The organism is Pseudarthrobacter sp. MDT3-1, from assembly GCF_054510755.1.
This window is the reverse complement of sequence record NZ_JBTNDX010000016.1, coordinates 55,892-97,935: the sequence shown is the minus strand read 5'-3', so window position 1 is coordinate 97,935 and position 42,044 is coordinate 55,892. Positions and strand designations below refer to the sequence as shown.

The 42,044-nt window shown below is 65.4% G+C and carries 39 protein-coding genes, 1 pseudogene and 1 riboswitch (1 of these 41 cut by a window edge); of the genes and pseudogenes, 19 read left to right on the top strand and 21 right to left on the bottom strand.

Features of this window, described 5'->3' with window-relative positions; genetic code table 11:
• The first annotated feature begins 295 nt into the window (after positions 1-295).
• Complete coding sequence (locus ACX80X_RS13830; protein ID WP_248758955.1) at positions 296-703, top strand: VOC family protein; 408 nt, start codon at positions 296-298, stop codon at positions 701-703.
• A gap of 39 nt (positions 704-742) precedes the next feature.
• Here the strand turns inward: ACX80X_RS13830 and ACX80X_RS13825 are convergent, their stop codons facing one another.
• The 3 genes from ACX80X_RS13825 to ACX80X_RS13815 form a co-directional block, all read right to left on the bottom strand.
• Positions 743-1,348, bottom strand: a complete 606-nt coding sequence (locus tag ACX80X_RS13825) for a TetR/AcrR family transcriptional regulator (protein WP_248758956.1) — start codon at positions 1,346-1,348, stop codon at positions 743-745.
• A 72-nt stretch (positions 1,349-1,420) separates the two neighbouring features.
• Complete coding sequence (gene paaK, locus ACX80X_RS13820) at positions 1,421-2,785, bottom strand: phenylacetate--CoA ligase PaaK (RefSeq protein WP_252614603.1); 1,365 nt, start codon at positions 2,783-2,785, stop codon at positions 1,421-1,423.
• A gap of 6 nt (positions 2,786-2,791) precedes the next feature.
• On the bottom strand, positions 2,792-3,277 hold the full coding sequence (locus ACX80X_RS13815; RefSeq protein WP_252610576.1) for a hotdog fold thioesterase: 486 nt from the start codon (positions 3,275-3,277) through the stop codon (positions 2,792-2,794).
• A 165-nt stretch (positions 3,278-3,442) separates the two neighbouring features.
• Between ACX80X_RS13815 and pta the strand changes: the two genes are divergently transcribed.
• Positions 3,443-5,521 carry a phosphate acetyltransferase gene (pta, locus tag ACX80X_RS13810; RefSeq protein WP_252614604.1) on the top strand — a complete coding sequence of 693 codons (2,079 nt, stop codon included), beginning with the start codon at positions 3,443-3,445 and terminating at the stop codon, positions 5,519-5,521.
• A 103-nt stretch (positions 5,522-5,624) separates the two neighbouring features.
• Here the strand turns inward: pta and ACX80X_RS13805 are convergent, their stop codons facing one another.
• The 3 genes from ACX80X_RS13805 to ACX80X_RS13795 all read right to left on the bottom strand — a co-directional run bounded on the left by ACX80X_RS13805 (position 5,625) and on the right by ACX80X_RS13795 (position 7,288).
• Positions 5,625-5,882 carry a hypothetical protein gene (locus tag ACX80X_RS13805; RefSeq protein ID WP_252614605.1) on the bottom strand — a complete coding sequence of 86 codons (258 nt, stop codon included), beginning with the start codon at positions 5,880-5,882 and terminating at the stop codon, positions 5,625-5,627.
• A 96-nt stretch (positions 5,883-5,978) separates the two neighbouring features.
• Entirely contained in the window at positions 5,979-6,101 is a 123-nt protein-coding gene (gene ykgO, locus ACX80X_RS13800; RefSeq protein ID WP_058931424.1) for a type B 50S ribosomal protein L36, read from the bottom strand.
• A gap of 71 nt (positions 6,102-6,172) precedes the next feature.
• Complete coding sequence (locus ACX80X_RS13795) at positions 6,173-7,288, bottom strand: GTP-binding protein (RefSeq protein ID WP_459312352.1); 1,116 nt, start codon at positions 7,286-7,288, stop codon at positions 6,173-6,175.
• Positions 7,289-7,350: 62 nt separating this feature from the next.
• Between ACX80X_RS13795 and ACX80X_RS13790 the strand changes: the two genes are divergently transcribed.
• The 3 genes from ACX80X_RS13790 (at position 7,351) to ACX80X_RS13780 (ending at position 9,118) form a co-directional block, all read left to right on the top strand.
• The gene (locus tag ACX80X_RS13790) at positions 7,351-7,548 is read left to right on the top strand and encodes a hypothetical protein (protein ID WP_252610571.1); all 198 of its coding nucleotides are present in this window, start codon (positions 7,351-7,353) and stop codon (positions 7,546-7,548) included.
• On the top strand, positions 7,545-7,850 hold the full coding sequence (locus tag ACX80X_RS13785; RefSeq protein WP_252614607.1) for a winged helix-turn-helix domain-containing protein: 306 nt from the start codon (positions 7,545-7,547) through the stop codon (positions 7,848-7,850). Before ACX80X_RS13790 ends, ACX80X_RS13785 begins: the two co-directional genes overlap by 4 nt.
• 101 nt (positions 7,851-7,951) lie before the next feature.
• Complete coding sequence (locus ACX80X_RS13780; protein ID WP_252610567.1) at positions 7,952-9,118, top strand: acetate kinase; 1,167 nt, start codon at positions 7,952-7,954, stop codon at positions 9,116-9,118.
• Positions 9,119-9,199: 81 nt separating this feature from the next.
• On the opposite strand, the gene ACX80X_RS13775 is transcribed toward ACX80X_RS13780, so the two are convergent.
• Both ACX80X_RS13775 and ACX80X_RS13770 read right to left on the bottom strand, forming a co-directional pair.
• Positions 9,200-10,231, bottom strand: coding sequence for an aldo/keto reductase (locus ACX80X_RS13775; RefSeq protein WP_252614608.1), 1,032 nt, complete (start codon positions 10,229-10,231; stop codon positions 9,200-9,202).
• Positions 10,232-10,246: 15 nt separating this feature from the next.
• Complete coding sequence (locus ACX80X_RS13770; RefSeq protein WP_459312349.1) at positions 10,247-11,119, bottom strand: NAD-dependent epimerase/dehydratase family protein; 873 nt, start codon at positions 11,117-11,119, stop codon at positions 10,247-10,249.
• A 565-nt stretch (positions 11,120-11,684) separates the two neighbouring features.
• Here ACX80X_RS13770 and ACX80X_RS13765 point away from each other — a divergent pair.
• Both ACX80X_RS13765 and ACX80X_RS13760 read left to right on the top strand, forming a co-directional pair.
• Positions 11,685-12,242 (top strand): GNAT family N-acetyltransferase, encoded by a 558-nt coding sequence (locus tag ACX80X_RS13765; protein ID WP_252614609.1) that lies wholly within the window; start codon positions 11,685-11,687, stop codon positions 12,240-12,242.
• Positions 12,243-12,443: 201 nt separating this feature from the next.
• Positions 12,444-12,911, top strand: coding sequence for an SRPBCC family protein (locus ACX80X_RS13760; RefSeq protein WP_252599923.1), 468 nt, complete (start codon positions 12,444-12,446; stop codon positions 12,909-12,911).
• Positions 12,912-12,993: 82 nt separating this feature from the next.
• On the opposite strand, the gene ACX80X_RS13755 is transcribed toward ACX80X_RS13760, so the two are convergent.
• Positions 12,994-15,234, bottom strand: a complete 2,241-nt coding sequence (locus tag ACX80X_RS13755; RefSeq protein ID WP_252599924.1) for a S9 family peptidase — start codon at positions 15,232-15,234, stop codon at positions 12,994-12,996.
• 400 nt (positions 15,235-15,634) lie between these two features.
• On the opposite strand from ACX80X_RS13755, the gene ACX80X_RS13750 reads away from it, so the two are divergent.
• Entirely contained in the window at positions 15,635-16,054 is a 420-nt protein-coding gene (locus ACX80X_RS13750; protein WP_252599925.1) for a hypothetical protein, read from the top strand.
• A 420-nt stretch (positions 16,055-16,474) separates the two neighbouring features.
• Here the strand turns inward: ACX80X_RS13750 and ACX80X_RS13745 are convergent, their stop codons facing one another.
• Positions 16,475-17,584 carry an LCP family protein gene (locus tag ACX80X_RS13745; protein WP_252599926.1) on the bottom strand — a complete coding sequence of 370 codons (1,110 nt, stop codon included), beginning with the start codon at positions 17,582-17,584 and terminating at the stop codon, positions 16,475-16,477.
• Positions 17,585-17,973: 389 nt separating this feature from the next.
• A complete protein-coding gene (locus ACX80X_RS13740; RefSeq protein WP_252614610.1) occupies positions 17,974-18,615 on the bottom strand; it encodes an arsenate reductase/protein-tyrosine-phosphatase family protein in 642 nt (213 codons plus the stop codon).
• 202 nt (positions 18,616-18,817) lie between these two features.
• Between ACX80X_RS13740 and ACX80X_RS13735 the strand changes: the two genes are divergently transcribed.
• Entirely contained in the window at positions 18,818-19,516 is a 699-nt protein-coding gene (locus ACX80X_RS13735; protein ID WP_252614611.1) for a hypothetical protein, read from the top strand.
• A 141-nt stretch (positions 19,517-19,657) separates the two neighbouring features.
• On the opposite strand, the gene ACX80X_RS13730 is transcribed toward ACX80X_RS13735, so the two are convergent.
• The 7 genes from ACX80X_RS13730 to ACX80X_RS13700 form a co-directional block, all read right to left on the bottom strand.
• Positions 19,658-20,542 (bottom strand): F510_1955 family glycosylhydrolase, encoded by an 885-nt coding sequence (locus ACX80X_RS13730; protein ID WP_252599929.1) that lies wholly within the window; start codon positions 20,540-20,542, stop codon positions 19,658-19,660.
• 80 nt (positions 20,543-20,622) lie between these two features.
• Positions 20,623-21,243, bottom strand: a complete 621-nt coding sequence (locus ACX80X_RS13725) for a DUF305 domain-containing protein (RefSeq protein WP_252610557.1) — start codon at positions 21,241-21,243, stop codon at positions 20,623-20,625.
• Positions 21,244-21,399: 156 nt separating this feature from the next.
• The gene (locus ACX80X_RS13720; RefSeq protein WP_252599931.1) at positions 21,400-21,885 is read right to left on the bottom strand and encodes a hypothetical protein; all 486 of its coding nucleotides are present in this window, start codon (positions 21,883-21,885) and stop codon (positions 21,400-21,402) included.
• A gap of 77 nt (positions 21,886-21,962) precedes the next feature.
• Positions 21,963-24,116: a heavy metal translocating P-type ATPase gene (locus ACX80X_RS13715; RefSeq protein WP_459312346.1), complete on the bottom strand. Its 2,154-nt coding sequence runs from the start codon at positions 24,114-24,116 to the stop codon at positions 21,963-21,965.
• Between the two features lie 70 nt (positions 24,117-24,186).
• Positions 24,187-24,501 (bottom strand): heavy-metal-associated domain-containing protein, encoded by a 315-nt coding sequence (locus tag ACX80X_RS13710; RefSeq protein WP_459312344.1) that lies wholly within the window; start codon positions 24,499-24,501, stop codon positions 24,187-24,189.
• Between the two features lie 201 nt (positions 24,502-24,702).
• Positions 24,703-25,062, bottom strand: coding sequence for an ArsR/SmtB family transcription factor (locus ACX80X_RS13705; RefSeq protein WP_252599934.1), 360 nt, complete (start codon positions 25,060-25,062; stop codon positions 24,703-24,705).
• A gap of 4 nt (positions 25,063-25,066) precedes the next feature.
• A complete protein-coding gene (locus ACX80X_RS13700) occupies positions 25,067-26,296 on the bottom strand; it encodes an MFS transporter (RefSeq protein ID WP_459312342.1) in 1,230 nt (409 codons plus the stop codon).
• A 227-nt stretch (positions 26,297-26,523) separates the two neighbouring features.
• Here ACX80X_RS13700 and ACX80X_RS13695 point away from each other — a divergent pair, with 227 nt between their 5' ends.
• The 7 genes from ACX80X_RS13695 to ACX80X_RS13665 all read left to right on the top strand — a co-directional run bounded on the left by ACX80X_RS13695 (position 26,524) and on the right by ACX80X_RS13665 (position 32,780).
• Complete coding sequence (locus ACX80X_RS13695) at positions 26,524-27,930, top strand: DUF6421 family protein (RefSeq protein ID WP_252599936.1); 1,407 nt, start codon at positions 26,524-26,526, stop codon at positions 27,928-27,930.
• Positions 27,927-28,658, top strand: a complete 732-nt coding sequence (locus tag ACX80X_RS13690; protein WP_459312340.1) for an SDR family NAD(P)-dependent oxidoreductase — start codon at positions 27,927-27,929, stop codon at positions 28,656-28,658. Before ACX80X_RS13695 ends, ACX80X_RS13690 begins: the two co-directional genes overlap by 4 nt.
• 276 nt (positions 28,659-28,934) lie before the next feature.
• Positions 28,935-29,726 (top strand): ABC transporter substrate-binding protein, encoded by a 792-nt coding sequence (locus tag ACX80X_RS13685; RefSeq protein WP_252599937.1) that lies wholly within the window; start codon positions 28,935-28,937, stop codon positions 29,724-29,726.
• Complete coding sequence (locus ACX80X_RS13680; RefSeq protein WP_374209942.1) at positions 29,723-30,688, top strand: amino acid ABC transporter permease; 966 nt, start codon at positions 29,723-29,725, stop codon at positions 30,686-30,688. Before ACX80X_RS13685 ends, ACX80X_RS13680 begins: the two co-directional genes overlap by 4 nt.
• Before the next feature lie 17 nt (positions 30,689-30,705).
• Entirely contained in the window at positions 30,706-31,473 is a 768-nt protein-coding gene (locus ACX80X_RS13675; RefSeq protein ID WP_252599950.1) for an amino acid ABC transporter ATP-binding protein, read from the top strand.
• Between the two features lie 124 nt (positions 31,474-31,597).
• Positions 31,598-32,029 carry a hypothetical protein gene (locus ACX80X_RS13670; RefSeq protein WP_252599938.1) on the top strand — a complete coding sequence of 144 codons (432 nt, stop codon included), beginning with the start codon at positions 31,598-31,600 and terminating at the stop codon, positions 32,027-32,029.
• A gap of 82 nt (positions 32,030-32,111) precedes the next feature.
• Entirely contained in the window at positions 32,112-32,780 is a 669-nt protein-coding gene (locus ACX80X_RS13665; RefSeq protein ID WP_252599939.1) for a DsbA family protein, read from the top strand.
• A gap of 43 nt (positions 32,781-32,823) precedes the next feature.
• Here the strand turns inward: ACX80X_RS13665 and ACX80X_RS13660 are convergent, their stop codons facing one another.
• The gene (locus ACX80X_RS13660) at positions 32,824-34,131 is read right to left on the bottom strand and encodes a helix-turn-helix domain-containing protein (protein WP_252599940.1); all 1,308 of its coding nucleotides are present in this window, start codon (positions 34,129-34,131) and stop codon (positions 32,824-32,826) included.
• Positions 34,132-34,308: 177 nt separating this feature from the next.
• On the opposite strand from ACX80X_RS13660, the gene ACX80X_RS13655 reads away from it, so the two are divergent.
• Positions 34,309-36,099, top strand: coding sequence for an NAD(P)/FAD-dependent oxidoreductase (locus tag ACX80X_RS13655; RefSeq protein WP_252599941.1), 1,791 nt, complete (start codon positions 34,309-34,311; stop codon positions 36,097-36,099).
• A 99-nt stretch (positions 36,100-36,198) separates the two neighbouring features.
• Here the strand turns inward: ACX80X_RS13655 and ACX80X_RS13650 are convergent, their stop codons facing one another.
• Both ACX80X_RS13650 and ACX80X_RS13645 read right to left on the bottom strand, forming a co-directional pair.
• Complete coding sequence (locus ACX80X_RS13650; RefSeq protein WP_252599942.1) at positions 36,199-37,284, bottom strand: AAA family ATPase; 1,086 nt, start codon at positions 37,282-37,284, stop codon at positions 36,199-36,201.
• 101 nt (positions 37,285-37,385) lie between these two features.
• Positions 37,386-38,331: pseudogene (locus tag ACX80X_RS13645) on the bottom strand (helicase domain-containing protein); the annotation flags it as partial.
• A gap of 160 nt (positions 38,332-38,491) precedes the next feature.
• Positions 38,492-38,589: riboswitch (glycine riboswitch) on the top strand.
• A 159-nt stretch (positions 38,590-38,748) separates the two neighbouring features.
• Between ACX80X_RS13645 and gcvP the strand changes: the two are divergent.
• Together gcvP and gcvT are read left to right on the top strand one after the other, a co-directional pair.
• Complete coding sequence (gene gcvP / locus ACX80X_RS13640) at positions 38,749-41,601, top strand: aminomethyl-transferring glycine dehydrogenase (RefSeq protein WP_459312336.1); 2,853 nt, start codon at positions 38,749-38,751, stop codon at positions 41,599-41,601.
• Positions 41,602-41,623: 22 nt separating this feature from the next.
• Positions 41,624-42,044 carry the beginning of a glycine cleavage system aminomethyltransferase GcvT gene (gene gcvT, locus ACX80X_RS13635; RefSeq protein ID WP_459312334.1) on the top strand. Its footprint extends 692 nt past the window's final position, so only the first 421 of its 1,113 coding nucleotides appear in the window; the start codon lies at positions 41,624-41,626; the stop codon falls past the right edge of the window.

Here is a 42,044-nt window from a genome sequence, read left to right as displayed (position 1 = left end):
TCCTCGTTCTCGGTAAAAGGAAACAGTGAAGGGCCCACGGCGTGATCCCCGGCGCCCGGCTTAATGACGGACTGAAAGAACCATAGTGACTACGGCGTCGACAACAGGCGACCACAGGCACATTTTCAGCCCGGAACGGGCGCCCCGCAAGGGGCATACAGGCTTAATGTACGGTTTCCGGCGACGCTCTCGCACTGGTGAGAGAGCGTCGGGGGTTTTCCCGCATTATGTGAGAGAGCGTTTGGATCTTTCCGGGTTGCCGTGGCGTAAAATTTGCACCGTAGGAGGTGGCCAAATGAACCTAGCCCTGAACACAGCCACAACCATCCTGCCCGTCGATGACGCAGCGCGCGCCCGCAGTTTCTACACCGAAAAACTGGGCCTCCCGCACCGCGGAATGACAGACAATGGAAGCGAATTACTCGGTAGCGACGGCGGCCCGATGCTGCAGTTGTTGCCGGTCTCGGACGGGAAGCACTCCGAGCACACCGCCCTTAGTTTTGAGGTGCGAAACATTGAGCGGATCGTGCAGGACATGGAGGCCAGGGGCGTCCGTTTCCAGGATTACGACCTGCCCAACCTGAAGACCGAGAACCACATCTGCACCACGGACTCCGAGAAATGCGCCTGGTTCATGGACACGGAGCACAACATCCTCTGCGTTCACGAGACGTTGGGCATGCAGGCCGAATACCAGCTCTGACCGCCTCAGCAGGTCGCACTCAGCAGGCCGCAGCATTCCCTAGTGCTGCGCGTGGAGCCCGTCGAACGCGATGGTGATGACGTCGTCGGCCAGTTTTTCCGGCGTGAGGGAGCCGCCCGGTTTGTACCATTCCACGATTGAGTTGATGGTGCCGAACAGCAGGCGCGTGACGGTGCGCGGATCGATGTCTTGGCGCAGCGAGCCTTCGTCGCGGGCTGCGGAAATCAGGGCGGCCACCTCGTGATCAAACGCGCGACGGCGTTCCAGGGCGTCGCGCTCAATGTCAGTGTTGCCCCGCAACCGTAGGAGCAGCGTGACAAACGGCAGCCGCTCCACCAGGACGGCCACGGTCTGACGCAGGACAAATTCCAGCCGTGCGTCCGCGGCGCCGCTTTGCGCCCCGGGCTGTTCGAGGATTGATTCCAGGCCACCGAGCGCATGGTCCAGGGCGAGCCTCAGGAGGTCTCCCTTGGACGGCACGTGGTGGTAGATGGCCGATTTCGAGATGCCCAGGTTCTCGGCCAGGATGCCCATGGACGTGGCGTCATAGCCGTGCCGGTTGAAGACGTCGACGGCGATGAGCAGCACCGACTGCTGGTCGTAACCGGGACGGCCGCGCTTGCTGGGGACTGCTGTAGTGGGCATACCGGCTATTTTCCCACGAACGTTCGGTAATCCCTGTAGCGGCGCAGCCCGGGCCTCAAGTGTCCGTTCGCGCTATGCCTTGGGGCGCAGGTCGTAGATCCGGCGCAGCTTGCCGTTTGACCGCTCCAGTGAACCCGGCTCCACCACGTCAACGGCGCACGAAGAACCGACGTGGATCTTGATCTGCTCCTGCAGGGTGCGCGCCGCCGTCGTACTCTGCTCAACTGTCACCGCGTCCCGGCGCTCGATCTTGACCGTCAGCTGGTCCATCCGCTGGCCTTCGGGGCGGGTGAGTTCGAGCTGGAAGTGCGGGCTGAGCTCGGGGATGCGCAGCGCAATTTCCTCGATCTGGGACGGGAACAGGTTCACGCCGCGGAGGATGATCATGTCGTCGCTGCGGCCGGTGATGCGGCCCATCCGGCGGTGTGCGGGGCGGGCGGTGCCGGGCAGGAGGCGGGTGAGGTCCTTGGTGCGGTAGCGGATGATCGGCAACGCTTCCTTGGTGAGCGAGGTGAAAACGAGCTCGCCGTGTTCGCCGTCGCGCAGGACGTTTTCCTTGCCCACGACAGGGTTGAAGGCGTCGATGATTTCGGGGCGGAAGTGGTCCTCCCAGATGTGGCTGCCGTCCTGGGTTTCCACGGCCTCGCCGGCGACGCCCGGGCCCATCACTTCGGACAGGCCGTAGATGTCGCAGGCCTTGATGTTCATGGTGACTTCGAGTTCGTGCCGCATCTCCTGCGTCCACGGTTCGGCGCCCAGGACTGCGTACTTGAGCGAGGTCGACGTCGGGTCGATGCCCATGTGGGCCATGGCGTCGGCGATGGTGAGCAGGTACGTGGGCGTGGCCAGGATGGCGTCTGGCTGGAAGTCCTGGATGAGCTGGATCTGGCGTTCGGTCTGCCCGCCGGACATCGGGATGACGGTGCAGCCCAGTGCTTCAGCGCCGGCGTGCGCGCCCAGGCCGCCGGTGAACAGGCCGTAACCGTAGGCGTTGTGGACCTTCATGCCGGGCCGGACGCCTGACGCGCGGAGGCAGCGCGCCACCAGTTTGGCCCAGTCGGCCAGGTCCTGCTTGGTGTACCCGACGACGGTGGGCCGGCCTGTGGTGCCCGAACTTGCGTGCACGCGGGCTACTTCGCTCTGCGGCACCGCGAACATGCCGAATGGGTACTCGGCGCGCAGGTCTTCCTTGGTGGTGAAGGGGAAGTTGCCGAGGTCGCTGAGTTCGCGCAGGTCGGTGGGGTGGATGCCGGCGTCGTCGAATTTGCGTTTGTAGAGCGGCACGCGGTCGTAGGCGTAGGCCACGGTGTGCTGCAGGCGGGTGAGCTGGAGGGCCTCGAGCTCGTCGCGGGAGATGGTTTCCTCGCGGTCCAGAATGGGATCTGTGCCCTGGGACGTGGACTGCGGCATGGGGGTTTCGGGGGCGTGGAGGGTCATGGTTTCCTACTTCTTGGGAATGGTGCGGCTGCGTCCGCGGAACTCGGCGATGAGTTCCCCAGGGTTGCCGGAGCTGGGTAACGAATCGGCCTGCGCACCGGGCTGCGTATCGGCATCGGCCGCGAAAATCTGGATGTCGTACAGCCCGCTGCGCCCTGAGCTGGATCGGCGGTCCGCGACGGCGGTGATCACCTGGCCGCGGTAGGCGGGCTTCAGGAAATTGATGTCGACGCCGGCGGCAACTGTGATGCTGTCGGCCTCTTCGGGGGTGGGATTGACCGGATTGCAGGCAAGGGCGAACGCGGAATCGGCGAAGGCGAAGATCATTCCGCCGTGGGCCATACCGAACCCGTTGAGCATTTCCTGCCGGAGCGTCATGCGGATGGTGGCGTGCCCGTCGCTGACGGCGAGGACTTCGATGCCCATCCATTCGGAGGCGTAGTCGTTTTCCAGGATGGGGTGGGTGGCCCCGGAGAGTGCTGCTTCAGCCATGCGTCATTGCCTCCAGCTTTATTTACCGAATGTTCATTAGGTAATCCCAGATGCGGGTCCGGTGTCAAGGGCAGATCGGTCTGTGGGTACCCCTGATCGGTGGGACCCCCGGCACGGAAGTGCAAGGATGGAGGGACCGGCACCACGCACAGCAAAGGGCGGACCATGGCCAAAGGCATCTACGTCAGCGCGACCACCCCGGGGTCGGGCAAATCGCTCGTGGCCCTGGGCCTCGCGGACACGCTCCACCGGCACGCGGACCGGATCGGCTTCTTTAAACCGGTGGTCCACGGCCCGGACGCCGCCGACGACCCCATGGTGGCGCTGATGAAATCACGCTTCGCGCTCGACGACGACCGTTGCCGTGGGGGCCTGACGTCCACCGAAGTGCGTGCCCTCCTGGCAGACGGAAAACGAGCGGATATCGATGCGCGCTGCGTGGAGATCTTCGCCGAGATTGCCAGGCATTGCGACGTGGTGATCGTGGAGGGGACGGACCTCACCGGCCAGGACGCCGCCGTCGAGTTTGACCTCAACGCCCGGCTGGCCAACAACCTGGCCGCGCCCGTTGTTGCCGTGGTGGGCGCAAAGGGGCTCAGCGTTGCCGAGGCAGCGGCCGCCGTCGAGGTTGCCCGCAAGGAACTGGTGGCGGAAAAGTGCACGCTGCTGGCCATCATGGTGAACCGCGCGGACCCGGACTTAGTGGAGGAGATCGCGGCCGCCGTGAAGCCCGGCGCATCCAACCGGCCGGTGTATGTCCTGCCGGAGCTGGAGGAGATCGCCCGGCCCACCACCGGCGAGGTTGCTGCGGCGCTGGGTGTGCGGCAGATCGCCGGCCTTGCGGACATGGAACGCGACGTCCGTGACATCAAGGTGGCGGCCATGAATGTGGGCAACTTCCTGAACGTGCTGGACGAGGGTGCCCTGGTGATCGTTCCCGGCGACCGCGCGGACGTGATGGTGGCCTGCCTGGCGTCGTCGTTCTCGCCGGAATTCCCCGTGCCGTCGGCGCTGATCCTGACCGGTGGGCTGGCCCCGGACGCCAACATCTACCCGCTCCTGGCGCAGGCGCCGTTCCCCGTGTTTGCCGCCAGCCAGGACACCTACACCACCGCCAAGCGGGTCTCCGAGGTCCGCAGCGAGATCTGGTCCGGGCACCGCCGCAAGGTGGCTTCCGCCCTGGGCCTGTGGTCCAAACGGGTGGACGAGGCCGAACTTGTGGAACGCCTCCACCTGCCGCGCCTGGAACGGATGACCCCGCTGCGGTTCCTGCACGACCTCATCGAACGGGCCAGGGGGCAGCGCCGGCACGTGGTGCTGCCGGAGGGTACGGACGTCCGGATCCTGCTGGCCGCCGAAATCCTGCACCGCCGCGACGTTTGCGATCTCACCCTGCTGGGACCGGATTCGCAGGTCCGGGAGCTGGCAGCGGCCAACGGCGTCGACCTCGCCGGGATCAACATCGTGGACCCGGCCACCTCGGAACTGCGGCAGGGGTTCGCGGAGAAGTACGCCGAACTTCGCGCCCACAAGGGCGTGGACCTGCCCAAGGCCCTGGAAATCATGCAGGACGGCAGCTACTTCGGCACCATGATGGTCCAGCTCGGAGTGGTGGACGGCATGGTGTCCGGCGCCGCGCACACCACCGCGCACACCATCCGCCCGGCGCTCGAGTTCGTCAAAACGCGCGACGGCGTGAAGATCGTGTCCTCGGTGTTCCTGATGCTTATGCCGGACCGGGTGCTGGTCTATGGCGACTGCGCCGTGAACCCCGATCCCAACGTGGAGCAGCTCGCGGACATCGCCCTCGCCTCGGCCGAAACCGCCGCGCAGTTCGGGGTGGAGCCGCGCGTGGCCATGCTGTCCTACTCCACCGGCGGCTCGGGTTCCGGCGAGGCCGTGGACGAAGTCCGGCAGGCCACCGAACTGGTGCGTGAACGCCGCCCGGATCTCGCCGTCGAAGGCCCCATCCAGTACGACGCCGCCGTGGACGCCTCCATCGCGGCCTCCAAAATGCCGGGCTCGTCGGTGGCAGGGCAGGCGACGGTGTTCATCTTCCCCGACCTGAACACCGGCAACAACACGTACAAGGCGGTGCAGCAGAGCTCGGGCGCGGTCGCCGTCGGGCCCGTCCTGCAGGGCCTGCGCAAGCCGGTCAACGACCTCTCGCGCGGCTGCACCGTGGAGGACATCGTGAACACGGTGGCCATCACGGCCATCCAGGCGCAGGTGCCGGCCTCGTAGTAACGGCGAGTGACCCCGCGTTGAGGTTAGGAGCTTTACAGGCTCAAACGTCCGACGGCGGCACCGGGTTGGGTGCCGCCGTCGCCCATACCGGCTCGCTGGCTTAGCTGTTTTCCGGCTTGGCCATGCTGTCCGGGTCTTCCTCCTTGGCCGGCTCATCGGAGAGTCCTAGGGGCGTGAGGTCCAGGTTTTGCAGATCTTCGGGCGGCTCAGCGGCCTCGCCCACCTCTTCGGCTTTGGGGCTTCCGGTATCGTCCAGGGCCGGGTTGGAACCCTCGACGCCGGTAGGGTCCTTGGCGCCGGGGGCGGGTTCTGCGGTCCCGGGCTCGGTGTTGTCGGGCTGAGTGGTGTCGTTCGGCATGAAAGTCCCTCTCTGCGTAGTGCAACGTGTCCGCCGACTCTAGGCGCCTGCCGCGGCTGACGCAACGGCAGGCGCGGGGTGAGCCGGTCTGCAGCCTCAGCCCTGACGGGCCTTCATCCGAGGATTCTTCTTGTTGATCACAAAGGTGCGGCCCCGGCGTCGGACGATCTGGGCGCCGGGAACCTTCTTCAGGGCGCGGAGGGAATTTCGGACTTTCATGGGCTTGCTCCTTGTATGTATTAATAGCGGTTTTGACGGTTGCGGGTAGGTGCAGTGTGCGGCCGGGGCCGTCAGGACGGAGCGGGGTCGAGCTGGAACGGGTCGGTCAGACCGGCGAACCCGGCCTCCATTTCCGCGTCGGTGAGTTCGCAGGCGGAGAGCAGCTGCGCAATTTCCGCCGGGTCCATGTCCTCTCCGGTCGCGGCCAGCACGCTTCCGCGGTCCCCGTGTTCCGGATGCCAGTCCAGGTGGGCGTCCACATGGTTGAGGGGATCGGGCGCCGCACCGGCCTCCTGGTCTGCCAACCACGGTCCGGTATTTTCGAGCCACACACGCGGCCCGATGCCCTGGATGGCGATCCGGCACTGCGGTGCGGCGGCGATCCACAGGCGGCCCCGCAACCAGCAGCAGCCCTCCGCGAGGGACGCCAGGGCGTGCCGGAACCGCTCAGGGTGCAGCGGACGCTGGGCCCGGTGCGTGACAGTGGTGAACGGTGAGATGGAGGACGACGCCGGGATCCGCACCGAACCGGGGACCGTCCGGCTCAGCGCGTCGTGGTAGTTGTGGCGGCCTGGGCGGATGAGGCGGGCGTTTTCCGCCACGTCAGCGTGAGGGGCCAGTTCCCTGACCAGTTGCACGCCGCGAACACGCAAGGCGGGGTCGGCCGGAAACAGGTCCACCTCCGCCAGCAGGACGGTGTCATTGAACGACAGCTCGCCGATGAGGAATTCACCAGCAGTGCGCTGGTCCTCCGGGACCGGCGTGAACCCGGACTCAAACAGGGTGTGATGGTCCCAAATGTGGTCCTCCAGCGTGTCAGGGGCGCAGGCAAGGACAGCGGAAGCAATCGTTACCGGGAGGGAAAGGCCACGCCGCAGGGCTCCGATCGCGGCCTCCGCGGACACGGCCGGAGGGAGCCCGATGATGGCCTGGGTCTCCCCGCGTTCCAGCAGCCGCTCGATGGTGGGCACGAGGTCCAGCCGCACGGTGCAGCTCAGGCAGCCGTGTTCCAGCTGCGTCTCGGCGCGCTCCACAAGCCCGGACTGGCTGGAGATCCTGCGGATGACCACGCCGTTCTCCAACAGGTCGTGCAGAACCACCACGGCGCCGGGATTGGCCGCGGCCGCGTCTTGGCAGGCTTGCTGGCGGCACAGGGCGTCCAGGGAGCTGATCACAGTGATATGCATGCCGATTACTCTAATGAGAATGGTTCGCAAAAACAAGTTCGCCAACAGCGAGCATTTGGCCGATGTTCCAGACGTCCACAAAAGCCGGGTACACCCGGCGGTTCCTGACCTCACTGATCGCCTACTTCACTCTTTACGGCGTCGCGCTGGGGGTCGGAGTCAGCCTCTTCCGCGACGGAAACATCTGGTTCTACGTGAGCGCCGCCGTCGTGCTTGCCGGCGTTGGCCTGGCCGCAGCCTTCCGCGAACTGCGCGCATGAGCACCGCAGCGGAGCATCCCCGCTACCGGCTCGACGACCTTATCCACCAGCCGGTCCGTTTCTCCGTCATGGCGGCGCTGGCAGGCGCGGAGTCGCTGGACTTCAAGGACCTGCGGGACGCCATCCAGGTCAGCGATTCCGTGCTCAGCAAGCAGCTGGCGGTGCTGGAAAAGGCCGGGTACGCAAAGATCCGGAAGGGCTTCGCGGGAAAGATGCCGCGGACTTCGGCGAGCGTGACCGCTGCAGGGCGGAAAGCCTGGGACGGGCACCTGCAGACCCTGCGGGATATCGCCGGCGGCTGACGCGGCAACTTATAGAGTGGGTCTCGCATGGAGCGCTGCGCCAGGCTCCGGCACACCCCTCGTCAGCTGTACCCCGCGGCACCGAGGCTTCAGGAGGCCCTATGCTTGTGCTCGTTATCAATTCCGGTTCGTCCTCGCTCAAGTACCAGGTCCGGGACGTGGCCGCCGGCATTGTGCTGACCGAAGGGCTGATCGAGAAGATCGGCATGGGCAACGGCGGTGATGGCGACGGCGAAATCGAGGGCCCCCGGGACCATGCGGAGGCGCTGGAACAGGTAGATGCCGCGATCCATGCGGAACTTGGCGATCTTGAACTTGCTGCGGTGGGCCACCGCGTGGTGCACGGCGGCGAGCGGTTCGCCGAGCCCGTGCTGATCGACAACGAGATCACCCGTGCCATCGAGCGCCTCAATCCGCTGGCGCCGCTGCACAACCCCGCCAACGTCCTGGGCATCCGCGCCATCAGCAGGAAGTGGCCGGACCTGCCGCAGGTGGCCGTGTTCGACACCGCTTTCCACCGCACCCTGCCCGAGCACGCCTGGCGCTACGCCGTTCCGGACGAGCTCTACACGAACCACGGCATCCGCCGCTACGGCTTCCACGGCACGTCGCACGAGTACGTCACGCACCGGGCCGCCGCGCTGCTGGACGTGCCCGTGGACGAGTTCGACGGCGTGATCGCCCACCTGGGGAACGGCGCCTCCGTCACGGCCATCCGCCGCGGTCATTCGGTGGACACGTCCATGGGCTTCACCCCGCTGGAGGGCCTGGTGATGGGCACCCGCTCAGGCGACCTCGATCCGTCCATCCTGGTCTTTCTCGGCCGGTTCGGGTGGACGCCGGAGGACATCGACGCCATGCTCAACCGCGAATCGGGGCTGAAGGGGCTCGCCGGGAACAACGACATGCGCTCGGTGGTGGAGGCGTCAGAGGCCGGCGACGCCAAGGCTACGATGGCGCTCGCGGTCACGTCCTACCGGCTGGCCAAGTACATCGGCGGATATCATGTGGCCGTCGGCGGCGCCAAGGCGCTCGTGTTCACGGCGGGGATCGGCGAAAACTCCCACCAGTTCCGCGCGCTGGTGACTGACAGGCTGCATGCGCTGGGCATAGAGCTCGACGCCGGCCTGAACAGTGAGCGGTCCAAGGAACCGCGGGTGATTTCCACGGCTGCGTCCGTCATCCCGGTGTTGGTGGTGCCCACCGACGAGGAACTGGCCATCGCGGAGGCAACTGCAGCCGTCGTCCTCTCATCGGTTGCTCCGTAGCGGCCCTTTTGGGCCCTGAAAACGGCGGTTACGGAGCAATCGACGGTGAAACGGCTTCGAGGTCTTGCCGGATGCCCGGCGCTACCGTCCCCCTTCGATCTTGCGGCTGCGCTGCTCCTGGGCCATCGGACCGTACGGATAGACCCCGATTTGAGGCTGACTGGCCTGCGTTAGCTGGTCGGTTTCGTCCGGGGTGAGCTGCAGGTCTGCCGCGGCAAGGTTGTCCACGAGCTGCTCCGTGGTCCGGGCACCCAGGATCACGGACGTGACCGCCGGCCGGTCGGCCAGCCATGCCAGCGCCACCTGGGAGTGGCTCACGTCGTGGGCAGCGGCGATGTCTTCTACGGCCGCGATAACGGCCCAGGTGCGGGGATTGTCATTGCGAGCCTTCCAGGCCTCCATGCCGCGTTCGGGGTTCTCGCCAAGCCGCGTGGCACCTGAAGGAGGCTGGTCCCGTTTGTACTTGCCCGATAGCCAGCCGCCGCCCAACGGGGACCACGGCAGCAGGCCGATCCCGGCGTCCATGGCTGCCGGGACGATCTCCGCTTCGATCTCGCGTACCAACAGGCTGTACTGGGGCTGCAGGGTCACCGGAGGGTTCCAGCCGTTCTCCCGGGCAACGTGGACCGCCTTGGTCAGCTGCCAGCCGAGGAAATTGGAGAAACCGTAGTAGGCGATCTTGCCGCTGCTGACGGCGTCGTCCAGAAACCGGAGCGTCTCCTCCAGCGGAGTGATGGGGTCCCACGCGTGCAGCTGGTAAAGGTCGATCTGTTCCACGCCCAGTCGGCGGAGGGAACTGTCCAACGCTCGGGTCAGGCGGCGGCGGGAGGTGCCGACGTCGTTTGGGGCCGTTCCCATCGGAAAGCGGCCCTTGGTGGCGAGCACCACGCGGTCCTTGGCTTCCGGCCGCTGGGCCAGCCAGCGGCCGATGATCTCTTCCGAGGCTCCGGCGCTGTAAACGTCCGCGGTGTCGATGAAGTTGCCGCCGGCGTCGAAGTAGCTGTCCAGGATGGCATGGGATGCGTCTTCGGTGGCTTCGGCACCGAAGGTCATGGTTCCCAGCGCATAAGCGGAAACCACGGCGCCGCTGTGGCCCAGGGTTCGGTATTGCATGGTGCTCCTCGGGGGTCAGTTTTCGGTGGGGGTGGTCTTGTTGGAGTGGTAGGTCCGCCACGTGTGTTCAGGCTCGTAGCCCAACAGGCGCCGGGCTTTGTCGATCGACAGCATGGTCTCGTGTTCGCCCAGTTCCTTGGTCACGGTGACGTTGGGGAACACCTCCGCGGCGAGGCTGGCGCTGGAACGCGTCATGACAGTGTCCGCGTTCGCGATGATGAAAGCCTGGAACCCGGGCTGGCCGTTTTCCAGCGCACGCGCCACAGCCTGCGCGCCGTCGCGCCCGTCGATGTAGCCCCAGAGGTTCCACTTCCGCGCACAGGCGTCCGAATCGAACGACGGGAACCGTTCGTAGTCCTCAGGATCCATGACGTTGGAGAACCGCAGGCCCGCAATGCTCAGCTCCGGATCCCAGCGCGTCAGCTGGATCGCCATCTGCTCCTCGAGGTGCTTCACGAGTGAGTACGTGCTCTCCGGCCGGGCCGGGTATTCCTCATCCACCGGGATGTAGGGAGGGTCGACGTCGAACGGCAGTCCCAGCACCGTCTCACTGGAGGCGTAAACCACCTTCTTGATGCCGGCCCGGCGCGCCGCCTGGAAGACGTTGTAGGTCGAGAGCATGTTGTTCTCGAAGGTGGCGGCATCCGGACTCATGCCCGGTGCGGGAATGGCTCCCAGATGGACGATTGCGTCGAAGCCGTCATGCCGGTCGTCGAGACCCAGGAACACGTCAAGGACCTGGCCATAGTTGCGCAGGTCCACGATGGCCAGCCCGGGGCTCCTTTCCCCGGCCCGGTCCAGGTTCAGCACCTGGTGGCCGTCGTCGGTCAGCCTGCGGACCACGTGCCGTCCGAGTTTTCCGCTTCCGCCGGTCACTGCAATTCTCATGGGTATGCTCCTTCAGATGGTGTTACTCGGCGGGACCGATCTGGCCCGCCGCCAAAGCGCTAAGTCCCAGCACAACGGGACAACCCCGCTCGACTCCCGGTCAGGGTCGGCGGCTGGGGTTCGATGGCCCATGCGGCCTGGTGTAGATGGCAACTAGCCGAACGATCCCAGCCCGGAAACGGCTTTCGTGAGGGGTATGGGCACGACGCTACGCACTTTGTGGATACCTGTCAGCAGGGTTGCCCCGCCCTGCTTTTCCTAGGACTGCCAGACCTACCTTCGTTATAGAAAGCAGCGGCGCGACGACGGAGAATGGACGACATGGGTCAGAGCGGGGAGTTTGGAAATTTCCTGAAGGCAATGCGGTCAAGGCTGACGCCAGATCAGGCGGGCATAGCTTCCACCAGCGGCGCCCGGCAGGTTCCCGCGCTGCGACGCGAAGAGTGCAGAATCCCCGTCGGAGTGACAGTCGTCGTCGTTTCATCGATTGCTCCCTAGCGGCCCTTGTGGGCGCTGAAAACGGCGGTTACGGAGCAACCGATGGGGCATGGCGTAGCCTCATTCCATGCCTGAGATCACTTTGCCCATCCGCACCGAGCGTTTGATCCTGCGCCGGTTCGAAGGTGCGGACCTGGATGCCTTCCATGCCTACCATTCGCTGCCCGAGACGGCCCGCTTCCTGCCGGGGGAGGCCAAGAGCTACACCAAGTGTATGGAGTCCGTGGGCAAGTACGCCAACTTCGTCTTCGAGAAGGAGGGTGACTGGATATGCCTGGCCCTCGAGGCCGTGGACGGCCCGGGACTCCTCGGCGAGGTTGTGCTGAAGTGGCTGCCGGGCAGCGGGCAGGGCGAAGTCGGATGGAGCCTGGCGCCGGCCGCGCGGGGCAAGGGCTACGGGGCCGAGGCCGCGGATGCGGTGCTGAAGCTGGGGTTCGAGGAACTGGGGATGCACCGGATCGAGGCAAAGCTCGACGCCCTGAACACCGCCTCCGCCGCTCTATGCGAACGGCTGGGCATGCGGTTGGAGGCCCGGCTGGTGGACAAGTGGCATTACAAGGGCCAGTGGGCCACTGAGCTGATGTACGCGATCCTCGAGGACGAATGGCGCGCGCGGCGCCGGTGATCGACGCACGCGGTGATCGAGCCTGTCGAGATCTGACCGGTTGCTCCGTAACGGCCCTTTTGACCCCTGAAAACGGCGGTTACGGAGCAATCGATGGGTTATCTCAGGCCATTGACGGCCTCAGGCGCCGGGGACAGACTTTTCCTGTGCCTAGCTGTCGGCCAAGCCGGGCTGGCAACAGGCGTGTCCAAGGAGAATCCGATGCCCACCGTGGAAGAAACTGTCTACATTGCCCGCCCTCCACAGGAAGTCTTCAATTTCCTGTCAAAGGGCGAAAACATCCCCGTCTGGGACTCCTCGGCCGTCCATGCCGAAACGGTCGGGACCGAGCCCGTTGCAGTCGGAACCCGGGTTAAGGGCGCAAGCAAGGTGGTGGGCAGGAAATTCGACTGGACAACGGAGGTCATCGAATTCCAGCCTCCAACTCGCTTTGTGTCCCGCTCGGTGGAAGGAAAGCTGGAATTCACTGTCACCAATGTCTTGGAACCTGAAGGTGACGGGACCCGCCTGAGCTTCCGGATCGATGCGGCATCTGGCCTGGGCGGGGTGTTCGGCAAACTGGCCGACCGGTTCGTGGAACAAGCCCAGGCCCGGACCGTCCGTGCCAACCTCGAGACACTGGCCGAACTGCTGGCCGAGCACCCCGAATACGGCAGGGATGACGGCTGAGCCGCGAGATCCGGGTTTCGACAAGCTCAACCACCGGATTCGGCCCGGTGATCGAGCCTTGAAATCCAGGGGTCCGAGGGGGTTATTTGAGGCCGGCCCCGGGCAGAAGGTCCTTGGCGCCGAGGGAGTCGGCGATGAACGCGTAGTCCCACGCACGCTCGCGCCATTGGACATAGCGCCCGGACGCGCCGCCGTGGCCGCCGTCCATTTCGATCTTCATCACCACCGGCTCCGCGCCGGTGGTCTTGTTCCGCAGCTCCTGGACCCATTTGGCCGGCTCCACGTAGAGCACCCGCGTGTCGTTGAACGAGGTCACCGCAGCCACCTTGGGGTACGCAACTGAATGCACATTCTCGTACGGCGAATAAGACTTCATGTAGGCGTACACCGCGGGGTCCGTGATGGGGTTTCCCCATTCCTCCCACTCCAGGGCGGACAGCGGAAGCTCCGGGTCCAGGATGGTGGTGAGGGCATCCACGAACGGCACCTGCGCCACCACCGCGGCGTACTTTTCCGGTGCCAGGTTGGCCACCGCGCCCATCAGCAGCCCGCCTGCCGAGCCGCCCAGCGCCGCAACCCGGGACGGATCCACCCACCCGGACTTGGCCAGCCAGTCGGTGGCGTCCACAAAGTCGGTGAAGGTGTTCTTCTTGGCGAGCTTCTTGCCGTCCTCATACCAGTGCCGGCCCAGCTCGCCGCCACCACGGATGTGCGCGATCACAAACACCACGCCGCGGTCCAACAGCGACAGCCGCGCGATGCCGAAACCGGGGTCCATGCTCAGCTCGTAGGAGCCGTACCCGTAGACCAGGCCCGCCGCCGTCGAATCCTGTTTGACGCTCCTGTGCCGCAGAACAGAAAGGGGGACCCGCGTGCCGTCCGCGGCGTCGGCCCATTCGCGGGTGGCCACGTAGTCGCTGCCGTCGTAGCCACCCAGCACCGGGCTTTCCTTGCGGAGCAGCAGTTCGCCGGCGGGCTGCGCCGGGGTGGGCAGCACAAAATCGTAGACGCGCGACGGCGTGAAGTACGACGTGTAGCCCAGCCGGATGACCGGTGCCTCGTAGTCCGAACCGCCGACGCCGGCCGTGTACAGCTCCTCGTCGAACGCCGGTTCCACCGGAGCTTCCTGAGCGGGCGTACCGAGGCCGGCCAGTCCCATCACCTGGACGCGTTCGATGGTGTCTTTGCGGACTGACACAATCAGATGCGTGGAGGTGACGCCGGCACCGTTGACGCGGACGTCGTCGGAATGCTCGACGACGGTACTCCAGTGCTGCTCGGCCAACGGCTTGGCGAGCTCGGCGGGGTCCACCAGGGAGACCATGGAGTTGATGGCACCGCGGTTGTGGGTGAGCAGAATGCGTTCTGATTTTTCGCCGTCAGGACCGGTGAGCAGGAACGGCTCAGCCTCGTAGAGGACGCGCTCGTCCCGCGAAATCACGGTGGTGAGGGCCGCCGTCGGGTCATCGAAACGCAGCAGGCGGGTCTCGCTGTACTCGGAGCAGCCGATGCCCAGCACGAGGTGGCGCCTGTCAGAGGAGAGCTCAAAGCCCAACCACATGGCGACGTCGTCCTCCTGATAAATCACCTCATCGTCGGAGACCGGCGTGCCCAGGACGTGGGACTTGACCTGGTACGGGCGCCACGAATCGTCCACCACGGTGTAGAAAATGCGCGTGCCGTCGGGAGAGAAGCTGACGCCGTAGAAGATGTTCTCGATGACGTCCGGGAGGAGTTCCCCGGTGCGGAGGTCCTTGATGTGGAGGGTGAAACGTTCGTCGCCGGCGTTGTCCACGGCGTAGGCGTAGAGGTTCCCGTCCACCGTGACGGCCGATCCGCCCACCGAGAAGAACGGCTTGCCTTCGGCCTCGATGTTGCCGTCCAGCAGCACTTCCTCGCCGGGGATTTCGACGCCGGCCTCCACTGCGGGGGGAGTCCAGTCGGCAACGGGGTTGCCGGTGTCCTGGGCGCGGACGCGGCACTGGATGCCGTACTCCTTGCCCTCAACCGAGCGGCTGAAGTACCACCAGCCATCCTTGCGGTTTGGGACAGACAGGTCTGTCTCCTGCGTGCGGCCCTTGATTTCCTGGAAGATGGCCTCGCGCAACGGCTCCTGGTGGGCGGTGATGGCCTCCTGGTAGGCGTTCTCGGCCTTCAGGTGCTCAACCACTTCGGCAGATTCCTTCTCGCGCAGCCACTCGTAGTTGTCCACGAAAGTGTCGCCGTGGTGCGTCCGCTCGTGCGGGACCTTCTTGGCCACTGGGGGCGCGGGGGAGGAGGCGGCGGACGAAGTGGCGGAATCCTGCAGCGGAGTCTGGGTCATGCCTTCAATATATAGAGCCGGGCGGACAAAATGGCCGCCGTTCGCTACCGGGGTAGCGCCCTCCTGCAGCCGGGCCGGACGGGCCGCTAAGTTACCGGCCGGAACCCCTTGAATCGCCCTTCGCCGGGTGCTAGAACGGCATTACCGGGAGGATCCGGACGCGTTCTTTTTCATCTGCCTCTTAGGGCGGTTAGCCGTTTCGGCACGCCACAGCGCCAGATAGCGCATCGGCAGTCTGCGGGCGACCCTTCCGATACGGTGGTCCCCGGCCTGGCCGGGGGCCACTTTTATGCGTCCCTGGCCATGCTGGTGCGGGTTGCCGCAGAACGCGGAGCAGGGACCTTGACAGGGCGTAATAATCGCGGGCTAATTGTAAGCACTCTTAGTAATATTGGGGGCGATGATGCGAAACCTAATACCGAAAGGCACCCTCCGGAAGATGCTCCTGCCGCCCACGTACGGCTTGCACCTGGCACGGGGCGCCGAGTTCACGGTGCTCTCCGTCGAAGTCTGGAGCAGTTGCCTTGTGGTCAACATCCACGTGGAGTCCGCTGCCGGGAGAGCCATCCCGGAAATTGCCATCGAAGACCATTGGGGCACGCAATACACATTCCGGGACTCCGCCAGCGTGGGCTCCCGGAACCTGCAGGTCTTCACCCCGTCCGTGCCGCCCGGCACTAGGAGCCTGACCATCAGGTCCACCGACAACGACGCCGACGCGCGCCTGGTGGTGACGTTTGCCGTCCCGCGGATGCAGGAAGCCGACCAAGCAGCCAAGGCGCCGGTTTCCCGCCCGGTCCGACTGCGCCGTCCGGCCTAGAAGCAGGTCGGACTAGAACGCACTCACAGCCGGAGTGAGAGAGGGTTCGGGAAATTTCTGCAGGATGTGAGAGAGCGTTGATGGCGGGGCAGGCGTATCCTGATCACGCAAAGGCGTACCCGCCCAGCGTGAGAGGGGAAGTTCCATGACCATCCCGCCAGTGCACGAACCAGAGCCGTTCCCGCCGGAACCAGGCCCGGACCCCTTCAATCCGGGGCCCACCCATCCCGGCCACCCGGGACCGGACAGGCCCAGCCCGACGCCGGAACCTCCCGGACCGCTGCCCGTCCCGGATCCGGGGCCCGCACCGCTGCGCCCGGATCCCACCCGGAGTTAAGTCACCGATGAAACGGCCCCTGGCACAGCCAAGGGCCGTTTCACTTGGTGCCCGCCAGTACCCGGACCGTGTTGCCCGGCGTACTACCCGCCCGCGTACTCGGGCAGCCGGCCTTCGCGCATGGCAGCCGCCACCTGGGCGATCCCGCCGTAGTCCGGGAATACGACCGACGCCCCTCCTGGTGCTGTGCCCACCCCGGCAGTCGGCAGGGTCAGGCTCACCACGGCGTTGGGGTCGATGCCGCGCATGCCGTAGGCCAGGATCGCGACGCCCACAGGATCAAAGCCCTGGTCCACCGTGAGGTAGCCGGATGCGAAATTCACCAGGGCCCGCACCGCGGTCACGTCGTGCAGGGCGCCGTCGCTGGTGAGCCGGGCGAGGATGGCGCGGAGGAACGTCTGCTGGTTCCTGACCCGCTGGAAGTCGCCGTCGACGAAGGCGTAGCGCTCGCGGACGAATTCCAGTGCCGCCTGGCCGTCGAGGTGGTTCACCCCCGGTGTGAAAACGTGCTGCGTTTCGTGAGTGGACTGGAACGGCACGGTGACGTTCACGTCAATTCCGCCCAGCCCGTCGGTGAGCGTCTTGAAACCGTGGAAGTCCAGCATGAGGGTGTGGTCGATGTGGGTCCCCATCAGGGACTCCACCGTGCGGGTCGCGAGCGGTATGCCGCCCACTTGCAGGCTGTCGTTGATCTTGGAGAAGCCGTAGTCGGGGATGCTTACGTACAGGTCGCGCATGAGGGAGACCACGTGCACACTGCGGCGGTCGGCCGGGACATGAACCAGCATGAGCGTGTCGGCGCGGTGGTCCTGCGATTCGCCCGTGGCTGCGGTGTGGGCTGCCTGCTCCCGGGCGTTCGCGCGGCTGTCGCTGCCGATCACCAGGATGTTCATGGGCGTGGCGGGGAGTTCCGCGATGGGTTCGGGCGGCGGGGGAGGGGCCGGTGCCGGGGGCGGTGGCGGTGTCGTCTCCGAAGGAGTGGGGGTGGCGGTGTCAGTGATGGTGGGCACCGGGGCCGCAACTTCCGCGGCAGGCTTAGTGAACAGCAGGGCGGACACGGCGACGACCGCAACCAGTAGCAGCGACAGCGCCGCCGCGATCATTCGGCGCCGTTTCAGTGCGGCAGGCGCAGCAGGCTCGGGGCCGGAATTGCCGGGGCCGATCGGATCAGGACCGCTTGGGGTGCTCGCCATGACTTAGTGTCCGCCCTCGGACCCGGTTACGGCTACAACGCGGAGCGTGTCGTTTCCATGCTGTAACGTACGACGGCGGCTCGCCGGGTTCAGTGGAAAGCCCCGCAGTGCGGGGCGGACTAGGCTCTTGGTCAGGAACGGGATATCTGTGGGGGATCTGATGGAAAATACGAAGCCGGTTCTGCTTGTCACCAGCCGGGCGGCCTGGGAGAAGCAGTACGAGCGTTACAAGCGAATGGGCAAGCGGCTGAATACGGTCCAGGGGCTGCTCTTTCATCCCATTCCTGGCCAGCCTGCTGTTTCTGGCAGGTGTGCTCTTCCCCTTGGTTGCAGGGGTTACTCCTGAGGCGGCGCCTGCCCCTCGCTAACGCCGGCTTGCCCGGGAGCGTTTAGGCGAGAGTGTTCAGGCGCGCGTGCCGCAGAATGGAAACAATGGCCGGAGCCAGTTCGTCCTCCATCTGGTGGTAGATCTCGGGGCTGCGCCGGTAGGGGTCGATGATGTCGTTTTCGGAAGAATCCGCGGGCAGTGACAGGTGCCGGACGGACGCAGCGCGCGCGGGCAGCCCCCGCCAGAAGGCGGTGTTGGCACTGAGGGGACTACCGCCGTCGTCCGCTACCGGAACGTTTGCGGCACTGTCCGCACGCTCGTCCAGGACGTCGAGCATGCGGGCAAACTCGCGGATGGTGAAGGTGCGCTTGAGCAGGGAGGCGTCCAGCTGGAGCACTTCGCCGCGGTGGCCCGAGGTCATGGTGAGGACCAGGTCCACACCGCGCAGGATCTTGCTGGTCAGCTGCCGCGAGACGAAACCGTCCGGGTTCCCGCCGAAGGTGCGCACGATGTCGCCGGACAGCGGCTGCATCGGATCGCCCACCATGGCCCGGGTTCCGGCGCTGGTGACCTCAAATCCGCCCGGCATCACCTGGTCCAGCCCGGCCTGCAACAGCCGTTCGGCCACGGGAGAACGGCAGATGTTGCCGGTGCAGACCGTCAGGATCCTCACGGGTGCGGGGGCAGATGAGGGGGATTCCACGGAACTTCTCTTTCCAGCCGATGCGCCGGACCGGTGCGGCCCGTCGTACCTTTCAACTTAACACGTGCGGGTGCCGACGCCCCCAGCACCCGGATGCCGCCGTCGTGATATTTCGAGCGAAGACCCATCCTTGTAGGCATGGTGGTACGAATCACACTTGACTACAGGGATTCCCCTGTTGGCGCTGACCAAGGAGTGAATCGTGAAACGGAATACAAAGTTGGTTTTTGGTGGTGCCGGTGTGGCACTGCTGGCGGCTGCGTCGCTGGGTGCCATGCCGGTAATGGCCCAGAGCCCAAAGTCCGCGGAGAAAACAGTCACGCTGAGAGCCACCCTCACGGAGCTTAACGGCTCCGGGGCTGCGGGCACAGCCACTGCTGTTGTCCGCAACCAGAAGATCCAGCACATCGAGGTCCACGCCACCGGGTTGACGCCCGATGCCCCGCACGCCCAGCACATCCATTACGGCAACCAGGCCCTGAACGAGTGCCCCACGCTGGCGCTGGACAGCAACGGTGACGGACGGCTGAATACTGTCGAGGGTGTTCCGGCCTACGGCCCGGTTGTGGTCTCGCTCAACACCACCGGTGACACCACCCCCGCCAGTTTCCTGGACGTTTCCCGGTTCCCCGTCTCCCAGGACGGCAGCTATGACTACAGCCGGGACAACATCGAATTTACTGATGTAGCCGGGACCGGCTACCCCGGTGCCGGCGGGCTCGGTACCGCCAAGCAGATCGCTGACTCCGTCCGCGAAGGCGAGGGCGTCCTGGTGATTCACGGGCAGGACTACGACGCCAACGGAACCTACAACTTCAGCGATCCTGAAGGTGCCAGTGAGCTTGACCCGAACCTCCCGGCAGAGGCCACTGACCCCGCCGCCTGCGGCGTCCTGCGCTAAGCGCGCATTTCCCCGCTCTTCGGGCCCCAGCAAGGCTTACCCCAGTGCCGTGCTGGGCTTGAAGATGGCAATGAACGGCAAGAGGCAGGGCCTGCCCGCACTCCGCGGACAGGCCCTTCCTGCTGCCTTCCCGTGACCGGGTCAGACGGCGTCCGAGGCGCGGAAGGTGGCCCCGCCGTCCGTGGATACGACCAGTCCGGCAGAGGTGGCGGCCCAGACCCAAGGGTTCGCGCCTGAACCCTCCACCGCCGCTATCGCCTGGACCTCCCCTTCGATCCGCCCCGTCCGGGACCAGGTGGCCCCGCCGTCAGCCGAATAATGTACGGAACCGTCCGGTTCCACGCCTATGGCTTCGGTGGGGCTGGCGAAGGTCACGAACTGGATCACCGGGGCGGCCGGGGTGAGGGCCCAGGTCTTGCCGCCGTCGGTGGAGCGCTGCACCCCGTCGCGGGTGGTCGCCAGGACCGTGTCACTGAATGGGTCCGCGGCCAGGGCCGCCGGGCTGAAGCCGGCGGCCTGAACGGACCAGGTCTTCCCGTCAGGGCTCGTGCGCAGGGTCCCGTCAAAGGCCACGATGCCGGACTTGGCCGAGGTGAGTGCGTGGAAGTCCGATTCGCCTTGGCGGGAGAGCTGCTCCCAGGTCTTGCCGCCGTCGGTGGATTGGATCAGGCCCAGTGGGTTAGGCAGGTCTGAGCCCGGCCCAGGGTGGCCCGAGGCGTAAAACAGGCCTTGGCCAGGGCCTGCGGTGAAGCCCATCAGGTCGTTGGTGCTGCCGATTTTGGTGGCGGGATGTGCGGTGACGTCGTAGAGACCATCGTGGGTGGCCAGGAGAACCTGGTCCGTTTCGCGGTTCACGGTGAGGCCGTGTATGTGGCTGCTGGGCAGGCCGGACGCGGAGTTGGTCGGGGCAGCGGTGCTCGCGGCCGGCGACGAAGCGGGTGTGCAGGCGGCAACAGTGAGCAGAAATGCGGTCGCCGCGGCGGCGGCCGAAGCGGGACGGTAACGGTTGAATGTGCGCGCGGGCATGGGATTCTCCAGGTGGCGGAACGAAAAGTATGGGTGGTCAGGCACCGGCCCGTGGCCGGGCCGGTGCCTGGGGGTGCTGGCTACAGGGTGGCCAGCAGGTCCTTCATTTCCTGGATTTCGGTTTCCTGGGCCGTCACGATGTCTTTGGCCAGCTGGACCGCTTCGGGGTTCTTTCCTTCGGCGCTTTCGGTCTTGGCCATCATGACAGCGCCTTCGTGGTGGGCGATCATCTGGGTCAGGAACAGCCTGGACGCCTCGGTGCCCTGGGCCGCACCGAGGGCGGTCATGTCCTCCTCGCCCATCATGCCGGACATGCTGTGCCCGCCAGCCATCGCAGACGGCACTTCCGTGGACTGGTTCCAGCTCTTAAGCCAGCTCGTCATTTTCTCGATTTCGGGCCCCTGGGCGGCTTTGATTCTGGTGGCCAGGGCGCTCACCGTCGCCGGGATGCCTTCCTTCTTCAGCATCAGGTCCGACATTTCCACGGCCTGGGCGTGGTGCGGGATCATCGTCTGGGCGAACACGGCGTCGGCTGCGTTGAAGTCGGCAGCTGCCGGGACAGAGCTGGAGGACATTCCGGAGCTGCCGTGGTTCATGCCCGGCACGCTGCCTCCGTCGGAACCGGCGGAACCGGTGGAGCAGCCGGCCAGGGCAATCGCCGTAGCGATGGTGAGGGCGGAAATGGTCAGGGTCTTTTTCATCAAAATCAGGGTCCTTCGAAGTCAGCCGGCGTCAGGCGCCGTTGCGGATGCGTGCGGTGGTGGGGCCGGGTTGGCCGGCCCCGGCGTATGCGGGGTGGCTGGGCAGCGTCAGTGGCTGCGCAGGGTGCGCCGGACAGGACGCGGCGCAGGGCAGTTTTACGTCCGGCTGATGCAGAGGTCGCCGGGGGAAGGACTGCCCGGTAGATAGGCATAGGTGGTAGTGGCCACGGCGGCACCGGTGACGTTGAAGGCCGGGAACGGCGTGCTGCCGGGCAGCGGTGCCGACAGGGAAGTGTTCGCCGGGGACAGGACGCAGGCAGCGTCCCCGGCGGCCATCGCCGGGCAGCTGCCGGGAGACGTGCAGGGCGACGCCGTCCCGGACACCGGTGCCGCCGGATCCAGCGGTGCCACCAGAGCGTCGGCAGTGGAGGACTGGGCTGCCGGGTGGCCCCCATGTACAGCATGGGAGCCTTGGATCTGCGTCAGGGTCATGTCCGTGCCGGCAGAGGCCGCCGTGGGCATGGTGTGGGCGCCGGACATAATGTGCATCCCGAAAATCCCGGCGATGACAGCGAGCAGCCCGGTCAGCAGCCCTGCACGCCGGAGGAGCGCCATGAAGGGGCCGGGTGCTGTTGCTGCCATGGCGTTCCTCCTGCTCGTGTGGGCGGGCCTTTTGGTTTAACCGTACCGGGTTGACCTTTGCCGGGTGGTTCGCTGGTTCAACGTACCTGCGCGGGATTCAGTTTCACGCGGCGCAGCAGCTGGGCGTTCAACGCCACCACGATGGTGGACACTGACATCAGCACAGCGCCGGCCGCGGGGGACAGCACCACCCCGGCGAAGGCCAGCACGCCCGCGGCCAACGGGACGGACAAGACGTTGTAGCCGGTGGCCCAGATCAGGTTCTGCCACATCTTCCGGTAGCTGGCCCGCGACAGGTCCACCATGGACAGCACCGCGCGGGGGTCATTGCCGGCCAGCACCACGCCGGCCGATTCCATCGCCACGTCCGTGCCGGCGCCGATCGCGATGCCGACTTCAGCCCTGGCCAGGGCCGGGGAGTCGTTGACGCCGTCGCCCACCATCGCCACTTTCAGCCCGCGGCCCTGGAGCTCGGCGACCTTTTTGTCCTTGTCCGCCGGGAGGACTTCGGCGAAGACTTCGTCAATGTGCAGCTCTTCGGCGACGGCCAGGGCCACCTGCCGGGCGTCACCGGTGATCATGGCAACCTTGATGCCCCGGTTCTGCAGAGCCGCCACTGCCTGCCGGGATTCCGGGCGGACGGCGTCTTCGAGGCTGACGGCTCCCAGGACACTGTTCCCGTCGATCACGTGCAGCACGGCGGCGCCGCGGTCCATCCACGTCCGGGTGGAGCGGGCCAGCGGTTCAGGCTCGACGGCGCCGAGCTCGCGCAGGAGCGCGGGTCCGCCGACGTGAACTGTCCGCCCGTCCACGGTGGCACGGACGCCCCGGCCGATGAGGGACGAGAAACCGGTGGCATCCTGGATGGTCAGGTTCCGATGGCGGGCGGCACGGACGATGGCCCGTGCTACGGGGTGTTCACTGTCGGATTCCACCGCAGCGGCCAGGGCCAGCAGGCGGTCTGTATCCCCGCCCGCAACGGCGGCGATGTCCTTCAGGTCCGGTTCGCCGGTGGTGAGGGTACCGGTCTTATCGAAGAGGACAACGTCGATGGTCCGCATCCGTTCCAGGGCCATCCGGTTCTTGATCAGCACCCCGGCGCGGGCGGCCTGTTCCGTGGAGATGGCGATGACCAGCGGGATGGCAAGGCCCAGAGCATGGGGGCAGGCGATCACCAGGACGGTCACGGTGCGGGTGACTGCCTCCGGGACGCTGCCCAGCAGGGTCCAGACGATGAAGGTAATGATGCCCGCGCCGGCGGCGAAGTAAAACAGGAACCCCGCGGCCCGGTCGGCCAGCGCCTGCGCCTTGGACGAGGAAGCCTGCGCCTCGGCGACCAGCCGCTGGATGCCGGCCAGCGCGGTGTTCTCGCCGACGGCGGTCACGCGGACCCGGACGGTGTTATCCGTGGCGACGGTCCCGGCCACCACTTTGTCTCCTGGAGCGCGGGGCACGGTTTTGGATTCGCCGGTGATCATGGACTCGTCGAACTCGGCCTGGCCTTCGACGACGGTTCCGTCGGCCGGCATGCGGGCACCGGAGCGGACCAGGACAATGTCGCCTTCGCGGAGTTCGGACACGGGCACGGTCTCCGTGCCGGAGCCGGTGATGCGGTCGGCCTCATCCGGAAGTAAGGCCGCGAGGGCGTCCAGGGCGCCCTGCGCCGACCCAAGGGCCCGCATTTCGATCCAGTGGCCCAGCAGCATGATCGCGACCAGCAGCGCCAGTTCCCACCAGAAGTCCAGGTCGAACCCGCCGATGCCCAGGCTAGTGACCCAGGACGCGGCAAACGCGACGGTGATGGCCATGGCGATCAGCAGCATCATCCCCGGGCTCCGGGTCTTCAGTTCCTGCAGTCCGCCTTTGAGGAACGGCTGGCCTCCGTAGAGGAAAATCACCGTTCCCAGCACGGCCGGGATCCACGTTGAGCCGGGGAATTTCAGGGGCTCATAGCCCAGGAGGTGGCCGACCATCGGGCTGAAGTACACCACGGGCACGGACAGGACCAGGGTGAGCCAGAACCTGTTCTTGAACATGGCGGTACTGTGCCCGGCGTGCTGCCCGTGGCTGTGGACCGCGTGGTCGTCGTCGTGAGCACCATGCTGCTCGTGGGCGTGGCCGGCGTGATCTACGGGCGGGCTTGCCACCGCCGTTGCCTGGCCCGGTACGGGGTTCGGGGGCTGGTGGCCGGCGTGGTCTTTCCCGCCGTGGTGATCGTGGTGGTTTTCCATTGGTGCCCTCCTGTTGGGGGGAGTGTTCCCTGACGGCGTCAGCAGGACTGTCATCAGGGCGGGAGGTGGACTACCTGCTGCTGAGGCTGTACCCGGCGGCGGTGACGGCGTCCCGGACGGAGGTTTCCGTGTGGGGCCCGGAGACGCTTAGGCGCGAGGTCCCGCCGGCGACGAGTTCGACGGCGGCTGATGTCACGCCGTCGAGCGCGGTGACTGCCTTTTCAACGGTCTGGACACAGTGACCGCACGTCAGGCCGGTGACGGTGTACTCCGTACCTTCTGCCTGGGGTGACAGCTGCTTCGCTGAAGGGGTGGAGCAGCAACTGCACCCTGCAGTTTCAGCTGCAACGATGGGCAGTTCGGTCCGGACCGGGGATGCACTCATATCAGTTCTGTCCTTTTGCAAGAGAGGTGTGATGAGGTGCTGGGGTTGAACGGCTGTAAGGGCCGGAATTGCAAGGGCCTGGACAAACCACTTCACTGGCAACACCCAAAGAATACCCCCATGGGGTATATCTTGCAATGTGCCGACGCCCACAGCACCGGGGGAGCGGGCGGCCGAGCGCTCGCCTTACCGCCAGGACAGTCAGCCGTGGCTGGGTTCCCCGGTGACGGTGTGATCGGCGTGGTTCAGGCCTTCCAGGACAAGTCGGGCCAGATGGCCGTCCGCGATGCTGTAGACCACCCTGCGACTGACCTTCTGCGTGCTGACGAGGCCGCTGAAGCGGAGCTTGGCCAGATGCTGGCTGACTGAGGTCCGGGAGGCTCCGGTGCGTTCCACCAGGGTGGTGACGTCGGCCGGTTCCTGGGTCAGGAGCCAGAGAATGTGCAGGCGGGTGGGATCGGAGAGCATCCGGAACGTGGCCGTGGCGGCATCCAGTCGGCGGGCATCAGGGAGCCGGGGATGGTGAAGGCTCGGTGTGGTGACGACTTGGGCCTCTTCCACCGGATCACCCTTTCATGATGGCCGGTTCTGGGCCGGTCCTGGAGGCAGCCGGCCAGAATTTCACGGCCGCTGCTGTACTGATCATAGCCACCACTGCCAGGACGGCGGCGGCTGCGGGCTGGCCGGCGGACGCGCCGATCCAGCCGGCTACCGGGTAGGTGATGATGAAGCACGCGTGGGAGAGGGAGAACTGGGCGGTGAAGATGTAGGCCCGCGTGCTTTCCGTTGCGGAGCGGCGCAGTAACCGGGCCGAAGGGGTGCTGATCATCGAGTTCCCGGCGCCGAGTGCCGCCCAGAGCCCCAGCAGCATCAGCCACGGACCGGCCGTCGCCAGCAGGACAAACGTGCCGGCGAGGCCAAGGCCAAGAAGCGCAGCTCCGGACATCATCAACGAACGGTCGGCCAACCGGTCCAGCGCCCAGGGTGCGCTGAGCGCGACGGCCATCGAACCGGCGCCGTAACAGGCCAGGGCAATGGCGACGTCGGCGTTGGATCCTGCGAACAGGTCCCGGGTATAGACCACCGTGTTGACCAGCACGAGGGATGTAGCGGCCGCCACGGCCAGGTTCAAAGCCAGGAGGCCGCGCAGTTCCGGCGTTCTCGCGAAGATCCTCGCGCCGAGGGTGGTGCGGTGCCAGAGTGATCCTTCCTGACGGGCCGCCGGTGCTGCAGGCAGTCTGGTGGTCACCACCAATGCCGCAGAGAACACAAAGCCCGCCACGGTGCCGAGAAAAAGTTCGTGGAATGTAAGTACGGACAGGAGTCCTGCGGCCAGGGCCGGGCTGACCAGGGATTCCAGGTCATACGCGAGACGGGAAAGTGACAAGGCCCGCGTGTACTGCCGTTCATCGGGCAGCACCACGGGGATCAGGGACTGGAAAGCCGGCGTGAACGTAGCCGAGGCACTCTGAAGGACAAATATCAGCACATAGATTTGCCAGGCCTGATCCACCGCGGGCAGCATCAGGGCGATTCCGCCACGGATCAGGTCCGCTGCAACCAGGACCGGCTTTTTTGGCAGCTTTTCCACCAGTGCCGCCATGACTGGCGCGACGAAGACGTAGGCCAGCATCTTTATGGTCAGCGCTGTCCCGAGCACGGCCCCGGCCTGCGCTCCTGCAAGGTCGAACGCCAGCAGTCCGAGGGCCACAGTCAGCAAACCGGTCCCCAGCAACGCAACAATCTGGGCTGAGAAGAGCTTCCGGTAGGCGCGGACGGCCAGAACTTCGATCATAAGGATCCCTCAATCAATATGTGCGTACCTATGCACCTATTGTAGACGGCTAAACCCCAGTACCGTACAGGGCCAACCTTGAACGGGTGCACAGGAAACTCTTGGTCACCAGCTCTATTTCCCGAATCTAGACTAAGACTTGCTTACTGTGCCCCTGTTTTTAGATAAAGATGTCTTTCTGTTCACTAGTGTTACGCGGGTCACAGAGAAGGAAGGACGCCGTAGCAATGACTGCAACACAAGCACAAAACGTATCCCGCTCCTCAACAGGGACCCTGCTTGCCTCAAACTCGTCCTGGACCGAGCTGAAACGGGCCGCCGGAGAACTGCAGCAGATCCAGGTGAAGGACGGCTCGATACCTGATCCGGGGGACCATGACCGCGCCCTGTACGAGGTCGCCACGATCACCGCTTCAATCAGGGATTTGGCCCCTTCGTTCCCGCACGATGCGGAGTATCTGGCCCGGCTCGAAGTTGACTTCGAGCGGTGGGCTGCCTCCTCGTTCGGGGTCCCGGACTTCCTGGATTCTCTGCTCGCATTCCAGCCACAGCAGCACCGAATCGACGGACTGCCGCATCTGGTGGTCTTCCCTATGTATACGCAGAACGGCAGCCCGAACCGCTTCGTGGAGGCCGTGCTGTTCGAAGTAGTGTGGCCGGAGTTCATCGCTGAACTCGAAGGTGCAGAGTATTCGAACCAGCTTTTCGTACCCATTCGCTTCATCGACTTCACACCAGGCTATGACACGAACTCGGCGGTGTTGTTTCCTGAGAGCGTAGCCGTCCGTGAAACGCCGCAGTTCACCTGGGGTGGTATTTTCGCGGATCGCGAGGCTGAGCGGTTCCGGAGGGTGGTGGCCGCAGCCAGCGACATCACGTCCCTCACTCTCCCCGACGGAGCGCGGCGGCTGCTTGAAGACCCTCAGCTGGCCATGGAAACCTTCGTGATGTGGGATCTGATCCATGACAGGACGCACATGCGCGGGGATCTGCCGTTTGATCCGTTCATGATCAAGCAGAGGATGCCGTACTTTCTCTACACCCTGGAAGAGCTGCGGTGCGATCTGACGGCATTCCGTGAATCCGTCCGTATCGAGAGGGATGAGAACGCGCCGCCGGAGGCGCGAAACCACGCGAAACTCGTCCAGTATGCCGTAATCTTCGACCGGATTTTCCGGTTCGCGATGACAGGAAACCGGGTCCGCAATTACGACGGCCTTGGCGGTCAGCTCCTTTTCGCCTGGATGCACCAGCACAACGTGCTTCATTGGACGGACTCGAAACTGTCCATCGACTGGTCGGAAGCGCCAGAAGTAGTTATCGAACTCGGGAAGCGGATCGAGGAGCTCTACTGGCGTTCAATTGACCGCCCGAAAACCGCTCACTGGCTTGCGGCCTATGAATTCATCAGCGCCACAGTCACCCCGAACCCCGCATCCCACTGGGCCAAGGGGCCCCAGGCGCTGGCCCTTGACGGCCCTCCTCGGGGCCTGACCGACCAGGTGCTTGATGACGAGTTCCCACTTTCAATGTTCTACGAAGCACTGGAGAAAAAGATGAGAAACGTCATCGAATCCACGGCCGGAATCACCGGCGAGCCCAACGGCGGCAACAGCCGCAAGGACGCGGCATGATGGCTCCCGACGGACCCAGGACGGTCATGGTGGCCGGCTCCACCAGCGAGGCCGGGACCGCCGTCGTATCGGCCCTCAGCGGCGCCGGATTCCGCGTCGCCGCCGTGGACCTGGACACTGAGCGCGTGCAAAACCTCGCACAGTCCTGGCCCAACGTCACCGGCTACACCTGCAACCTCGCAGAACCCGCGGCCGTCCGGGAACTGGCGTCCTCGGTCCGCCGGGACCTTGGACCCCTCGATGGCCTGATCCACTTGGTGGGCGGCTGGCGCGGCGGCGACGGCATACCTGGGCAGGAGGACTCCGACTGGGACTTTCTGCACACCAGCGTCCTGACGACACTGCGAAACACCAGCCGCGCCTTCTACGACGACCTTGAAAAGTCCCCGGCGGGCCGGCTGGCCATCGTGTCTGCCCAGGCAGCTGCCAATCCCTCAGCAGGTGGTGCCGCCTACGCAGCGATCAAGGCCGCTTCCGAGGCCTGGACGCTGGCGGTGGCCGACGGCTTCCGCAGCTCACAATCCGGCAGCACGAACCACCGGCAACCGCAGCGGTCAGCTGCCGTCGTGTTCGTGGTCAAGGCCCTCGTCGACGACAAGATGAAGGCTTCCCAGCCCGACCGGAAATTCCCGGGATTCACCCATGTGAAGGATCTCGGAGCCGCTTCGGCCGCCCTGTTCAGCAGGTCCGCCGCCGAACTCAACGGTTCCCGCCTATCCCTGGTCTGATCTTTCACCTATGTCCCGACCGGCAAGCAGGTAGGGAGATCGACCAAGCGCCAGTACCGGCGCGCCCGCACGCCGACCTGCGTGCAGGCAGTCAGAAAACAATCCCATTCATGGGCCACACCAACCAAGAGGTAAACAATGTCGTTTTCTCCGTCCAAGAGGACAAAGGCACTGGCGAGTCTCGCCATCGGCCTTCTTGCTCTGACCGGTTGCACCAATGCATCACAGACCTCGGGGGGAGCTGCCCCGGGTTCCACTGGCTTTGATCCCGCCTCTGTGGCCAGGGACGATGCCCTCGCCGCGAGCGTACCTGAGGCCATCAGGAGCAAGGGCACCCTCACGGTGGGTGCCGACACAACGTACGCACCTGCCGAATCCCTGGGCGGCGCCGATGGCCAGACCCCGGTGGGCTACAACGTGGATTTCGCCAAGGCCATCGGTGCGACCCTCGGCCTGAAGGTCAAGGTCCAGACGTCGGAATTCACGGGAATCCTGCCCGCTCTCGGTGCCAAGTACGATCTGGGAATCTCCTCCTTCACAATCAACGCGGAGCGTCTGAAGGCCGTCAACATGGTCAGCTACTTCAATGCCGGCACGTTGTGGGCCGTCCAGAAGGGCAACCCGAAGAATTTCAGCGTCGATGACATCTGCGGCAAAACCGTAGGGGTGCAGACCGGCACCACCCAGGAGGACCCCGACGTCTCCGGCCGGTCCAAGGCATGCACGGATGCCGGAAAACCGGGCGTCAACGTCGTCACTTTGAAAACGCAGACAGATGTGACCACCCGTCTGGTGAACGGCAGCATCGACGCCATGGCCGCCGATTCCCCCATCATCGGCTATGCCCTCTCGCAGACCGGCGGCAAGCTGGAGCCCCTGGGCGATGTTTACGCTGCGGCACCGCAAGGTATCGCGGTCGCCAAGAGCGACACCGCCCTGTCCGAGCTCATGAAAAACGTCATGAACAAACTCATCAGCGACGGGACCTACGGGAAAATCCTGGACACCTGGAGCAACACCACGGGCGCCGTCACGAAGTCTGAAGTGAACCCGGCGGTAGGGAATTGAGCAGCCTCGCACCCACCGATACCAGCGACCGCAGGACCATTGCCGCGCACCGGAAACCGGAACTGATCGACGCCGTTCCGGTCCGCCATCCCGGCCGCTGGGCCGGCGCCGTCCTCATCCTGCTGTTCGCCGCGCTGCTGGGCCAGAGCCTGGTCACCAATACCAATTTCCGCTGGGACATCGTCGGCACCTATTTCATGGACGTGCTCGTCATCCAGGGCATCGGCTGGACGTTGCTGCTGACAGTCCTCTCGATGGCGATCGCCATCTTGCTGGCCATTCTCCTGGCCTTCATGCGCCAGTCGGACAATCCCCTGTTCCGCGGCGTGAGCTGGACCTGGGTCTGGTTCTTCCGCGGCACACCGGTCTACACCCAGCTGGTGTTCTGGGGCCTCATCTCCGTTCTTTATCCCAAGATCGCCCTGGGGATTCCGTTCGGACCGGAACTGTTCAGCTTCAGCACCCAGGACGTAATCACCGCCTTCATGGCAGCAATCCTGGGACTGGGGTTGAACGAGTCAGCCTATCTGGCCGAAATTTTCCGCGCCGGCCTGAAGTCCGTCGACTCCGGCCAGATGGAAGCCGCCGAGGCCCTGGGGATGCGCAAGTCCAAAATCATGTGGCGGATCATTCTGCCCCAGGCCATGCGCGTCATCGTGCCACCCACCGGCAATGAGACCATCGGGATGCTCAAGACCACCTCGCTGGTGCTCGCGGTGCCGTTCACCCTGGACCTGACATTCGCAACCAACGGCATCGCCAACCGCAGCTACCTGCCCATTCCGTTGCTGATCGTGGCCGCCCTCTGGTACCTGGTGATCACCAGCATCCTGATGGTGGGCCAGTACTACGTTGAGCGCCACTTCGGAAAGGGCGTGGACAACATCGTCCCTGCCCCGGTCAAGCCGACCCCTGCGGCCGCCGCAGCCAAAGCACCCAAAATAAAGGATGAGCTACCGTGACCATCACCAACGACCTCATGACGAAGGAGGCCCTCGTCCGGATTGACGGGGTCCACAAGTACTTCGGAGAGCACCATGTGCTCCGCGGGATCGACATGACGGTCCGGCAGGGCGAGGTTTCCGTCCTGATCGGCCCGTCCGGGTCCGGGAAGTCCACGTTGCTGCGCTGCATCAACATGCTGGAAACCATCAGCGCCGGCCGGATCCACGTCCGCGAAGAAATGATCGGCTACCGCGAGAACCGCGGCCGCCTGCATGACCTGACCATCAAAGAGATCGCCGCCCAGCGTCGGGAGATCGGCATGGTCTTCCAGCGCTTCAACCTCTTCCCGCACCGTACGGCGCTACAGAACATTATCGAGGCGCCCACCCAAGTCAAGCGGCAATCCAAGGTGAAGGCCAGATCACGCGCGATGGAACTTCTGGACCGTGTCGGTCTCGGAAACCACGCCAACCACTATCCCGCGCAGCTCTCCGGTGGCCAGCAGCAGCGCGTGGCCATCGCCCGTGCATTGGCGATGGAGCCTGAACTGATGCTCTTCGACGAGCCGACCTCGGCCCTGGACCCGGAACTCGTGGGCGAAGTGCTCAACGTGATGAAAGACCTGGCCAAGTCCGGCATGACTATGATCGTGGTCACCCACGAGATCGGCTTCGCGCGCGAGGTCGGAGACACCCTGACCTTCATGGACGGCGGCATCGTCGTCGAAAGCGGCAAGCCGCGCGACGTCATCGCCAATCCGCAGCAGGCCCGCACCCAGGAGTTCCTCTCCAAAGTTCTCTGACGGCTCAACCCAGGCGGTCCGGGCGTGATGTCCGAAGCGGATCATGCCCGGACCGGCATTGGTGCCTACGGTGAAGGATGATGTTGGTCTAGATTCGTGGAATGGGAACAGTTGGAGTGACGCAGTGACGAACCCCGGAGCGGACAACCAGGAGGAGGATCTGCTCGCGTTGACCATGAGCGTGGAGGACTGGCTGTTCATCGACGGGACCATTGACAACACCGTCGCCATTGCTGCCGTGGACGGCGCCGAGACCGTCGTCGGGCAGGGCCACGCGATCCGCGCGGCGGGCTGGGCGGCAACCCGCGCCCACCCGCGGAATAAGGACGGCTGGGGCGGCTGGCCGCCCACCGATGACGAGATTACCGTTGCGCTGCCGCCACCGGCGTGGCGGTTCGTCGTTGACGAGTTGTACAGGTGGGAGCGTGTGATGGCCGACGACGGCGCGGACGTGGGTGCCGTCAGCCCGGACGCGGGGAAGCCTGGGACGCGCGGCTTTGCGGTTGCGCACCGGCTGGTGGAGCGCCTCAGCGATGCGTCGCGCGAACCGGAGTAGCCGCAGGTCAAAACCGTCGGTGCGGTGGCGCTCTGGCTATGATTGAGGTACTGGGTTCTAAGCTGAGGGGGAACACTGGCCGATGAGTGCCGTCACTGTCGCGCGCAACGTCCGCGTCGCTATCTGGACCATTCTGGCGGTCCTCGTGGCTGTGGGTCTGATCTGGTTCGCCGTGTTTACCGCGAACAAACCCGCCACGCCCGTGCCCCCGGCGGCCGCTGATTCCCCGGTGGTGAGGGAAGACAGCCACCGGCTCACCAGCCCACCGGCCGAGAAAGCCCAGCTGGTTGAGTTTCTGGACTTCGAGTGCGAGGCCTGCCGCGCCGCCGAGCCTTTGGTGACGGAGCTGAAGGAGGACTACGGGGACCGGATCACGTTCGTCCTCCGCTACTTCCCCCTGCCCGGACACCCGAACTCCGGCACGGCAGCGCTCGCTGTCGAAGCCGCCGCGCGTCAGGGCCACTACGAACCGATGGTCACGAAGCTTTTCGCGACCCAGCCCGAGTGGGGCGAAAAGCAGGACTCCCAGGCCGCCCTCTTCCGGACCTACGCGGAAGGCCTCGGCCTCGACATGGCCCGGTTCGATCAGGATGTTGCCGCCGAGGACACCAAGGAACGGATCCGCCGGGACATCGCGGACGGAAAAGCCCTCGGTGTTACCGGCACCCCGACGTTCTTCCTGAACGGCGAAAAACTCGTCCTCAACACCGAAGCCCAGTTCCGGCAGTTGCTCGACGACGCCGTCCGGTAGCGGCTGTGGTTAGTGCCGTGCAACATCGGGGGCGGCGCCAAACTTAAGCCCGCAACTCCCGATCAATCCGGTCCATTCGGGCCCGCACCAACTGGAAACGCGCGTCCTCAGGACCGGTCAATCGTGCCAACGCGGAAGCGGCGGCGATGTCGCACGAGCCCATATCGCTGGCGCACCAGCGTGAGATCAGGTCGGCATCTCCGCTGGAACGGACCGAGGCCGCAACAGCCTCATTCAATTCGTCACGCATGAGCTCAACGGCCAGGTTATTCGAGCGGTTGAGCAGGCGGGCCGGGTACGCCGCCAACGCTTCGCCGAGGCGGCCGGCCCGCAAGTACCCGGCCACAGCGTCGGCGTCGGACACCACAGTCACGCCAGCGGCAAAACGGTACGGATTGGGCTCCACCACGGCACCCAACACCGCACGGATCCGGTGCATTTCCGTCCGAATTGTCGCGGCCGCTCCGTCCTCGCCGTGCAGCTGGTAGGCCAGCTCTTCGGCGCTCCAGCCCTGTGTTCGCGAGGCCAGCAACGCCAGTATTTCGGCTCGGCGCAGCGTGATCGGAACGCCACGGCCGCCGTCGAGCTCTGCTGTCGGCTTGTCGCCGAGCAGCCGCAGGAACAGCGTAGAGGCGGTGCCGGGACGGGAAAGTCCGACGGCGGCACGCGGACTCAGTTCCGCCGTCGGGCCTGCGGACCTCAACAGCTCCTCGGCCAGCCGCACGCCGCAACGCACCATCCGCAGGCTGTCCGGCGTCACGGTGTCGATCGGCCCCGAAACATCCAGCACGCCGACGATCTCCCCGCTGAAAGGGTCGCGGATCGGGGCGGCGGTGCAGGCCCAGTCGTGGTGGGTCCGCACCAGGTGCTCGGCCGAAAACAACTGGGCCGGGCCCCCGGTAATAAGCGCCTCGCTGATGGCATTGGTGCCGATGCCGGACTCGGACCAGTCGGCACCTTCCACAAACTCCAGTGAGTCGGCCTGCCGCAACGCTGACCCGCTGCCGACCCGCCACAGCACCTCGCCCAGATGGTCAGTGACGATCAGCAGGTGGCGGCCCGCGGCGGACTCATCGGCGAGCATCTGGGACAACGCCGGAACCACGGATGCCAGGCGGTGTCCGGCGCCCAAAGAACGGGCTTCAGAAACGTCATGCAGATGCACCGGACTGTGCTGCTCGGGGTTGATTCCCAGAGCCAGGGAGCGGCGCCACGACTCAAGCAATGACGGCGAAAACGCAGGATCCGGCGAGCCGGCCAGCGTGGCATCCTGCGCGCTGCGGAGCGTCCTGGCGTACTCCAGGGGAGAGGAGAAACGGAGCCCGGGATCAGGCGCCAACGCGTGCTGCATGCGTCTACTCCCAACTCGCCGTCGAATCGATCTGCCCGAAGACCCCGCAGGAAAGGGGGGAGGCCCGTGTAACCCGATTGTAACCCCCCGCGACATTTACTTGTGATGCGAGTCACCACCCGGTCGGCTGTTATGGAACCGGGCAATGACTCATCGTCAGCAATGGAAAGAGGAGACATGCCTGAGACCGCAAATGGCATAGCCGAGGCTTGGCTGGCGCAGTTCGACGACGCGCTGCGCAGCCACAACACCGAGGCAGCACTGGAATTGTTCGAGGACGAATCGTATTGGCGCGACTTCGTATCCTTCACCTGGAATCTCAAAACGCTCGAGGGCAAGGACCAGATCAGGAGCATGCTGGACGCCACCTTGGAGGACATTCAGCCGTCCAACTGGACCCTGGCCGAGGACGCCACCGGGGACGCTGCCGGTACAGAGGCCTGGGTCAACTTCGAGACCTCGCAGGCCCGCGGCTACGCTCATCTGCGCCTGCGCAACGGCAAGTGCTGGACCCTGCTTACCACCATGCAGGAGCTGAAGGGCTTCGAGGAAAAGAAGGGCGCCAATCGTGAGAAGGGCGTGGCCCACCACATCAGCAAGGGCCGCAAGTCCTGGCTGGAACTGAAGGAGGAGCAGGAAGCCAGGCTCGGCTACGAGGACCAGCCCTACACCGTGATCATCGGCGGCGGGCAGGGCGGGATCGGCCTCGGCGCCCGGCTGCGCCGGCTCGGCGTGCCCACCCTCATCATTGAGAAGAACGAAAAGCCCGGCGACTCCTGGCGCAACCGCTACAAGTCCCTGCACCTGCACGACCCCGTCTGGTACGACCACCTGCCGTACCTGAAGTTCCCGGAAGACTGGCCTGTGTTCGCGGCCAAGGACAAGATCGGCGACTGGCTGGAGCATTACACCCGCATCATGGAGCTGAACTACTGGTCCAGCACCGAATGCACCAACGCCCGCTACGACGAGGACGCTCAAGAATGGGTCGTCCAGGTCATCCGCGACGGCGCACCGGTCACCTTGCGTCCCAAACAGCTCGTCTTCGCCTTGGGCGTCTCCGGTTACCCCAACGTGCCAGCGTTCGACGGCGCCGAGAGCTTCCTGGGGGAGCAGTACCACTCCTCCAAGCACCCCGGTGGCGGCGACTGGACGGGCAAGAAGGCCGTGGTGATCGGGTCAAACAACTCGGCCCACGACATCTGCGCCGACCTCTGGGAGCACGGCGCCGACGTCACCATGATCCAGCGCTCGTCCACCCACATTGCCCGCAGTGAGTCCCTCATGGACCTGGCCCTCGGCGACCTCTACTCGGAGAAGGCGCTGGCCAACGGCGTCACCACGGAGAAGGCCGACCTCCTGTTCGCCTCGCTGCCGTACCGGATCCTCCCGGAGGCCCAGATCCCGGTCTATCAGGAGATGGCAAAGCGGGACGCCGGTTTCTACACCCAGCTCGAGGCTGCGGGTTTCGAGCTGGACTTCGGAGTGGACGGTTCGGGGCTGTTCCTGAAGTACCTGCGGCGTGGCTCCGGCTACTACATCGACGTCGGCGCCTCCCAGCTGATCATCGACGGCCGCGTGAAACTCGCCAACGGCCAGGTCAGCAAGATCACCGGCAACGCCGTGGTCATGGACAACGGCACCGAGCTGGAAGCCGACGTGATCATCTACGCCACCGGCTACGGTTCGATGAACGGCTGGCTCGCTGACCTTGTCTCACCCGAGGTGGCTGACAGGGTGGGCAAGTGCTGGGGTTTCGGCTCCGAAACGCCCAAGGACCCTGGCCCCTGGGAGGGCGAGCTGCGGAACATGTGGAAGCCCACCAACGTGGAGAACCTCTGGATCCATGGCGGCAACCTGCACCAGAGCCGGCACTATTCCAACTACCTGGCCCTGCAGCTCAAGGCCCGGCTGGAGGGGCTGCCCACACCGGTGTTTGAGCTCCAGGCATCGCACCACACCCGCTGATCACCACCCACCCGGGCGGGCGGCTGCGCCGACATGGCGCAGCCGTCTCTACGGCATCGAGATCAGGAGGATTCATCACGTGATAGGCCGTGGACGGCTCTACCCTCGAAGGTGTTGGCGCAGTCCGGGGATGGCAAAGTCGACCTTCCCGTAGCCGGCAGACTCGATCAGCCCGGCTGCGATGAGCCTGTTCCGGTACTTGGAGACCAGATTTGGTTTGGACTTGATGATGTTCCCGATCTGGGCAGCTGACGAAGGGCCATCCTGCTGGGCCATCGCATCGAGGAACTCGCGGTCCTTGTCAGAGATGTCCGAAAGTGCGGACTCGACAACAACCAGGGTGTTCCGTCGCAGCGCGGCCGCGATGGCGGCGCGGACGCCGCGCTGATCCAACGTCCAGCCCGACTTACCAGCCTCCATCCAGAGGTAATAGCCGACGAGCTGAATAAGGAACGGGTAGCCCTCTGTGGCCGCCGCCGCCTCGCTGATCAGCTCCGGGGAGACGCCGATGCCTCCTTCGCTGAAAAGTTCCTGGTAAGAGGCGGTGACTTCGGCGACGGCCGCTTCGTGCAGGTTGATCCTGTCGGCCCGCCGCAGGAAGGTGGCTACGCCTTCGTTAAGAAGATCAGACACGGCCGAGGGGAGGCCGGCGAAGATCAGGCCGATCGGCAGGCCGTCGCGAATGAAGTGTTGGACGTCGGCAGCCAACTGCGAGATTTCTGTCCGGTCGACGGCATGGATCTCGTCAATAGTGATGACTAAGCCCGTTCCCTTTGCGTCCAGCAGTCGCAGGAGTTCCTCGCCGGTCCGCCGCCAATCCGGAAAGCGTTCCTGCGGGAGTTGCGTGGTCAACCCGAACCCTGCGGCGGAGAAAGCCGTGATCTTCCGCGTCGGCGGACCGTCCCCGAACTCGTCTGCAAGTCGGAGCATGTCGTCGCCGATCTTTGCCAGGAATCCCGGATTGGCCGTTCGGGAGATCACGGCCCATCCGTGATCTCTGGCGATCGCCTCCGCGGCACCGAGCATTACGGTCTTGCCAATGCCCCGGGATCCCGTAATGATCGTGAGTAGCCCCGGAGCACCCGATCCCTGTTGCAAGCCGTATTCGAATTCGTCCAGCAGCCCGGCTCTGCCGATTAGGTCCGGAGGGGTGGCTCCGGCAGTGGGTTTGAAAGGATTCTGCACAGACGCCTCCGGGTGAAACTAGGTGAAAGTGGTGAAAGTGGTGAAAGTGGTGAAACTTCGACCAGCCTAGCAGTCCGGGCTAATCGCCTGCTGGGCCGACATCAGGGGCTTGTGAGGATGACGAGCTGCCGGGTCGCCCGGGTCATCGCGACATAGCGGTCTACCGCTCCTTCGATGCCCGGACCGAAGCCCTCCGGGTCCACGAGGACCACCAGGTCGAACTCGAGCCCCTTCACCAGTTCCGGGGACAGCCACCTGGCGCGGGACGTCGCCAGGAACGGGCCGTGTCCCGCGTCAGTGGTGCTGATGACGCAGGCGGTCCCGTCGTCGTGCTCGGCGAGCCAGGTGTCGAGGATCGAGCCCAGCTGCAGTGTGGATCCGTGGACGACGGGAAGGCCGCTGCTCCGGATCGAGGTGGGCACGTTGGCGTCCGGGACGACGGCCCGGATGACCGGCTCGGCTTCTGCCATGACCTCTTCCGGCGTCCGGTAGTTGATGCTGAGGCTCGCCAGGTTCACGTTCGTCAATCCGACCCGTTCGAGCCGTTCCAGCCACGACTCGGCAAACCCGTGCCTGGCCTGGGCGCGGTCCCCCACGACGGTGAAGCTCCGGGACGGGCAGCGGAGCATCAACCACCCGGTCCATCAGCTCACACTCAGCGGCCAGGGCGGCGTCCTGCCGGCGCTTGCGGCGTGACGCCTCGGGGTCGCCGAGCCGTTGCCGGGCCGCGTCCAGGAGCGGCAGGTCGGACGTGGTCCAGGCGTGCGGGTCCTGGCGCTGCAGCTTCTGCACCTCGTCGGGACTGAGCCAGGGGGCGCACAGGCGCAGGTAGGCGGGCACCCGCCAGAGGTCCCCCACAAGCGCGCTGTAGTTGAGCGGCGGCCATGCCCTGCTGAACGCTTCGACCAATTCCGCGTTCCGCGCCAGCGCCCTGCGCAGCACGCCTTCGGGGAGGTCGCCGCCGTCGTGCTTGTCCTCCATGATGGTGAGCAGCTCCTCCCAGACCTCGTCGCGCGCCTCATTGTGCGGAGTGCCGGGATGACCCGATTTCCCATCGATTGCTCCGTAGGGGCCCTTAAGGGCTCCCAAAAGGGCCTTTACGGAGCAACCGATGGTGATGTGACGCCGTCGCCGGCGGAAATCTTGCACGCCGCCCGAAATCGGGCTAACCTGTGAGACGTGTCACTGACGAAGTGGCACATGCTTTTGATCTGCGGCGGGAGAGTCCTGCCGGTACGTTCAGCAGGCGCCGTAGGAGCAAATCCTCTCCGGGAATCTCTCAGGCCCACGTACCGCCGCGGTTAGGCAACTCTGGAAAGTAGTCCGGCAACGGGCTCACCGACGGTGCAAGCGTCACCCTGTAAAAGCAGGTGGCGCGGAAACTCTCAGGTCCAATACAGAGCGGGGAGGAACCCGAATCAATGTGGCGTACCCAGCGCGCCACCTGAATTATGGAGTTCCTTCATGACCATCCAGTCGTCCCCTTCCACCTTTGCCGATCGTCATATTGGTGCGCGCCGCCAGGCCGATATTGACGCCATGCTCAAGGCCGTTGGCTATGACAGCGTTGACGGCCTCGTGGACGTTGCCGTCCCCGACTCCATCCGCCAGGCCAAGCCGCTGGCCCTTAAGGACGCCCTCAGTGAGGTTGAGGTCCTTGCGGAGCTGCGGAAGCTCGCGGCGAAGAACAAGACGGCTGTCCAGATGATCGGCCAGGGTTACTACGACACGGTCACGCCTGCGGTGATCCGGCGGAACATCCTGGAGGCCCCGGCCTGGTACACCGCGTACACGCCGTACCAGCCGGAGATTTCGCAGGGCCGCCTGGAGGCGCTGCTGAACTTCCAGACCATGGTCCAGGACCTGGTGGGCCTGCCGATCGCGAACGCGTCGCTGCTGGATGAAGCCACCGCCGTGGCCGAGGCTGTGCTGATGATGCGCCGGGCGAACAAGAACAAGGAGGCCCGGGACGGCAAGACGGTCCTGGATGCCGATTGCCTGCCGCAGACCATCGCGATTGTGAAGGGCCGCGCCGAAGCCCTGGGCTTTGAGGTGGAGGTCGCTGACCTGTCCAAGGGCCTGCCCGACGGCGTTATCAACGGGATTGTGCTGCAGCAGCCGGGCGTCTCGGGCCGGGTCTTCAACCACGCCGACGTGATCGCTGCAGCCAAGGAGCGCGGCGCCCTCGTCACGGTCGCTGCCGACCTGTTGGCGCTGACGCTGATCACGCCTCCGGGGGAGCAGGGCGCGGACATCGCCGTCGGCTCGACCCAGCGTTTTGGTGTGCCGTTGTTCTTCGGCGGACCGCACGCGGCCTACATGGCGGTGGCGAAGGGCCTGGAGCGGTCCATGCCGGGCCGCCTCGTCGGAGTCTCCAAGGACGACGCCGGGACCCCCGCCTACCGTCTGGCGCTGCAGACCCGGGAGCAGCACATCCGCCGTGAGAAGGCCACGTCCAACATCTGCACCGCGCAGGCACTGCTGGCCATCGTTTCCTCGTTCTACGCCGTCTACCACGGCCCCGACGGTCTCAAGGCAATCGCCGAGCAGGTCCACCACAACGCCCGCACCCTGGCGACCACGCTGAAGGTCGCCGGCCGCGAACTGGTCACCGAGACCTTTTTCGACACAGTCACGGTCCGCGTCCCGGGCAAGGCCGGCAAGGTCATCGCCGCCGCCGAAGCACGTGGCATCAACCTGCGCCACATCGACGAGGACACCATCGGCGTCTCCGCTGATGAAACTACGACGACGGATGTCCTCTCCGCGATCGCCGTCGCCTTCGGTGCCGGTCCGGTTGTGGACGCGAAGGGCTTTGAACTGCCCGAATCGGTGCTCCGCACTTCCGAGTACCTGCAGCACCCCGTGTTTAACACGCACCGTTCCGAGACCCAGCTGCTGCGCTACATCCGCCGGCTGAGTGACCGCGACCTGGCCCTGGACCGCACCATGATCCCGCTGGGTTCCTGCACGATGAAGCTGAACGCCACGGCAGAGATGGAGGCCATTTCCTGGCCGGAGTTCGCCTCGATCCACCCGTTCGCCCCGGATTCCCAGACCGTGGGCTGGCGCGAACTCATCGGCGGGCTGGAAGCTGACCTCGCGGAAATCACCGGGTACGACCAGGTGTCCCTGCAGCCGAATGCCGGGTCCCAGGGTGAGCTCGCGGGCCTGCTGGCCATCCGCGGCTACCACCTATCCCGCGGCGATGCCCAGCGCACGGTCTGCCTGATCCCGGCCTCGGCCCACGGCACCAACGCCGCCTCCGCTGTCCTGGCCGGCATGAAGGTTGTCGTTGTGGCAACGGCGCCTGACGGCAGCATCGATCACGCGGACCTGAATGCCAAGATCGAGGCCAACAAGGACGTCCTCTCGGCGATCATGATCACCTACCCCTCCACCCACGGCGTCTACGACGCCGACGTCACCGAAATCTGCGACGCCGTGCACGCTGCCGGCGGCCAGGTCTACGTCGACGGCGCCAACCTCAACGCCCTTGTCGGCCTGGCACAGCCGGGCAAGTTCGGCGGCGACGTCTCGCACCTGAACCTGCACAAGACCTTCTGCATCCCGCACGGCGGCGGCGGCCCCGGCGTTGGCCCGGTCGCAGCCAAGGCGCACCTGGCACCGTTTATGCCCGGTGACGCCAACAAGGCAGCGCACGAAGCCGGCCACGGCGTGGCCATCAGCGCATCCAACTACGGCTCCGCCGGCGTCCTGCCCATCTCCTGGGCCTACGTGAAGCTGATGGGTGCCGAGGGCCTGACCGAGGCCACGAAGTCGGCGCTGCTGGCGGCGAACTATGTTGCGGCCCGCCTGAATGAGTACTTCCCGGTTCTCTACACCGGCGAGGGTGGGCTGGTGGCGCACGAGTGCATCCTGGACCTGCGCGACCTGACGGCCAGGACCGGCGTCACCGCGGAGGACGTGGCCAAGCGCCTGATCGATTATGGCTTCCACGCCCCCACCCTCGCGTTCCCGGTGGCGGGCACGCTGATGGTGGAGCCCACCGAGTCCGAGGACCTTGTGGAGATCGACCGGTTCATCGACGCGATGATCACCATCCGCAAGGAAATCGACCAGGTGGCCAACGGCGACTTCACTGTCGAGAACAGCCCGCTGCGCCACGCACCCCACACCGCGTCCGCCGTCGTATCTTCCGACTGGGCCCGCGAGTACCCGCGTGAGCAGGCCGCCTTCCCGGTCCACCACCTCAAGCAGGACAAGTACTTCCCGCCCGTCGGCCGCATCGACGGCGCAGCCGGGGACCGCAACCTGATCTGCTCCTGCCCGCCCATCGAAGAATTCGCGAACTAGTCTCGTATGAAAGGCTTTCACAATGACTGAGAACTACACCGCTCTCTACGAAGAGCACAAGAAACTCGGCGCTTCCTTCACCGATTTCGGTGGCTGGCAGATGCCCCTGAAGTACAGCTCCGAGCTGGCCGAGCACCACGCTGTGCGCAAGGCTGCCGGCCTGTTCGACCTCTCCCACATGGGCGAAGTCTGGGTCTCCGGCCTGGAAGCCGGCGCGTTCCTGGACTACGCACTGGTGGGCAAACTCTCCGCCATCGCGGACGGGAAGGCCAGGTACTCGCTCATCTGCAACGCCGACGGCGGCATCATCGATGACCTCATCGTCTACCGTTTCGGCGACGAGAAATACCTCGTGGTCCCCAACGCGGGCAACGCCCCCACCGTCGCCGTCGCCCTGGCCGAACGCGCCACGGCGTTCAACGTGAAGGTGGAGGACGCCTCCG

Excerpts from the sequence above, each read along its gene's own strand:
- ACX80X_RS13805 (WP_252614605.1), bottom strand. The coding sequence starts at position 5,882 with ATGCCGAACGACACCACTCAGCCCGACAACACCGAGCCCGGGACCGCA.
- ACX80X_RS13710 (WP_459312344.1), bottom strand. The coding sequence starts at position 24,501 with ATGAGTGCATCCCCGGTCCGGACCGAACTGCCCATCGTTGCAGCTGAA.
- ACX80X_RS13830 (WP_248758955.1), top strand. The coding sequence starts at position 296 with ATGAACCTAGCCCTGAACACAGCCACAACCATCCTGCCCGTCGATGAC.
- ACX80X_RS13695 (WP_252599936.1), top strand. The coding sequence starts at position 26,524 with ATGACTGCAACACAAGCACAAAACGTATCCCGCTCCTCAACAGGGACC.
- ACX80X_RS13720 (WP_252599931.1), bottom strand. The coding sequence starts at position 21,885 with ATGGCAGCAACAGCACCCGGCCCCTTCATGGCGCTCCTCCGGCGTGCA.
- ACX80X_RS13730 (WP_252599929.1), bottom strand. The coding sequence starts at position 20,542 with ATGCCCGCGCGCACATTCAACCGTTACCGTCCCGCTTCGGCCGCCGCC.
- ACX80X_RS13790 (WP_252610571.1), top strand. The coding sequence starts at position 7,351 with ATGTTCCAGACGTCCACAAAAGCCGGGTACACCCGGCGGTTCCTGACC.
- ACX80X_RS13655 (WP_252599941.1), top strand. The coding sequence starts at position 34,309 with ATGCCTGAGACCGCAAATGGCATAGCCGAGGCTTGGCTGGCGCAGTTC.
- ACX80X_RS13715 (WP_459312346.1), bottom strand. The coding sequence starts at position 24,116 with ATGGAAAACCACCACGATCACCACGGCGGGAAAGACCACGCCGGCCAC.
- ACX80X_RS13825 (WP_248758956.1), bottom strand. The coding sequence starts at position 1,348 with ATGCCCACTACAGCAGTCCCCAGCAAGCGCGGCCGTCCCGGTTACGAC.
- ACX80X_RS13760 (WP_252599923.1), top strand. The coding sequence starts at position 12,444 with ATGCCCACCGTGGAAGAAACTGTCTACATTGCCCGCCCTCCACAGGAA.
- ACX80X_RS13675 (WP_252599950.1), top strand. The coding sequence starts at position 30,706 with ATGACGAAGGAGGCCCTCGTCCGGATTGACGGGGTCCACAAGTACTTC.
- ACX80X_RS13750 (WP_252599925.1), top strand. The coding sequence starts at position 15,635 with ATGATGCGAAACCTAATACCGAAAGGCACCCTCCGGAAGATGCTCCTG.
- gcvP (WP_459312336.1), top strand. The coding sequence starts at position 38,749 with ATGACCATCCAGTCGTCCCCTTCCACCTTTGCCGATCGTCATATTGGT.
- pta (WP_252614604.1), top strand. The coding sequence starts at position 3,443 with ATGGCCAAAGGCATCTACGTCAGCGCGACCACCCCGGGGTCGGGCAAA.
- ACX80X_RS13785 (WP_252614607.1), top strand. The coding sequence starts at position 7,545 with ATGAGCACCGCAGCGGAGCATCCCCGCTACCGGCTCGACGACCTTATC.
- ACX80X_RS13775 (WP_252614608.1), bottom strand. The coding sequence starts at position 10,231 with ATGCAATACCGAACCCTGGGCCACAGCGGCGCCGTGGTTTCCGCTTAT.
- ACX80X_RS13725 (WP_252610557.1), bottom strand. The coding sequence starts at position 21,243 with ATGAAAAAGACCCTGACCATTTCCGCCCTCACCATCGCTACGGCGATT.
- ACX80X_RS13690 (WP_459312340.1), top strand. The coding sequence starts at position 27,927 with ATGATGGCTCCCGACGGACCCAGGACGGTCATGGTGGCCGGCTCCACC.
- ACX80X_RS13795 (WP_459312352.1), bottom strand. The coding sequence starts at position 7,288 with ATGCATATCACTGTGATCAGCTCCCTGGACGCCCTGTGCCGCCAGCAA.
- ykgO (WP_058931424.1), bottom strand. The coding sequence starts at position 6,101 with ATGAAAGTCCGAAATTCCCTCCGCGCCCTGAAGAAGGTTCCCGGCGCC.
- ACX80X_RS13755 (WP_252599924.1), bottom strand. The coding sequence starts at position 15,234 with ATGACCCAGACTCCGCTGCAGGATTCCGCCACTTCGTCCGCCGCCTCC.
- ACX80X_RS13745 (WP_252599926.1), bottom strand. The coding sequence starts at position 17,584 with ATGGCGAGCACCCCAAGCGGTCCTGATCCGATCGGCCCCGGCAATTCC.
- ACX80X_RS13780 (WP_252610567.1), top strand. The coding sequence starts at position 7,952 with ATGCTTGTGCTCGTTATCAATTCCGGTTCGTCCTCGCTCAAGTACCAG.
- ACX80X_RS13770 (WP_459312349.1), bottom strand. The coding sequence starts at position 11,119 with ATGAGAATTGCAGTGACCGGCGGAAGCGGAAAACTCGGACGGCACGTG.
- ACX80X_RS13765 (WP_252614609.1), top strand. The coding sequence starts at position 11,685 with ATGCCTGAGATCACTTTGCCCATCCGCACCGAGCGTTTGATCCTGCGC.
- ACX80X_RS13660 (WP_252599940.1), bottom strand. The coding sequence starts at position 34,131 with ATGCAGCACGCGTTGGCGCCTGATCCCGGGCTCCGTTTCTCCTCTCCC.
- ACX80X_RS13700 (WP_459312342.1), bottom strand. The coding sequence starts at position 26,296 with ATGATCGAAGTTCTGGCCGTCCGCGCCTACCGGAAGCTCTTCTCAGCC.
- paaK (WP_252614603.1), bottom strand. The coding sequence starts at position 2,785 with ATGACCCTCCACGCCCCCGAAACCCCCATGCCGCAGTCCACGTCCCAG.
- ACX80X_RS13815 (WP_252610576.1), bottom strand. The coding sequence starts at position 3,277 with ATGGCTGAAGCAGCACTCTCCGGGGCCACCCACCCCATCCTGGAAAAC.
- ACX80X_RS13665 (WP_252599939.1), top strand. The coding sequence starts at position 32,112 with ATGAGTGCCGTCACTGTCGCGCGCAACGTCCGCGTCGCTATCTGGACC.